This window comes from Verrucosispora sp. TAA-831, from assembly GCF_050780145.1.
Classification (GTDB): domain Bacteria; phylum Actinomycetota; class Actinomycetes; order Mycobacteriales; family Micromonosporaceae; genus Micromonospora.
Genome location: NZ_CP192240.1, coordinates 6927716 through 6983867, shown reverse-complemented (window position 1 = coordinate 6983867; position 56152 = coordinate 6927716). Strand labels below are relative to the sequence as shown.

Below are 56152 nucleotides of genomic sequence, written 5' to 3'. Positions count from 1 at the left end.
CCGTCGATCGCGGACGACGCGATGTCACCACGGTGGTGCGACCCGGCCAACGTGATGCCGCGTACCAGTTCGTAGGCGGCCTCGCGCGCGGCGGCCAGGTCGGGGCCGGTGGCCGTACCGCAGAGGACCCGGCCGCCCGCAGAGAGCAGGGCACCGTCGGCGGCCCGGCGGGTGGTGCCGGCGTGGATGACGCCCGGACGGTCCGCGCCGGTGATCACGTCACCGGTACGCGGCGGGGCCGGGTAGCCCTCGGCGGCCACCACCACGGTGACCGCCGCGCCGTCGTGCCAGCGCAGCGGCGGGTGCTCGGCCAGCGTGCCGGTGGCGGCTGCGTGCAGCAGACCGGCCAGTGGCGTCTCCAGCAGGGCGAGCACCACCTGGGTCTCCGGGTCACCGAAGCGGGCGTTGAACTCGATCACCCGGGGTCCGTCGGCGGTGATCGCCAGCCCGACGTAGAGCAGGCCGCCGAACGGCTTGCCCCGACGCCGCATCTCGGCCAGCGTGGGGTGGACGACATCCCGCATCACGTCGTCGACCAGGTCGGACGGCGCCCAGGGCAGCGGCGCGTACGCACCCATGCCGCCGGTGTTCGGGCCGGTGTCGCCGTCACCGACCCGCTTGAAGTCCTGCGCCGGCAGCAGCGGTACGGCGGCCTCGCCGTCGGTCACCACGAACAGCGAGACCTCCGGCCCGGCCAGGTACTCCTCGACGACCACCCGACCGCACTCGGCGGCATGCCGCAGCGCGGCGTCGCGGTCCTCGGTCACCACCACGCCCTTGCCGGCGGCGAGCCCGTCGTTCTTCACCACGTACGGCGGCCCGAACTCGTCCAGCGCGGCGGCCGTACCCGCCTCGTCGGTGCAGGTGTGGGCGCGGGCGGTGGGCACCCCGGCGGCCGTCATCACGTCCTTGGCGAACGTCTTGGAGCCTTCGAGCTGCGCTGCCTCGGCCGACGGGCCGAAAACCGCGATGCCCTTGGCCCGCAGCGCGTCGGCGACTCCGGCGACCAGCGGCGCCTCCGGCCCGATCACGACCAGGTCGGCGGCCACCTCGACCGCCAGCCCCGCCACGGATTCGGGATCCGTCGCCACGACCTCCCGCAGCTCGGCCACGTCGGCGATCCCGGGATTCCCGGGTGCCGCGATCACCTGCTCGACGGTCGGATCCTCGGCGAGCCGCAGCGCAAGCGCGTGCTCCCGTCCACCACTACCCAGCAACAGAACACGCACGCCCGGCATCCTACCCACCACCCCCGCCGCCCCAGTTGATCAAGAAGTTTGCGTCTCAATTTCGGCGTGTCGACGCTCAAACTTCTTGATCAACAGGGGGAGGGTGGGGTGGGAGTCAGGGGGTGCGGAGGGCTTGTTTGACGGTTTGCGGGATGTAGTCGGGGTGGAGGGTGTCGGACCAGGTGAAGCGGAGGATGCGCCAGCCGGCGTTGACGAGGCGGTTCTGTCGCATCCGGTCCGCATAGATCGCCTGCGGTCCGTCGTGTGGGCCCCGGCCGTCCGCCTCGGCGATCAGGCGGGCCCGACGCCAGCCCAGGTCACCGACCCCCAGCAGCCAGCCGTCCTCGTCGCGAACCTCGATCTGGAGCACGTCCGGCGGGACACCTCCGTCGACGCACCGCAGCCGGGAACGTGTCTCCAGCGGCGACTGGGCCCGACCATCAGCCTCGGCGAGCCGACGCCGGGCGGCGACCGCACCACGCCGTCCGGCGATCAGAGCCGGGATCGACGCCAGGTCCGCCTCGGTGAGCAGCCGCCGGTTGAGCGCCGAGTCCAGGACGCAGACGGCGGGGTACCGGTCCGCGCGCAGGATGACGTCGGCGACCGTACGCACCGCGGTGGTGACCCGGACGCCGGCCAGCACCTCGACATCCTTCGAGCCCAGGGTCAACTGGTGTACGACGAGTTCCGGATCGGTACGCCGCTGCGGGCGCGGGCACTGCACCGGCACCGAGACGTGGATCTCGGACGTGGCACGCAACCCGGCGATCCCGTGCACTTCGGCGGCGGTCCCCAGTACGGCCACCGCCCCCGGCCCCAGACTGTCGACCGCCGCCCGGATCCGGGCCCGTCGTAACGCCAGCGGGTCGGATTCGGGGGACGGCGCGAAGCGCCCTCGGGCCAGCCTGACCCAACGCCCCGACCGGACCAGATGGCGGATCCGCCCCCGAGTGAACCCCGCCGACAGCGCCTGATCCACCGTCACCACACCGCTGCGCGCCCCGAATCCCGTCTCCCCCATCCCTCCACCCCACCGCTCCCACCCCCCACTCCTCCACCCCTGTGGATAACCCGCCGCCCCCTGTGGACAACCTCCGCCGCCAGCGGGGTTGATCAAGGGATTTGGGCCATCTGGGCCCCTTTCCGCGACCAAAACTTCTTGATCAACGCGGAGGGGGTGGGGGGTGGGGGGTGGGGTGGTTAGGGGAGTAGGGGGTGGCGGGTTACGTTTTCCTCGCGGCCGGGGCCTACGCCTACGACGCTGACGCGGGTGTTGCAGAGCTGCTCGATGCGGGCGATGTAACGCCGGGCGTTCTCGGGGAGGTCGTCCTCGGTCCGCGCCTTGGTGATGTCCTCCCACCAGCCGTCGTGCTCTTCGTAGATCGGCGTGGCGTGGTGGAAGTCGGTCTGGGTCATCGGCATGTCGTCGACGCGCTTGCCGTTGATCTCGTAGCCGACGCAGATCGGCACGGTGGCCAGGCCGGTGAGCACGTCGAGCTTCGTGACGACCAGGTCGGTGACGCCGTTGAGGCGGCAGGCGTACCGGGCCACCACCGCGTCGAACCAGCCGCAACGACGCTCCCGGCCGGTGGTGGTGCCGTACTCGTGGCCGACCTTGCGCAGGTGCGCGCCGTTCTCGTCGAACAGCTCGGTCGGGAACGGACCCGAACCGACCCGGGTGGTGTACGCCTTGCTCACCGCGATCACCTTCGTGATCGCGGTCGGCGGGATGCCCGCCCCCACGCACGCGCCGCCGGCCGTCGGGTTCGACGAGGTGACGAAGGGGTAGGTGCCGTGGTCCATGTCGAGCATGGTGGCCTGGGCACCTTCGAGGAGTACGGTGTCGCCCCGGTCCAGCGCGTCCCAGAGCATCGCGCGGGTCTCCGCGATGTACGGGCGCAGCCGCTCCGCGTACTCCAGGTACTCCTCGATGGTGGCGTCGACGTCCATCGCCTTGCGGTTGTAGACCTTGAACAGCACCTGGTTCTTCTCGCGCAGCGCGAGTTCCAGCTTCTTGCGGAAGATGCCCGGGTCAAGCAGGTCCTGCACCCGGATGCCCATCCGGGCGACCTTGTCGCCGTACGCGGGGCCGATGCCCCGGCCGGTGGTGCCGATGCGGGAACTGCCCAGGTAGCGCTCGACCACCCGGTCCAGCGCCCGGTGGTGCGGCATGATCAGGTGCGCGTCGCCGGAGATGCGCAGCCGGGAGACGTCCACGCCGCGCTCGGCGAGTCCGTCGATCTCGGTCAGCAGCACCTTCGGGTCGACCACCACGCCGTTGCCGATGACGATCACGGCGTTCGGGGAGAGTGCGCCCGAGGGCATGAGGTGCAGCGCGTACTTCTGGCCGTCAGGGGTGATCACGGTGTGCCCGGCGTTGTTGCCGCCGGAGTAGCGCACGACGTAGTCGACCCGCTCACCCAGTTGGTCGGTAACCTTGCCCTTGCCCTCGTCACCCCACTGAGCGCCGATGAGCACGATCGCTGGCATCTCTTCGCCTCCAGAAGGCTCGGGTGCCAGATGGCGACCGGTCAGCGAGCCCGGGGTGTCAGGTTAACAAGTAGTGACGGCACGACCGGCAGGGGTCGCGCCGAGAGGCAGGAGGGGCCTACCCGTGTACGACGTGGTGCTGCTCACCCTCGGCTCGGAGCGGGACGCTCCCGGAGCCGGGTGCGGCAGTGGCGGAGCCTGTTGCGGCGGAGCGTCCGAGGCAGCCCCGGACCTCCCGGAACGCTGCGAGACTCCGCGCGTACCGGTGCTGGCCTGCGCGGACGCGCTGACCGCCCGAGGCGCGCGGGTCGAGACGGTGACCGCCCGGTCGGACGCGGAGATCGACGAGGTGCTGGCCCGACTGGACGCGCCGCCTCGTCCGGACGGGCTCACCTGGCCCGACCCGGACTCCAAGGTGCGTCTCGTGGTGGCAGTCGCCGGTGACGCACAGTTGCGGGCCGTGATCCGCCGGTTGGTCCGGCGGTACGCCCCGCCGCCGAGTCGTCGTCCGGCCGACCTGGCCGACGGCCGGACCGTGCCGGACCTGCCGCCGGTCGGCGTACTCCCGCTGGACCCGGCCCGCAGCACGACGCACCGGGACCTCGCCGCGCAGCTCGGCCTGCCGCGTGATCCGGCGGCGGTGGCCGCCGCGGTGCTCGACGGCACGCCTCGCCGACTGGATCTGCTGCGCAACGACGGCGGTTCGGTCACCCTGGACGGCGCGCTGCTCGGGGCCGCCGCCGAGGACGGACGCCCGTTGCACTGGCGTGGTCGGGTGGAGGTGGACGACGCGGTGCTCTCGCACGGCGACGACCCGCTGCTGGCCTGCGCGATCGGCAACGCCGCCGGGTACGCCCGGCTCGACGACGTCGACCTGCTCGCCGCTCCCGACCCGACGGACGGGCTGGTCGAGGTGGCGGTGGCGGTCCCGGTGGTGACCCGGTCGCGGCTGGGCCGCCGACGGGTACGCCTGGAGGTGCGCCGGGCCCGCGGCCGGGCGGTCTCCGTGCTGCCCCGGGACGAGGGCGCGCTGCCGTATCTGGACGACGGCGTGGAGGGGCAGTTGACCCGTAAGCGGTCCTGGTGGACCGAGTCGGGCGCCTGGGCGGTCTGGACGGCCTGACCCCGCCCCGCGTGAACGGCCGGGTTCGGCCGGTGGGCCTATCCTCGGCAGAGGGAATGGGGGAGGAACCGTGGTGGACGAGAACGCCGACCGGGCGCACGTGCCCGGCCAGCAAGGGGCGCCGGAACGGGACATCGAACCACTCTGGCCGCCGGACCAGGTCGAGGGCTTCGGCACGCCCGCATGGGCGACCCCGCCGACGCCGCCCGCCGCGCCACCCGCGTCGCCCCCGGACAGGCCGGGCTACCCGGTGCCGCCGACCGCCGGTCAGCCGGGTCACCTACCGCCCACCGGCCAACCGGCCGGGCCGCCCTCGCCCGCCGACTACCCGTCGCTGACCGCCGGTGTCGGCGGCGAGGTGGGGACGACGCCGGGTCCCGGATGGGCGCCCACGTCGCCGCCCGTCGGCGGACAGCCGAGTGCGCCGCCGCCCGTGGCCAGCGGGCAGGCGAGTGTGCCACCACCGGTGGTCGGCGGACGGGCGAGTGTGCCGCCGCCCACCGGCTGGGCACCCGCGCCGACGCCGCCCGAACACGGCCGGGTCGACCTGGATCTACCGTTCACTCTCGACCGGCCGACCGCGATCGCGCCTCCGCACGACGACCGGCCCGGCAACACCGGTGCGACGGCCGTCCCCGGCCCGCGTCCCGCCACCGTCTCCGACCCGGCCGTCGGCTCCGACCCGGCCGCCGACGCGGGTCGGCCGGACCTGGACGGCGAGCCCGAGACGGCACCGGCGGAGACCTCCGCCGGCGGTGGCGACCACCCCGACGGCGACGGCCCGACGATGGTCCGGCCGCCGACGGAGTCGCCCTGGGCGCAACCGCCGCAGCGTCCGACCGCCGCAGCGTCGGAGAGCAGCGACCCGTCCGGGACCGAGCGCGCAACCCGTCCCGGTTGGGCCACCGGCGCGCAGCCTTTCCCACCGGTGGCGTCGGCAGCCGGAACCGGTCGGCCGGTGCCGCCGCAGGCCGGGACGTATCCCGTACCCGCACCGCAGCACGGCACCCCGGTGCCGCCGCCGCATCGCGACGCGTTCCCGCCGCCGCACGTGGGTCCGCTTCCCGAGCACCAGGGCACGGTCGTGCCACAGCACGGCGTGCCGATGCCGCCGCCCCAGCCCAGCCCGTTCCCACCCCAGCCCGGCGCGGTGCCACCCCAGCCCGGCCCGTTCCCGCCGCAACCCGGAGCGGTGCCGCCGCAGCCGGGAGCGGTGCCACCGGAGGGCTCGGCGTACCCGCCTGCGCACCAGGCGGACTCGCCGCCCGGGCCGTTCCCGCCGCAGCCGGCCTGGAACCCGGCATCCTGGCCGCAGAGTGCACCACCGCCGGTGGCACCCCCGGCACCGCAACTGCCCTACCCGGCCGCGAACCCGACGCCCGCCGGCTACCCCGAACCGGCCTGGAACCCGGCCGAGCCGGGCGTCCCGCCCACCGCCGAGGACTTCGCCCGGCGGCGGCACGTCCGCCCGGCCGATCCGGTCGCCACCATGGGCGTACGGGCGGTGGTCAACCGGACCGGTCTGGTGAAGCTGCCGCCGGGCCGGCAGGAACTGGAACTCAAGCGGGACATCGAGACGGTCCGCCGCAACTTCGGCGGGCTCCGGCAGGTGACCGTGGTCAACCCGAAGGGCGGCGCGGGCAAGACCGTCGCCATCCTGCTGCTCGCCATGACGTTCGGTCAGAAGCGCGGCGGGTACGTGCTGGCCTGGGACAACAACGAGACCCAGGGCACCCTCGGCATGCGCGCCCAGCAGGACTTCCACTCGCGTACGGTGCGGGATCTGCTGCGGGACCTGGGGCAGTTCCACGGTGCCCACGGTCGGGTCGGTGACCTGTCGCAGTACGTCCGCTCACAGGGTGAGGGGATGTTCGACGTCCTCGCCTCCGACGAGTCGGCCACCGGCGGCGAGATGCTCACCGCCTCGGCCTTCGGCGAGATCCGTGAGGTGGTCAGCCGGTTCTACAAGCTGATCTTCGTGGACACCGGCAACAACGTGCGGGCGCAGAACTGGCAGGCCGCGATGGACGCGACCGATCAACTGGTGGTCACCATGTCGGCCCGTAACGACTCGGCCGAGACCGCCGCCCGGATGCTCGACCACCTGGAGCAGAGCGGCCGGCAACGGCTGGTCCGGCAGGCGGTCACGGTGGTCTCCATGCCGCCGTCCCGCAAGGAGATCGACCTGCCAGCGATCCAGGAGCACTTCGCCGCGCGTACCCGGGGGGTGCTGCTGGCGCCGTACGAGCGGCTCATCGACACCGGCGAGCCGATCCGGTACGCCCAGCTCTCGTCGGCGACCCGGGACGCCTGGCTCAAGATCGCCGCCTCGGTCGCCGAGGGACTCTAGGCCCCGACCGCGCGGTCTCGGCAGTGCGCGCCACGTCGAACCGCCGGCCTCCGGAGCACCTGCTCCGAGCCGGCGGCTCGGCGGACGGTCGGTTGCTGGCCAGCGCGTCGGCGGACGGTCAGTTGCTGGCCAGCGCGTCGGCGGCGGCCGGGTCGCAGTCGCGGAGGAACTGGGCACAGCGGGCGGCCTCGTCCGCCTCACCGATCGCGTCGGCGGCGCGGGAGAGCACGTAGAGGCAGCGCAGGAAGCCCCGGTTCGGCTCGTGCGACCACGGCACCGGCCCGTGACCCTTCCAGCCGCTGCGGCGCAACTGGTCCAGCCCCCGGTGGTAGCCGGTGCGGGCGTAGGCGTACGCGGCGACGACCTGCCCCTCGGCGAAGGCCCGGGCGGCCAACGCGGCCCAGGCGGCGCTGTGCGTCGGGAACCGGGCGGCCACCGTGGCCAACGCCTCGTCGCCGCCGTCCTGCGCGGCCGTGGCCAGCGTGGCGTCGGCCTCGTCGTGTGCGGGCAGGAGCGTGGCCGGGGGCTCCGGCAAGAGGTTCTGCATCGTCCCATTCAACCCGCTTCCGGCCAGTGCCCGCGAGGGGGTCCGGCGAGCCGGCTGACTGAACGGCCGAGAGGTCCGTCACGCCTGCGGCCCATGCCGCCGACCGGTCCCTTCCACTACAACTAAAAGACCGGAGCCTCCCCAGGAACCGGAGTTGCGGGAGCTCGGCCAGGCCGCCGGGCTCCCGCCCCCCACTCCCCCGGGCCGGGGGCAGCTCGGGCACGGTTGCGGCAACCGGGCAGGATGGCCGGGTGCCGACCCCACCCCCTGCGGACGTCATCGAGCCGCACACCTGGTTGAACGAGATCCAGACCCGGGCCGAACTCGACCGGCGGCTCGCCGACGGGACGCTGGTCGGGCTGACGGTCCAGGGGCTCCGGCTGGACCTGGAACCGATACCCGACCTCAGCGGCACCGAGGTCGCCGGAACCCTCTTCGTCGGCTGCCGCTTCGCCTCCCGGCAGGTCGGCGCCGACCTGGTCCGGCGGGGCGCGAACGTGGTGCCGCCCTTCTCCGGCCTGCCCTACCCGACCCAGCCACCGCACCTCTACACCCCCGAGGAACTGGCCGCCGGCTTCGCCGAGGGCGGCTTCGAGGCGATGTACGACAGCCGCGTGTACGCGCACTTCCGCGACCACGGCGGGGCACAGCCCGACGTACGCGAGGCGCTCGGTCAGCGACTGCACGACCACGGTGTGGACAACGCGCTGGCCGACGCCACCCGGGCCTGGTTGACCACGCACGGACCGCAGTCGGTCGTCGGCGTGATGGGCGGGCACGCGGTACGCCGGGGCAGCGCGCCGTACCGGACGGCCGCGGTGCTGGGCTGGGAGTTGGCGCGGGCTCACCGCCTGGTGGTGACCGGTGGCGGCCCGGGTGTGATGGAGGCCGCCAACCTGGGCGCGTACCTGTCGACCCGACCGGCCGAGGACCTGACCGCCGCCATCGACCTGCTCGCCACCGCACCCGACTTCACCGACCACGACCGTTACACGGCGGCGGCGCTGCGGGTCCGGGAACTGTACGGCCGCTCGGTCACGCCACCGGAGAACGACGCCGAGCCGGCCGTCGCGTACCGGGCCGACTCGGCCGCGCTGACCACCGGCGACCTGGACTGGGCCAACTGCGGCGGGCTCGCCGTGCCGACCTGGCTCTACGGTCACGAACCGGCGAACCTGTTCGCCGGCCGGATCGCCAAGTACTTCTCCAACGCCATCCGGGAGGACACCATCCTGCGGCTGGCCCGGGGCGGGATCGTCTTCGCGCCCGGCCGTGCGGGCACCGTGCAGGAGGTGTTCCAGGCGGCCACGAAGACCTACTACGGCACGGACGGGGCCAGCGGGGCGTACGTGTTCCTGGACCGCGCCTACTGGACCACGGAACTGCCGGTGGAGTCGCTGCTCAAGCCGTTGCTGGCGACCTCGCCCTTCGGTGACCTGTCCGGCACCGTGCACCTCACCGACGACGTGCACGAGGCGGTACGTCTGCTCCTGCGGTCGTCGTCGTAGGGGTTTTTTGAAGGAGGGGACCCCTACTATGCACGAGGCGTTAGTAAGGTGCCCTTCCTTACAACAGCGACGGCGGCCGGCTCCGGGGAGGAACCGGCCGCCGTCGGCGGCGACGTCAGGACGTCACTTGGTCATCGTGGTGCCGGTCGAGCGCAGGTGCTCGCAGGCCTCCGCGACCCGGGCGGCCATGCCGGCCTCGGCGGCCTTGCCCCACACCCGGGGGTCGTACAGCTTCTTGTTGCCGACCTCACCGTCGACCTTGAGCACGCCGTCGTAGTTGCGGAACATGTGGTCCGCCACCGGACGGGAGAAGGTGTACTGGGTGTCGGTGTCGATGTTCATCTTCACCACGCCGTAGTCCAGCGCCTCGCGGATCTCGGACAGCAGCGAGCCGGAACCGCCGTGGAAGACCAGGCTGAGCGGCTTGTCCTTGCCGTACTTGGCGCCGACTGCGTCCTGGATCTGCTTGAGCACCTCGGGCCGCAGCTTGACGTTGCCCGGCTTGTAGACGCCGTGCACGTTGCCGAAGGTCAGGGCGGCCATGTAGCGGCCTTTCTCCCCCAGGCCGAGCGCCTCGACCATGGCGAGACCGTCCTCGACGGTGGTGTAGAGCTTGTCGTTGATGGCGTTCTCGACGCCGTCCTCTTCACCGCCGACGACGCCGACCTCGATCTCCAGGACGATCTTGCCCTTGGCGGCCTCGGCGAGAAGCTGCTCGGCGATCTCCAGGTTCTCCGCGACCGGCACGGCCGAGCCGTCCCACATGTGCGACTGGAACAGCGGCTCCTGGCCGTTCTTGACCCGCTCCTGCGAGATGGCCATGAGCGGCCGGACGAACTTGTCCAGTTTGTCCTTCGGGCAGTGGTCGGTGTGCAGCGCGATGTTGACCGGGTACTTCTTGGCCACCTCGTGCGCGTACGCGGCGAACGCCACCGCGCCGGTGACCATGTCCTTCACGGACGGGCCGGAGAGGTACTCGGCGCCACCGGTGGAGACCTGGATGATGCCGTCGCTCTCCGCGTCGGCGAAGCCCTTGAGCGCCGCGTTGAGCGTCTGCGACGACGTCACGTTGATCGCCGGGTACGCGTACCGGCCGGCCTTGGCGCGGTCCAGCATCTCGGCGTAAGCCTCGGGGGAAGCGATGGGCATGTCGAACGCTCCTTACTTGCCGCTGACGGCCGTGCGGCCGCCGCTCTTCTTGCGCCGGCCGATCGGCCGCCTGTCGACGGTCGGCCGGGCAGCCGCGCGAAACTCCGTTGGCGGTCGGCCGGATGGCCGCCTGATCTCCATTGGTGCGCCGGACCGCGCTGTCCTACGCGGGAAGTATCCCGTAGCTGGACCGGCCCGGCACAACCGGCCCGGCGCCGGGCGGCTCACCGCCGGTCCGCGCGGTCCGGCACCACGACACTGATCAGCCAGGTGACCACCGCCATCACGATGGCTCCCCAGAAGGCGGGCCAGAAGCCGTCCACGTGGAACGGGAGGCGGAGGCTGCCGGCGATCCAGTCGGTCAGCAGGAACAACAGCGCGTTGACCACCAACGCGAACAGGCCCAGGGTCAACAGGTAGAAGACGCAGCCCACCACCTTGATCAACGGCTTGAGCACCGCGTTGACCACGCCGAAGATCAACGCCACGATCAGCAGGGTGAACACGGTGTCGTAGCCGGTCCGCCCGGTCACCTCGACCCCGGGCACGATCAACGTGGTGATCCACAGTGCGACGGCGGTCGTCACCAGCCGGATGAGGAAGCCCACGGGACCATCCTGGCATCGGGGCGACCCGCCGGTGGGGCGATTCGCCCGACTGGGCGGTACCTCCCGACGTACCCTTCGCCCCGCCGGACGGCGCGCGGGTTCCCAGCGCGACACCGGCCCAGCCCGTACCGTGGAGCGGGTACCGTCCACCGACATCCCGGAGGCACCGAATGGGCCAGCCCGGCGAGGACTTCGCCCCCGGCGACCACCTCAGCGCTGACGAACGCGACCTGGAGGCCGAGCCGGCCGACGCGGTCGAGCAGGCCACGGTGGTCGACCCTGCGGAGGTGGAGGACGAACCGCACCGGGGCCTGGAGGTCGACGACTGGGACGCCATGGAGCAGGCCCGGGTAGTAGCCCCCGACGAAGACGACTACCGCTGACCCCGCCCGTCGCCGCCGGTGGTCGGCTGCTCGGCCCGCCTTGGTCGACGGTGCTCCGCTGGGGCGTCGGCACGAGTTGGTCTTCGCGATCCTGGCGTGTGAATCCGAGCCGGTGGACCCCCGCCTCTGACGCCGCGAGGGTCTCCGTCGCGCCCCGGTAGCCTGGTCGGCCGTGGCGGGCGCCACTCGGGCGACCCGGGCGAGCGAGGCGGGAGACGGATTCTTAATGGCATTGGGCGAACGGGTAGGCCATGTCCTGCGCGGTGGGGCCATCGGCGTGGCGGAGGCCGTGCCGGGGGTCAGCGGTGGCACCATCGCGCTGGTCACCGGGGTGTACGAACGGCTGATCGTGTCCGCCGGCCACGTGGTGAACGCCGTCCGGTACGCGGCGTCGGACGTACCTCGGGGGCGTGGCTGGACGCGGGCGGGACACCAGATGCGGCAGGCCCACTGGGACGTGGTGATCCCGTTGATGATCGGGATGGTGCCCGGCCTGCTGCTCGCCGCGAAGCTGCTGGAGCCGTTACTGACCGGCTACCCCGAACACACCCGTGGCCTCTTCCTCGGCCTGGTGCTCGCCTCGGTGCTGGTGCCGGTCTCGATGGTCGGCAAGCCGTGGCGGCGGCGCGAGGTGGTCGGCCTGGTGATCGCCGCGGCGGTCGCATTCGCGCTCACCGGCCTGCCACAGGCCACCCTCGAACCACGCCCGATGATCCTGCTGGTCGCGGCGGCGGTGGCGGTCTGCGCGCTGGTGATGCCCGGCGTCTCCGGATCGTTCCTGCTGCTGACCGTCGGTCTCTATGAACCGACCATCGCCGCCCTCAACGACCGGGACTGGGGCTACCTGGCGATCTTCGCCACCGGCATGGTCATCGGCCTGTCGCTCTTCGTCAAGCTGCTCCAGTGGCTGCTGGACAAGCATCGCCGGATGACTCTGGCGGTGATGTCCGGCGCGCTGATCGGCAGCCTCCGCTCGCTGTGGCCATGGCAGTCCGAGGACCGGACCCTGCAGGCGCCCGGTGACGGCATCCTGGCCATCACCGCGCTGTTCCTGCTGGGCTTCGCCGTGGTCCTGGCCATGGTGATCGCCGAGCGGCGCCGGGTGAACCGGGCCGCCCAGGCGCTCACCGAGGCGTACGAGCCGACGCAGGTGCGCTGACGTCCACCGCTTGGTGGCTGCCCGGCTGGGCGGCCACCAAGCGGTTTCGGTTCAGCGAGCCTTCTTGGTGGCCCGCTTCCGCGGCGGAGTCAGCAGGTCGGCGATCGTCGCGATCGCGCTCGGGACCAGCCGGTAGTAGGCCCACACACCGCGCTTCTCCCGCTCCAGCAAGCCGGCCTCGGTGAGGATACGCAGGTGGTGGCTGACGGTCGGCTGGGAGAGTCCGAGCGGTGCGGTCAAGTCGCACACGCACGCCTCACCCTCGGGCGCCGACTGGATCAGGCTGAGCAGCCGCAGCCGGGCGGGGTCGGCAAGGGCCTTGAGGACCCCTGCCAGCCGCTCGGCGTCGGCGCGTTCGATCGGCTCGCCGGCAAGCGGCGAGATCTGAGGCATAGTCATTTCGGCCAACGCAGTTCCCACGTATTCCATCCTTCCACCAGCAGCATCGATCCGGCTGCATATCAGCAGATCCGAATCGGCAGACTTTTACGCCACAAGGCCGAGGTCAGCCAACGTATAGGCCGCCCGATAGGGCAATCCGGCGGCTCGCACCGCGTCGCCGGCACCACGATCAACGATAACCGCCACCCCCACCACGTCGGCCCCGGCCTCGCGAAGGGCCTCGACGGCGGTCATCACACTTCCGCCGGTGGTGGAGGTGTCCTCCACCGCCAGCACCCGACGTCCGGTCACGTCGGGGCCTTCGATTCGGCGTTGCAACCCGTGCGCCTTGCCCGCTTTCCGCACCACGAACGCGTCCAACGGACGGCCGGTCGCGTGCAGCATCGACATGGCGATCGGGTCGGCGCCCAATGTCAGGCCACCGACCGCGTCGTACGACCAGTCGGCGGTCAACTCCCGCATCACCCGACCGACCAAGGGGGCCGCCCGGTTATGGAGCGTGATGCGACGCAGATCGACGTACCAGTCAGCCTCCTGCCCGGAGGAGAGCACTACCCGGCCGTGGACCACAGCCAGGTCGGAGATGAATTTACGCAGGTCGTCGTGGTCCCCCATGGCGATAGAGGGTACTGCGCAAGTCTGTGTGCCGGGTGGACGGGCCACCCCGGGCAACCCTTCCGGGGGACAGATGAGTGGCGATGTCCGACTACGCTACGTCGATCGACGGTTCGGATCGAGTGATCTCGCGCTCGCCGCCGCCGCACCGGACGACGACGTGTCGCCGTCAACCGCGATCGCGGCCGATGCGCCCACGGGTGTCCCGGGCCACCCGGTCGAGCAATCCGCGTGGGGCGTGCCGCAGACCGGCGACGGCCAGTTTGTATTTCCACGATGGAACGCTGACCAACTTGCCTTTTCGCAGGTCACGTAAGGCTTCCGCGACCACGTCGGGCGCGGCGAGCCACAACCACTCGGGAGTTTTCGACATGTCGATGCCGGCTCGCTGGTGGAATTCGGTCCGGGTGTAGCCGGGACAGAGCGCCATCACGCGTACGCCGAAGGGGCGGGCGGACTGGCCGACGGACTCGCTGAAGTTCGTGACCCACGCCTTGCTGGCGGAGTACGTCGATCCCGGCATGATCGCACCGAAACCAGCGACGGAAGAGACATTTATCACTGCCCCATCTCGCCGTTCAGTCATCGTGCGCAGCGCAGCGAGTGTCAATCGCATCACCGCGTGCACGTTGAGCCGGAGCAGTCGGGTCTCGTCCTCAAGGCTCGACCTGAGGAACGGCTTGTTCAGACTGATCCCCGCGTTGTTGACCAGAAGCCCCACCGGCGGGGCGACGGCGAGCCGTCGCTCCACCTCGGCACAGCCGTCGTCGGTGGACAGGTCGGCCGGCACCGTCTCGGTCTCGACGCCGTACCGGCCGGTCAGCTCAGCGGCCTGCGCGGCGAGTCGCTCAGCGTCCCGGGCGACCAGCACCAGGTGCCATCCGTCGGAGGCGAGCCGATCGGCGAAGGCCGCTCCGATCCCCGCCGTCGCCCCGGTGATCAACGCCCATCGCGCGCTACTCGGCTGGTCGGGCGTCACTGGTCTGCTCACCTCGGCGGATACGGGGACGACGGCGGCGCCCCGGGCGGCGGATAGGTCTGGTGCGGCGCGACCGGCGGCGGATACGCGGACGGCTGGTGGTGCACGGGTGGGTACGACGGTGGCTGGGGGTGGTGCGGGGGCACCGGGCGGCGGCGGAACCAGGCGTTGGCGGACGGCATCGCCAGCAGTACGGCTACCACAAGGTAACCGAGCACCTGCGCGACCGAAAGAGTCGTGGTGATCGGAATCCACCACGACGGGTAGGCGTCCGCCACCAGGGCGACGAGTTCGGCGGCGGCCTGGTCGTCGCCGAAGTCCAAGGGGGTGGCGCGTTGGACCAGGAGGGTTCCGATGCCGCAGCAACCGAGGAGCATCCCGAGCCCGGCGACCACCCAGGTCGTCACCCGGGCGGCGGGCCGCCCGCCAGCCAGGGCCAGCGCGAGACCGGCGAGGAACAGGGCCGCGAACACGCTCAGCACGGCCGCTGCCACCACCGCGCTCCGCAGCAGGGTCACCATCGCGTCGACCTGGGTGGCGTCGGCCGACGTACCCACGGCCGCCGCGCGGAACCGGGACACCGTGCCGCCGACGATGCTCAGGCCGGCCACCGCGTACCCGAACGCACCCACCGCCATCACCGCCAGCACCACCACGGCCGTCACGACCACGGCCGGCCGGCGCGGCGGCGCCTGTTCGGGGTACGACACGACGAGTCCCTCCGGTAGGTGTTCGGGTTGCAACCTACTCGGAGGGACTGTCGCAGTCGCGCCTAACTCACCGGCGGTCAGTTCGGCCGGTCGGTGGGAGGCTGGGTACCAGGGTTGTCACCCGACCCACCGGCGGGCGGCTGACCGGGAGCGGGCGGGTAACCCGGCTCGGCCGACTGCGGCGGGGCACCCGGGTAACCCGGGTCGGCCGACTGCGGCGGGGTGCCCGGGTAGCCCGGTGCCTGCGGGTAGCCGGGCTGGCTCGGGTAGTTCCCGCCGGGCATCGGCGGCTCCCACTGCTGGGTCGGCTTGCGGAAGAACTCGTTCGCCTTCGGCAGCGCCAGCAGGATCAGCGCGGCCAGTAGCGCGAGCAGGCTGATCACACCGAGCAGGAGGCTGATCGGGGTGACCCAGCCGGGCAGTGCCTCCTCCAGCCGGCGCTGCACCTCGTCGGCGCTCGGCATGTCGCCGCTGGTCTCGCCGCCGGGCATGCTCATGCCGCCGGCCAGCCCGCTGAGCAGGCTGAACCCGGTGCAGCAGAACATGATGCCGCCGACGACCCAGGTGGCGATCCGGGCACCGTTCTTTCCGCGCAGGTTCAGCAGGCCCAGGCCGACCAGCGCAAGCGCCACGACGAGCAGGAAGATGGCGGTGGCGACGCCGAAGACGACGGCGACGTCGGCGAGGTTCTCCGCTCCTTCGACGCTCGTGCCGCGGTATGCCTCGTCCATCACGTCGCGGACCGTGCCGATCGTGGCCACCGTGACGATCACGCTGATCAGTTGGCAGATCGCGAAGAGCAACAGCAAGTAGGTGGATATCGTCACCACACCCGGCCGCTGCCGGACCGGGGTGTTCTGCGGGTCGACCATCTTTCTCCCTCCGTGGAACGCGACTCACCGTATCGGCAACAGGCCAACCCGGCACGACACGACGCCGTCTGGACGGCGCGTCCCCCTCCTCAGCGCCGGATCGGCGCTGAGCAGGTGATCGAGCGCACCACCCGACCGGCTCGGAAGCGGTGTACCCAGATCCGCTCTCGGTGATGTCGTCCCGCGCCACTGTCGAGCTGAACCGGATGTGCTCTCACGATCCGCGCCCCTGCGGGTACACCGTGACGTCGCCCGGATCCAGTCGGCGGCCGAGAGCGATCTCCCAGCCCGCCTCGCCGTACGCCTCGAAGGTGAGCCGCGCGCCGCCCGCCGCCCGGTAGTCGTGGTAGCGCATCGTCCCGCTCGGGTCGAGCCCGGTCAGCCCGGTCGCGGTGTAGCGGGCCTGGCCGGACTCGTGCCAGTCGTACCGTCGTCCGGCGGCGTCGACGGCCGGGGCACCGACGGTCCGCACCCGCCCCGGCTGGGGCTCCCAGAGCACCATCTCGAACTCCGGGTTCTCGGCCACCGACAGCCGGCACCGACCGCTGTCGTCGTCGAACAGGTGCTCGGCCCAGCGCCAGTCCCCTTCGACCAGCCGGATCGACCCGCGTACCCGGTAGGACAGGTCACCGACCTCGACGATGTCGCCGACCTGGATGCGACGCGGGTCGGTCGGCGGCCCGTCGGCGGCGCGGGGCGCGGCCGACGGCCGACGCCGGGCCCGCCGCCCCGCCACGACCACGACGACGGCGACCGCCACCAGCAGGCACCCGAGCGCGATCACCAGGTACGCCGACACGTCATCCACCCGTCACCTCCCCAGGTACGTCGTGAAGACGGTAACCGTGACCGGGCCGGTCGGAGTCACGGGCGGTCGCTTATCGCCCGTTCCCGCCCGGATCCGGAGCCGATCGACCGTCCCGGTCGGCGTCATCCGGGTCAGCGGCCGACGAGGCAGGCGATTCGTCCGACAGCGCGGACAGCTCCCCGGTGGGTGCGGACTGCTCAGCCTGCGGCCCGGACTGCTCGGCCTGCGGTGCGGCGGGCTGGCCGGGTACCGGCTGAACGGGGTGACCGAACGGCGGCGGGTGACCCGGCGGCACGAAGGCACCGGGTGGCATCGGGTAGCCGGGCGGGACCGGATAGCCAGTGGGTACGGGATAGCCGGTAGGCAGCGGGTAGCCGGGCGGGACGGGGTAGCCAGTGGGTACGGGATAGCCGGTAGGCAGCGGGTAGCCGGGCGGGACGGGGTAGCCCGGCGGAACCGGATAACCGGGGACGGGGTAGTAGGGCGACGTCGGGAGGGGGTAGCCGGCGAGGTAGGCGTTCGGGATGTCGCCTCCGCCGGTCAGTGGCACGGCCGGCTCGGCCTTCGGCACGAACCAGCGGTTGGCCGGCGGAATCGCCAACAGCAGCACGACCACCACGGTGAGGGCCAGCACCGTCAGCACACCGAGACCGGCCAGCGGGAAGAACACCATCTCGAAGGTGCGCGGCTCGCCGTACAGCACCTCGAAGAACTCCGACTCCTGCCAGAACTGGTCGTCCGGCGGCGGAGTGTCCCCGACGTAGGGCTCGTCGATGGCCGCGAACGCGATGAACGGGACGAAGAAGACGCCGGCGCACGCCTGGAAGAAGCAGAGCAGCAACTCGGCACCGCCAGCCGCGAAGACCATCACCCGGGCGACGTTGCTGCCCCGGCGTACGCCGACGGCGGTCAGCGCCATCCAGAGCCCCACGGCCAGCGCGGGGAGGCCGAGGACCAGCGACATGCTGACGTTGCTGATCCGCTCGGCGCGTACCTCGACGGGGTCGGCATCGGGCACCTGGCGTGCCGCCCGGTCGATCGCGGCATCCCACTGGAACGCCTCGACGACCACCAGCGCCACGAGTCCGAACAGGATCAGCGCGATGGTGAGCTGCAACCAGAATGCGGCGGTGACGGTGCCGGGGCGGGGTGGGCGAGGCGGAGGTACGGCGGCCGAATCCTCGGCGGTCGCGGTCATGGCACGGAGCGTAGGAGGACCGGACAAGGTCCGGCAGCACCGATCGGACGGACCCGACCGGCCGTCGGATCAGTGATCGTCGAGTCGTCGGGCGGCGTACTCGGCCACCGTGGTGCGGTCCAGCACGCAACCGACGGCGGTGTCCACCTCCGCCGGATCGGAGCGCAGCCCGGTCCAGGCCGCCCGTCCGGCCACCGGGTCGAGCTGTTCGAGCAGCGTGGCGGCGTACACCCGGGCCGCCGGGGAGCCGGTGGTGAGCAGGCGGTCGAGCTGCTCGCGTACTTCGTCGGGGTGCTCAGCCGCGACTGCTGCGACGCGCTGGTATGCCTCGGTCTCCGGCAGCGTCGCGCCTGCGATCCCGACCCCGCCGAACGCGACGCGGCCGGCGTCGGCGAGTGCCGTGACGGCAGCAGTCAGCTCCGGGTCCTTCTTACGCCCGATCCCGAACATGTCTCCATCCTCACCCGACCGGCCCGCCGCCGCCCGCCGAGGCGGGGCGGCGGCGGAGGTCCGACGTCGTGGGTACGGTCAGGCGGCGCTCACCGACAGGCCGTCCTTGGTGTCGGCGAGTTCCACCCGCACCGTGTCGCCGTCCCGGATCTGGCCGGCGAGCAGCGCCTTCGCGAGTTGGTCGCCGATCGCCGACTGGACCAGTCGACGCAGCGGCCGGGCGCCGTAGATCGGGTCGTACCCGTGCTCGGCGAGCCAGCCCCGCGCGGCGTCGGTGACGTCCAGCGACAGTCGGCGGTCGACCAGCCGCTTGCGCAGCCGGGCCAACTGGATGTCCACGATGGAGCGCAGGTCGTCGCCCTGGAGTGCGGCGAAGACCACGATGTCGTCGAGCCGGTTGAGGAACTCCGGCTTGAAGTGCGATCGGACCACCGCGAGGACGCCCTCCCGGCGCTGCTCCTCGGCGAGCGTCAGGTCGCTGATCACCGCCGACCCGAGGTTCGAGGTGAGGATCAGGATCGCGTTGCGGAAGTCGACGGTACGACCCTGACCGTCGGTGAGCCGACCGTCGTCGAGCACCTGGAGCAGGATGTCGAAGACGTCCGGGTGGGCCTTCTCCACCTCGTCGAGCAGGATCACCGAGTACGGCCGACGACGCACCGCCTCGGTGAGCTGGCCGCCCTCCTCGTAGCCGACGTAGCCGGGCGGAGCGCCGACCAGACGGGCCACCGAGTGCTTCTCGCCGTACTCGCTCATGTCGATGCGGACCATCGCCCGCTCGTCGTCGAAGAGGAACTCGGCGAGCGCCTTGGCCAGCTCGGTCTTGCCCACACCTGTGGGGCCGAGGAAGAGGAAGCTGCCGGTCGGGCGGTCCGGGTCGGCGACACCGGCACGGGCCCGGCGTACCGCGTCGGAGACCGCGCCGACCGCCTCGGCCTGGCCGACGACGCGCTCGCGCAGCGACTCCTCCATCCGGAGCAGCTTGGCGGTCTCGCCTTCCAGCAGCCGACCGGCGGGGATGCCGGTCCAGGAGGCGACGACCGCGGCGATGTCGTCCGCGCTCACCTCCTCCTTGAGCATCGCGCCCGCGGACTGCAACCGGGCCAGTTCCTCCTCGGCCTTGGTCAGCTCGGCCTGGAGTGCAGGGATGCGCCCGTAACGCAGCTCGGCGGCGCGTTCCAGCTCGCCGTCGCGCTCGGCCCGCTCGGCCTCGCCACCCAGCCGCTCCAACTCCTCCTTGGCGGTGGAGAGCTTGGTGATGTGGCTCTTCTCCAGGTGCCAGCGCTCGGAGAGCGCGGTGAGCTGCTCCCGCTTGTCGGCCAGCTCCTTGCGCAACCGCTCCAGGCGTTCGGCGGAGGCGGCGTCCGGCTCCTTGGCCAGCGCCATCTCCTCGATCTCCAGTCGGCGGACCGCCCGCTCGATCTCGTCCACCTCGACCGGCCGGGAGTCGATCTCCATCCGGAGCCGGGACGCGGACTCGTCGACCAGGTCGATCGCCTTGTCCGGCAGGAACCGGTCGGTGATGTAGCGGTCGGAGAGCGCGGCGGCGGCGACCAGGGCGGCGTCGGTGATGCGTACGCCGTGGTGGACCTCGTAGCGTTCCTTCAGCCCGCGCAGGATGCCGATGGTGTCCTCGACGGTGGGCTCGCCGACCAGCACCGGCTGGAAGCGCCGTTCCAGGGCCGGGTCCTTCTCGATGTGCTCGCGGTACTCGTCCAGCGTGGTCGCGCCGACCATCCGCAGCTCGCCCCGGGCCAGCATCGGCTTGAGCATGTTGCCGGCGTCCATCGAGCCCTCGCCCTTGCCCGCGCCGACCACCGTGTGCAGCTCGTCGAGGAACGTGATGACCTGCCCGTCGGAGTTCTTGATCTCCTCCAGGACGGACTTGAGCCGCTCCTCGAACTGACCCCGGTACTGCGCACCGGCGACCATCGCGCCGAGGTCGAGCGAGACGAGCTTCTTGTCCCGCAGCGACTCGGGTACGTCACCGGCGACGATCCGCTGGGCCAGGCCCTCGACGATCGCGGTCTTGCCGACACCGGGCTCGCCGATCAGCACCGGGTTGTTCTTGGTACGCCGGGACAGCACCTGGATCACCCGGCGGATCTCGGAGTCCCGCCCGATCACCGGGTCGATCTTGCCGTCCCGCGCGCTGGCGGTCAGGTCGACGCCGTACTTGGCCAGCGCCTGGTAGGTCTGCTCCGGGTCGGCGGTGGTCACCCGGCGGTCCCCGCCACGCACCGTGGGGAACGCGGCGACCAGGGTCTCCTCGGTGGCACCGGCGGACTTGAGCGCACCGGAGACGGCACCGCCGACCCGGGCCAGCCCGGCCAGCAGGTGTTCGGTGGAGGTGTACTCGTCGCCGAGCGGCCGGGCGATCTGCTCGGCGGCCCCGATGGCGTTGACGAACTCGCGGGCCAGGGTGGGCTCCGCGATGCTGGAGCCGCGCGCGGCGGGCAGCGCGTCGAGGGCCCGCTGTGCGGCCCGGCGCAGCTCGGCGGGGTCGGCCCCGACGGCGCGCAGCAGGCCCGCAGCGGTCGAACCCTCGGTGTCCAGCAGCGACAGCAGCAGGTGCCACGGCTCCACGGTGGCGTGCCCGCGCTGGTTGGCCAGGGCGACGGCACCGGTGATGGTCTCGCGGCTCTTGGTGGTGAGGCGTTCGGTGTTCATGGGCTCCCCTGGATCGGTGTGTCCACTGGTACCGACAGAACCAGAGTTGAGCCTATTCCGCTCAACCCTAGGGGTGTGACATACGCCACTCCTCAGCCCGGTGGGCGCCGGGCGCTGCTCACGTCCTGAACCGCCGCCGCTGGGCAACGTGTGCCGGGAGCACTGTCGAGCTGAACCGTCTGTGCCGTCAACGCGGCGTCTTCGTGACCGACAAAACAGTAGGTCCTGGGACGGGATGCCCTTGGAGGGATCGGCGCCTACCAGGAGTTGCTGCCATGCCCCGAGTTTCCGACCGCCAGCGCATCGCACAGGACATCCGAGACAAGATCCGCTCTGGGGACTACTCGCCCGGAGCCAAGTTGCCGTCCCTGCGTGAGATGACCGCGCACTACGGCGTCTCGGCAGAACCCGTACGGTCCGCCCTCCTGATTCTGCAGGCCGAGGGCCTGATCGAAGGCCACCAGGGCAAGGGCACGTACGTCCGCAAGCCATCCGAGCAGGACCCGAGCGTTTCCTGACGCCGGTCACTCCGTCTCGATGGTCACCGCAGTCCAGACGTGGTCGCCGATGAAGCCCGTGCCGAGCAGGACGCCCTCCGGCCCTGTGGCGAAGGCCGTGCCGTCGGGCAGCATCCGCAGGTGATGTTCGTCGGTCAGCGGCCAGGGCAGATCGACGTACTGGCCGCCGACCAGCGCGCCCGCACCTCGCGGGCTGAGCACCGCCACCACTCCGTCACTCAGCGGGACGGCCTGTCCCGTCTCCGGGCACCCCTCGGCAGACACCTTCTCCCAGGCGGGACCATGCCGCCACAATGCCGGAAACCCGATGCGATCGGGCCGCTCGCCGACCAGCCACAGAGCACTCTGTACGCGCACCACCCGGAGCACACCCACTGCACCGTCGGACTCCACCGAGGTCGGCCGCCAACTCCGTCCCTCGTCGATGGAGATCGCCGCGTACGGTCGGCCGTCATCGTCGGCTCCGGCGGCCACCAACGGCCCTGAGTTTTCCTTACTGTTGAACTGCCAGTCAGTCTCCACCACCGATTGCACCACTGGCAGCTTCGGCTGGACAGGCAGCGGGCGGAGTGTGCGTCCCGTCCAGCGGCCGACCTTTCCCGAGCTCTCGATGAGCTGGAAGCGACCCTGGGCCGCCTGCCACTCCCGGGGCGGGGCCTCACCGGGGGTGTGCCGGAAGGTGTCTCCGCGATCGGTGGACGTCCACCACCCGACCTTCGGGGCGTACAGGGCCAGGATGCCTTCGGCGGTGTAGAGCTGCCGGACGTCGCCGTCCCGCTGCTGGGTGGTGTCCGGCTGCGGGTGGCGCAGTTGCTGCCAGGACCGGCCGCCGTCGCGGGTCGACCAGAGCAGGGCCGGGCAGTCCCGACCGGGCGTCTGGTCGTCGCAGGAGGCGAAGAGGGCGTATCCGTTCTCGGCGTCGACGAACTCGATGACCGGCTGGGCGTACCGCTGCGGGACGGCCAGACGGGTGGTGCGAGTCTCCGCGACCCGCGCCGGAGCGGGGGTGACCTGCGAGGGTTCGGGGGCTGGGGCGCTGCGCCGGATGTCCCCGATCGAGCATCCCGCCAGCAGCGTGAACACCGGGAGAACGGCCAGGCAACGAGTTCGTCGGGCGGTCATGCGGCCTCCGTCGCGAGAGTAGCCTGAGCCCGTGCGAGCACGCGTCGAACAGACCGCTCAACCGAGCACCGGCGTACGCCACGACATGATGACGGAATTCGGCCGCCCGTTGGGGGCACCCTCCCGCCGCAGGGACGTCCTCGGCGCGTCCCGGTCGCCCGCCGTACGCGCACCGGCCGCCTGAGCCTCGGATGCACGACTTCACCAACCTGCTGATCCAGGTCGGCGCGCTGCTGTTCCTGCTCGGGCTGCTCGGTCGGCTCGGCCGGCGGATCGGGCTGTCGCCGATTCCGCTCTACCTGCTGGCCGGTCTGGTCCTCGGCCACGGCGGCGTGCTGGAGTTGCACGCCAGCGAGGAGTTCTTCGCGATCGGCGCGGAGATCGGCGTGATCCTGCTACTGCTGATGCTCGGCCTGGAGTACTCGGCCGACGAACTGGTCGGCAACCTGCGGTCGGCCGCACCGGCCGGGGCGCTCGACGCGGTGCTCAACGCGCTGCCGGGTGCGGCGTTCGCGCTGCTGCTCGGCTGGGGCTGGGTGGCGGCGGTGGTGCTCGGCGGGATCACCTGGATCTCGTCCTCCGGCGTGATCGCCAAGATCCTGTCCGACCTGGGCCGCCTCGGCAACCGGGAGACGCCGGTGGTCCTGTCGGTGCTGGTGGTCGAGGATCTCGCGATGGCGTTCTATCTGCCACTGGTGACCGCGTTGCTGGCCGGGGTCGGGCTGGTCAAGGGTGGGGTCGCGCTCGGCGTCGCCGTCCTGACGGTGGTCGTCGTGCTGGTGGTGGCGCTCCGATACGGGGATCTCGTCTCCCGGGCCATGTCCGTCGACCACCCCGAGTCGCTGCTGCTGGGCGTGCTCGGCCTGACCCTGCTGGTCGCCGGGGTCGCCGCGAAACTCCAGGTGTCGGCGGCGGTCGGTGCCTTCCTGGTCGGCATCGCGCTCTCCGGGCCGGTGGCCCACCACGCCACCGAACTGCTGACGCCCCTGCGGGACCTCTTCGCCGCCGTCTTCTTCGTCTTCTTCGGGCTCGCCACCGACCCTCGGCACATCCCGCCGGTGCTGCTGCCCGCGGTACTGCTCGCGCTGGTCACCATCGCCACCAAGACGTCGACCGGCTACCTGGCCGCGAGGCGGGTCGGCATCACCGAACCGGGACGGTGGCGGGCCGGGTTGACCCTGGTGCCGCGAGGGGAGTTCTCCATCGTCATCGCCGGCCTCGCGGTGAGCGCCGGCAGCGTTTCGCCGAAACTGGCCGCTTTGGCCGCCACGTACGTATTGATCACGGTGGTGACCGGGCCCATGCTGGCCCGACTGCCCGACGCCGTCTGGTTCAAGCGCTGGTCGCGGCGACGGGCGGCAGCGCAGGCAGCCGGGGCGGGAACCCCGGATAGACCATGACCGGTGACCATGACCTGACTGAAAGTGATCGTCGGCCGTCCGGGCCACCCCGGCCAGGCAACCGATGCCGAATTGCTTTCCGTAGGGGCTACCCGTACTCACGGGTACCGCGTTACCGTTTCGCCCCAGCAGCCGGGGTTCGCGGGGGGCGGACGCCTCGGCGCCGACGCGAGTAGAAGGTTGGCCGGTGAGCGTGCAGGAATCAACGTTCCACGGCTTCGCCAACCCCGTCGACCCGAGTCCGGCGGAGTTGCGATCGTGGGCGTACCAGCCCGACTCGGTGCCGTTGACGTCCATGCCACCCGACTGGGACCTGCTCGTCTCCGGCGACCGCCTGATCATGACGTTGTTCGACCTGGCGATGGACGCGCACTGCCCGGCCCGCAGGTTCGCGCTGCACTGCCTCTACATCTACGCCGCCGACGGGATCCGGACGAACTTCCGGGCCCACCCGAAGCGACGCTTCCGCAAACTGGTCGACCAGGCCGAGCGCAACGGCGACGAGATGATGCGCACCTGGGCGCACAACAGCCGGGTGCTGCTGTCCCGGCCGGAGCTGTTCGTGTATCGCGAGTGGTGCGAGGGTGGGTTGGTGCGCGAGGGGCGGCGGCTTTAGCGCTTGCTGTGGGGGGTGTGGCCCTACCGTGCCCGGCTCCGGGCGGTCAGGCTTGATCCCTGCGCCGGGCACGGTAGGGCCACACCTGACTGGCGGACGTGTCGTCGCCTGCCGGCCTCGGGAGGGTTGACGTCTGTCGGGGGGCCGGGCGGGGGTGCCGCTTGCGGTAGGCGAAGTGCCGTTACGTGCGGTGGGACGGGGACGGGCCGGGAACCCCCGTGACTCCCGGCCCGTACGTCTTGTTGATCCTCAGCGGGGTTGGCCGCCGTGTTCCCGGCGGTGCTGGTCGGTCCGTACCCGGCCGGCGCCGTGACCGGCTCGTCCCTGACCCGGGCCGGCGGACCGGCCGTCCGACGGGGCCGGGCCGGAGGATCGGGCCCCCTGGCCACTGAACCGGCCGCTGCGGATCTGGTCGGCGAAGCGCCCCTTGGTGATCCGGTCGAACCTCCGTTGGACGTTCTCGGACAACCGGTCGAGCCGACGTTCCGCCTGTTCGGCCACCTTCTTCGCCGCGTCCGTCATGGCTCCCCCCGCCAGCGTAGAAGTCCGAATTGAGTTGTTTGAACCTGATTTTCAGGGTAGCGGAGACGGGCGCGGGACGGGGTGGATTCGGCGGGTCCGGCCTGCGGACACGAGACGGCCCCGGCGCGGTCTTCACCGCACCGGGGCCGGATCGATCGTCAGCGGCCGGGGCTGCGTCGGGGACGCCAGACCACCAGCGCCGTCGAGGTCTGGTTGGTCGGCACCAGGTCACGCCCGGGGAAGCGGGCCAGCGACTCCAGCTCGGCGATCCGGCGGTACGCGGCCTCCAGCTCGGCCTCCAACTGGGCGACCCGCTGCTGTGCCTGCTCGAACAGCCGCTCCAAGCCGATGATCCGCTTGATCCCGGCCAGGTTCACGCCGTCGTCCTGGCTGAGCCGCTGCACCTCGCGCAGCAGGACCACGTCCCGCACGCTGTAGCGGCGACCGCCCCCGGCCGCCCGGCCGGCCTGCACCAGGCCCAGCCGGTCGTACTGCCGCAACGTCTGCGGGTGCATCCCCGCCATCCGCGCCGCGACCGAGATCATCAGCACCTTGGCCTCGTAGGTGGGGTCATCCGAACCGACGAATCCGTCCATCCCGTTCACCTCCGCACCGGTTCACCGATCATCCGCTCCGACGCACCCGCGCGTCGAGATGTTCCCGCGCCGCCGGCGAGGTCTGCGCGGCGAACGTCTCCAGGGCCGCGCGCGCCTCGTCGGAGACCCGGGCCGGCACCACCACGTCGAGCGTGACGAGCAGGTCCCCGGTCTGGCCGTCCCGACGGCTCACACCCTTGCCCCGGGCCCGCAGGATCCGCCCGCTCGGCGTACCCGCCGGCACCCGCAGGGTCACCGCGCCGTCGAGCGTCGGCACCCGCAGATCGGTGCCGAGCACCGCCTCGGCGAAGGTGATCGGCACGGTCAGCGTGAGGTCGTCGCCGGAGCGCCCGAACAGGTCGTCCGGCCGCACCTTGACGTGCACGAACAGGTCACCCGCCGGGCCGCCACGCTCGCCCGGCTCGCCCCGGCCCGCCAGTCGGATCCGCTGCCCGTCGGCCACCCCGGCCGGGAAACGGACGTTGAGCGTACGGGCCTTGGTCACCCCGCCCGTGCCCTGGCACTCGGGGCACTTCTCGTCGACCACGGTCCCGGCGCTCTGGCAGTTGCGGCAGGGCTCGGCGAGGCTGAACGAACCCTGGTTCCGGTGGGTCACCCCGGCACCGTGGCAGACCGGGCAGGTCCTCGGCACCGTGCCCGGCTTCGCACCGTTGCCGTGGCAGGTGTCGCAAACCCCGGGTGCCCGCAGCGTCAGCGGCAGGGTCACCCCGCGTACGGCGTCGTCGAAGTCGAGCGCCACCTCGGTCTCGATGTCGCGACCCCGGGCCGGACCGGTGGCACCTCCACCACCCGCGCCGCCCGAAAAGATCGAGCTGAACAGGTCCGAGATGCCGCCCCCGGCGAACCGGCCACCACCGGCCGACTGCGCGCTGCCGAACAGGTCGGAGACGTCGAACGGCATGCCACCGGGTTGGCCACCCGGGCGGGCGCCGCGCCGGAACGCGCCCGAGCCGAACAGCGAGCGCATCTCGTCGTACTCGCGGCGCTTGGCGTCGTCACCGAGCACCGCGTACGCCTCGGAGACCGACTTGAAGCGCTCCTCGGCCTTGGGGTCGCCCGGGTTGTGGTCCGGGTGCGACTCCCGGGCGAGTTTCCGGTACACCTTCTTGATCTCGTCAGCGGAGGCGGTCTTCGCCACGCCCAGGACCGCGTAGTAGTCCTTCTCGATCCAGTCCTTGGAACTCAACCGTCCACCTCCTCCCCACCTCCGGCTCCGGGCCGTCCCGCCCGCCGGAGTTCGGCGGGTGGAACGGCCCGGTCACCGTCGTGCACTATTCCGGGTCGGCGACCGCGACCATCGCGGGCCGCAACAGCCGCTCACCGATCTGGTAGCCCCGACGCATCACCTGCACGCAGGTGGGCTCGGTGACGTCGGCCGAGGTCTGGTGCGCCACGGCCTCGTGCAGCGTCGGGTCGAACGGGTCGCCCTGCTCGCCGAACGGGGTCAGCCCGAACTTGCCCAGCGCGGTGGTGAGTTGCTCGGCCACCGAACCGAACGGACCGACCAGGTCACCGTGTTCCCGGGCCCGGTCCAGGTCGTCCAGGATCGGCAGCAGCGCGGCCAGCACCGAGCCGGTCGCCTGCTCGGTGACCAGACCGCGGTCCCGCTCGACCCGCTTGCGGTAGTTGGCGTACTCGGCGGTGACCCGTTGCAGGTCCCGAGTGCGCTCCTCCAGGTCGGCGCGGAGCGCCTCCACCTCCGCACCGAGCCCGCGACCGGCCGTCTCGGACGGCTCCCCGACCGGCTTGGCCGGGGAGTCCACCACGGGCGGGCCCTCGGTGGTCGGTTCGCTCAGCGCCTCGGCCTCGACCTCGATCGCGTCGACCACGACCTCGGCGTCCTCGACCAGCCCCTCGGCCGACACGTCGGAGCCGGCGTCAGCCGCCGCCCCCTCCGGCTCGCGGGTCTGGTTGATCTTGCGGTTGTTGCGGATGACGACGCGCGGCGTCTCGCCGGCGGTCGGCTCGGACGCCGAGCCACCCGGCGCCGACCCGGTGTCGCCCGGGTCAGCGGCTCGTGGCTTCTCCGTCATACGACTACCTCATCCCTCTGCCCGTGCAGATCGCCTCGACCAGGACCGTCACTTCTTGTCCTCGTCCACGATCTCCGCGTCGACCACATCGTCCTGGCCGGGCCGCGCACCGCCGGCCGGACCGCCGGTGGCACCGGCCGCACCGGCACCGGCAGCTCCCGCACCGGCAGCACCGGCCGCGCCGCCCGGCTCGCCACCCGGGGCCTGCTCGGCCTGCTGCGCGTAGAGCAGCGAGCCCGCCTCCTGCGAGACCTGCGCCAGCCGCTCGTGCGCCGACTTGATCTTATCGATGTCGCTGCCGCCGAGCGCGCCGCGCAGCTCACCGAGGGCCTCGTTCAGCTTGTCGCGGTTCTCGGCGGGCAGCTTGTCGCCGTTCTCGGCGAGGAACTTCTCGGTCTGCCACTGGAGGGCCTCGGCGACGTTGCGGCTCTCGGCCTCGTCGCGCCGACGCTTGTCCTCCTCGGCGTGCTCCTCGGCGTCCCGGCGCATCCGCTCGATGTCATCCTTCGGCAGCGAGGAGCCGCCGGTGATGGTCATCTTCTGCTCCTTGCCGGTGCCCAGGTCCTTGGCGTGCACGTTGACGATGCCGTTGGCGTCGATGTCGAAGGTGACCTCGATCTGCGGCACGCCACGCGGGGCCGGCGGGAGACCGGTCAGCTCGAAGGTGCCGAGCTTCTTGTTGTACGCGGCGATCTCGCGCTCACCCTGGAAGACCTGGATGAGCACCGACGGCTGGTTGTCGTCGGCGGTGGTGAACACCTCGGACCGCTTGGTCGGGATGGTGGTGTTGCGCTCGATCAGCTTGGTGAAGATGCCGCCCTTGGTCTCGATGCCCAGGCTCAGCGGGGTCACGTCGAGCAGCAGGACGTCCTTGACCTCGCCCTTGAGCACACCGGCCTGGAGAGCGGCGCCGACGGCGACGACCTCGTCCGGGTTGACGCCCTTGTTGGGGTCGCGGCCGGTGAGCTGCTTGACCAGCTCGGTCACGGCCGGCATCCGGGTCGAGCCACCGACCAGGATCACGTGCTCGACGTCCGAGACCTTGATCCCGGCGTCCTTGACGGCCTGCTCGAACGGGCCCTTGCAGCGGTCCAGCAGGTCCTGCGTCATCCGCTGGAACTCGGCGCGGCTGAGCGTCACGTCCAGGTGCAGCGGGCCGGCGGAACCGGCGGTGATGTACGGCAGGTTGATGTTGCTGGTGGTGGCGGCGGACAGCTCGATCTTGGCCTTCTCCGCGGCCTCCTTGAGCCGCTGCATCGCCATCTTGTCCTGCGACAGGTCGATGCCGTGCTCGCCCCGGAAGGTCTTCACCAGGTGGTCGATGATGCGCTGGTCCCAGTCGTCACCGCCGAGCAGGTTGTCACCGCTGGTCGACTTGACCTCGATGACGCCCTCGGCCAGTTCCAGCAGCGACACGTCGAAGGTGCCGCCACCGAGGTCGAAGACCAGGACGGTCTGCTCCTTGGAGCCCTTGTCCAGGCCGTACGCCAGGGCGGCCGCGGTCGGCTCGTTCACGATCCGCAGCACGTTGAAGCCGGCGATCTCACCGGCCTCCTTGGTGGCCTGACGCTGGCCGTCGTTGAAGTACGCCGGGACGGTGATCACCGCGTCGGTGATCTGCTCGCCCAGGTACGCCTCGGCGTCCCGCTTGAGCTTCATCAGCGTCCGGGCCGAGATCTCCTGCGGGGTGTACTTCTTGCCGTCGATGTCGACGGACCAGTTGGTGCCGATCTCCCGCTTGACCGAGCGGATCGTCCGGTCCGGGTTCGTCACCGCCTGGCGCTTGGCCACCTCGCCGACGAGCACCTCGCCGTTGCGGGCGAACGCGACGATCGACGGGGTCGTCCGCGAGCCCTCGGCATTGGCGATGACGGTGGGCTCACCGCCCTCCAGGACGCTGACGCAGGAGTTCGTCGTGCCGAGGTCGATACCGACCGCACGTGCCATCTTCGCTTCCTCGCTTCGTAACGTTGAGCAGGTGACGGTCCCCCCGTCGCCCTGACCGGCGGTGTCGCCCACAGCGACCCCACCTCAAGTTGAGTGAACTTGACTCAATAGTGCCACGCTCCCCGGAATCGTCAAGTCAGGGTTGAGTCGGGTTGGCGCAAGTCACCGTTCGGTACCGACTGGTTGTCTTACCTTGTGTCGGTCGGGCACGCTTTAGCGGTGACGACGAACGGCGATCCCGCCTCACCTTTCGGCACGCCCGCCGTCGCAGCCCGCACCGGCTCCACCGGCGGGGAGGACCGGCCCGCGGCATTCGGGGACGACGCCCTGCCCGCCGCGCTGACCAGCCTGCGGGCCGCGATCGGAGCGGCGCGTTTCCCGCTGGTCCTGCCCTCGGCGGAGCCCGCCGGCCGGACCGCCACCGCTCTCGCCGACCAACTCGACGACTACCTGCTGCCCCGGCTCTCCCGCCTCGACGCGCCGCTGCTCGTGGTGGTCGGCGGGTCCACCGGTGCCGGCAAGTCGACCCTGGTGAACAGCCTGGTCCAGGCGCGGGTCAGCGCCGCCGGGGTGCTGCGCCCGACCACCCGCTCCCCGGTCCTGGTCTGTAATCCGGCCGACTCGCCCTGGTTTCGTCGTGGGGAACTGCTGCCCGGGCTGACCCGCACCAACCAGCCCAGCGACGACCCGCGCTCGCTGCACCTGGTCACCGCGCCGGCCCTGGCCCCCGGGCTCGCGTTCCTGGACGCTCCCGACATCGACTCGGTGGTCGACGCCAACCGCGCGCTGGCCAACCAACTGCTCGCCGCCGCCGACCTCTGGCTCTTCGTCACCACCGCCGCCCGGTACGCCGACGCGGTGCCCTGGGAACTGCTGCACGGCGCCCGGGCCCGCGGCGCGGTCATCGCGCTGGTGCTCGACCGGGTGCCCGCCGAGGCCACCGACGAGGTCGCCGCACACCTCGCCGAGATGCTGGCCGAGCAGGATCTCGGCGCGGCGCCGCTGTTCGTCCTGCCGGAGACCTGGGTCGACGGCCAGGGGCTGCTGCCGGACCGGGTCACCGCGCCACTGGCGGACTGGTTCGCCCGGCTGGCCGCCGACGCCGACGCCCGCGCGGCGGTGGTCCGGCAGACCCTCGGTGGCGCACTGGCCGCGCTGGCGCCGTCGGTCGAGAGTCTGGCCGTCGCCGCCGACGAGCAGGTGACCGCCGCCGACGCCCTGGACGAACGGGTACTGGCCGCCTATCGGGCCGCGAACCGGATGGTCGAGCAGGGCCTGCGCGACGGTCGGCTGCTCCGGGGCGAGGTGCTGGCCCGGTGGCAGGAGTTCATCGGCACCAGCGACCTCTTCCGCAGCCTGGAGGCGCGGATCGGGCGGCTGCGCGACCGCCTGACGGCGGCGTTCAGTCGACGCCCGGCCCCCGCCGTGGAACTGCGCGACGCCATCGAGTCCCAGTTGACGACGCTGCTGCGGGGCGTGGCCGCCGAGGCGGCCGAGCACGCGTACACCGGGTGGAAGGCGCATCCGGCGGGTGCCGCACTGCTCACCCCGGATCTGGCGCACCATTCGGCCGATCTGCCCGAGCGGGCCGAGCGGCTGGTCCGGGACTGGCAACGCGGGGTGTTGGAGCTGGTCCGGGCCGAGGGCGGTGACCGGCGCTTCGTGGCCCGTACGGCGGCGTACGCGGTCAACGCCACCGGATTGGCCGTCATGATCGCGGTGTTCGCCTCGACGGCGTTCATCCCGACCGGCCTGGAGGTCGCCACCGGAGCCGGCACCACCGTCGCCGGTCAGGCCGTACTCCAGGCGATCTTCGGTGACCAGGCCGTCCGGACGCTGGCCGCGAAGTCCCGGGAGGATCTGCTGGACCGGGTACGCGCGCTGCTCGACGAGGAGGCCGCCCGGTATCTGGACCGGACCGACCAGGCCCGCCCGGCGGCCCGGCACGCGGCGGCGCTGCGTGAGGCGACCGCCCAGGTGGAGGCGGCCCGGTCGCGCAGCGGCTTCGCCACGGACGATCGCAGTGGGGCGGCAGCGTGATGGGCATGGGGGGACGTCTCCGCGAGGCGTTGCGGATCAGCGACGGACGGGTGGACGCGGACCAGTTGGCCGCCCGGTTGGAGGCGGTGCACCGCTTCCTCGGGCTCGTCGACGGATACCTGCCGGACACCCCGCTGAGCCCGGCGCGCACCCTGGTGGAACGCGCCGGCACCCGGTTGTCGCTCTCCCGTGACCACACCGTCGTCGCGCTGGCCGGTGCCACCGGCAGCGGCAAGTCGAGCCTGTTCAACGCGATGGCCGGCAGGAACCTGTCGCCGGTCGGCGTCCGCCGCCCCACCACCGGCGTGACCCACGCCTGCGTGTGGGGTCCGCTCGACGGCGGTACCCGGTTGCTCGACTGGCTCGGCGTACTGCCCAAGCACCGGTTCGTCCGGGAGAGCCTGCTCGACGGCGACGACGAGTCCGCCCTGCACGGGCTGATCCTGCTCGACCTGCCGGACTTCGACTCGGTGCAGCACACGCACCGCCTGGAGGTGGACCGGCTGCTCGGCCTGGTCGACCTGGTGATCTGGGTGGTCGACCCGGAGAAGTACGCCGACCGGGTGGTGCACGCCGCCTACCTGCGGGAGTTCCAGCGGCACCGGGACGTGACCCTGGTCGTGCTCAACCAGGCCGACCGGTTGCCCCCGGCCGAGGTGCCCCGGGTGCTGGCCGACCTGCGCCGACTGCTCGACGCGGACGGGCTGGACGGCGTGCCGCTGTTGGCCACCACGATCGTCGACCCGAGCGGCCACGAGGTGCTGCGGACGGAACTGGAACGCACGGTCGCCGAGCGGCAGGCGGCACTGCGCCGCCTCACCGGCGACCTGGACGCGGTCGTGGACACGTTGGACGACATGGTCGGGGCACCCCGGTCGGCCCTCGCCGCCGACGACCCGGCGGTGGCCAAGCTGGACCGGGCGTTGAGCGCGGTGGCCGGGGTGCCGACCGTGCTCGACGCGGTCGAGCAGGCGTACCGGCACCGGGCCGCGTCGAGCACCGGCTGGCCGCTGGTGCGGTTCTGGCGGCGGCTGCGACCCGATCCGCTGCGCCGACTGCACCTGGCCGGTGCGCAGCCCGCCGGGGACGACCCGGAGCAGGCTCTGGCCGCCGCGACCTCCGTGCCCGAGCCTGGCGCCGCCGACAAGTCGGCGTTGGCGCTTGCCCTGCGTACGGTGGCCGAGCGGGCCGGTGAGGGTTTGCCGAGCGCCTGGCCGGCGGCGGTGAGCGCGGCGGCCCGCTCGCGCCTCGCCGACCTGCCGGACGCGCTGGACCGCGCACTCGCCGGCACCGACCTGGGCCTGAGCCACCCCCGCACCTGGTGGCGTCTGGTCGGCGGGTTGCAGTGGGTGGTGACCGTCGCGGCGGTGGCCGGGTTGGCCTGGCTGTTCCTCGGCTACGCGCTGCGGATCCTGGGGCTGCCCGAGTTGGAGCATCCGATGGTCGGCGAGGTGCCGACGCCGACGCTGCTGCTGCTCGGCGGGTTGCTGGCCGGACTGCTGCTGGCCGCCCTGACCCGGCCGATCAGCCGGTGGGCGGCCGGTCGGGCACGCCGTCGGGCCGAGACCCGGCTGACCAGGGCGATGGGCCAGGTCGGCGAGGAGTACGTGCTGTCACCGGTGCGGGCCGTGATCGCCGCGCACGCCGACGCGCGGACCGTGCTGGAGGTCGCCCGGCACCGTTGAGCCCCGGTCGGGGCCACGCCCGTCGGTTCGCTCGGCACGTGACTGCGCGGCAGGCGGCGTAGTGTCGGGTCATGGCCACGCCACAAACCCCTTACGACGCGGTGCTGCACGCCGCGCGCGACGTGACCAAGCTCGATACCGCGCTGGACGCGGAGATGCTCGGCGCGGCACTGCTGGGCAGTGTCTACGAGGTGGCGGAGACCGACCGGGAGACGGCGATCCGCGAGTTCGTGGGCGGGTTCCTCGCCGCCACCTCGCGACGGCGGACCGCCGCGGCGACCACCGTCCGCGCGGTCTTCGCCGCCCTGGTCCCGGACGCCACCGGCGCCGACCGGGTACGCCCCGGCGCCACCGCACCGACCTGGTCCGGGCAACTCGGCAAGGTGCACCTCACCGGCGCGTGGGCGTACGGCGACGTGTACGGCGACCAGACCTCCTATCTGGCCACCTTCGCCTACGACGACGCCACCGGCGGTCCGGAGCACGCACTGGTGGCCCTGGTCGACCACAACATCGGCATCACCAAGGACGTCTTCGTCGGCGGGCCGGCGGCACGGATCCTCGACCAGGTCCGGCAGCTCTGCGCCGACGACGAGCTGACCTGGTTCCGGGAGGAGGACCCGACCCGGATGCGCGACGAGGTGGGCCGGCACCTGGCGGTGACCGACCGCCTGGGGCAGTTGCCGGGCGCGGGCTCGCTGGCCACCGACCGGGCCCTGGTCGGGGCCAGGCTGGCGGTGCTACCGGCCACACCGTCGGCATCGGATCGGCCGGACGACGAACCGCTCACGGAGACCGAGCGGTCGGACCTGATCCGGCGTTTCCTGGCCTCGCCGGAGGCGGCACGGGCCGGGCTGGACGCCATCGACGGCGGGGATCTCGCCTCCCTGCACTTCTGCCTGGGCCTGCTGCTGGACCACGCGGCCACCTTCCCGGACACCGACCCGCTGCGCTGGAGCCCCACCGTGGCCGGGCTGTTCCTGCTCGACTGGGTGCACCGGCGGGCCGTACTCGACATGGACGACGCGGCGATGCTGCCGCGGGTGTTGCGTGCCTTCACCGCGTACGCGGCCCGCAAGCGGGGGCTCCCGGCGTCGGCGGTGACCGCGACGGACGACGCGATCGAGGAGATGGTGCCGGAGTTCGTCCGGCTCTACGCCACCGGTGAGCGGCGCAGCCCGGCGACCGCCGCCGTCGCCCAGTTGATGGCCGACGGCGTCGACCCGGACGACCCGGCCGCCCTGGACGCCTGGATCGAGGCCAACCGGCACCGCCTCGCCGACGACGGCTGACCGCGTCACGGCTCGACCAGGGTGAGTCGGCGGGGTGCGACGTCGACGGTGAGGCGCTGCCCCCAGTCGAGCGTGAGCCGGTCGGCCTCCAGCCCGTCGGCGAAGACCACCAGGCCGTCGGACTCGGCGGTCAACTCCAGCCGCTCGCCGTCGTCGAGGCGGCCGGCGGTGAGGCTCACCCCGGTCACCGGGGACGGCCACGCCTCCCGGACGAACCAGCACAGGGCCGCCTCCTCCGGGGCGGGCGGGCGTGGCGCCCCCGGACGTTCCCGCGCGATGGACGCACACCAGCCGGTCGCGCCCGTACCGCTGCCCACCACCACGCCGGAGGATGAGTGCCGTTCCCGGCGTTCCCGGCCGTCCACCGGCACCGAGAGCAGGTAACGGGCGGACTGGTGGGAGGCGTGGCCGACGTACACCTCGTTGAGGCCGAGGAGTTCCTGCCCGTCGTCGAGGGCGGCGCGGACCATCGCCCGGGAGCGGGTCGTCGCGCGCTGTGCCGCCACCGCCGGTAGCAGCGCGGCCAGTCCGTCGGCCCGGTGCCGGACCAGCACCCCGGCGTTGCGGCCCGGTTCCGGGTCGACGCCGATCACCGGCTGCCCGGTCAGGTACTTCGCCACGTTCGCGACCAGGCCGTCCGGCCCGACGGCGACCACGACGTCCTCCGGCGCGAACAGGAAGCGCGGCAGGTCGTCGCGGTCCACCGCACCGCGTCGCCAGTCCGCCGGCACGGCGGCGCCGACGGTGGTCAGCGCCGCCGCCAACGCCTCGTGCCGGTGGATCACCTCGGTCAGCGACCGTCCCCGGGCGGCCAGATACCACTCGGCGGCGGCCCGGGTGCCGTGCCGGGCCAGCAGTTCGTCCAGCTCGCTGCGCCGGCTGACCACCACCACCCGGGGCGCCAGGCCCGGTCCGGCCCACCCGTCGGGGCGGCTCATCGGCCCGGGGCCAGCCGACCGAGCAGGTCGGTCAGCATGTCCGGAGTGACGGTGAGCTGGCCGATCTGCGGCAACTGACCGGCGAGTTCCCGGACGGTCAGGGCCCGCAGCACGTCCGGCGGCAGCTCCGCGTACGCGGCCAGTCGGGCCGCCTCCGCCTCTGCCTCGGCGTGCCCGACGGCGCGTACGCCCTCGGCCTTGGCGGCGGCCAGCATCCGATCCTTCTCGGCCTCGGCGGCGGCGAGCACCCGGGCCCGGTCGGCGGCAGCGGCGTCGGCCACCTTGTCCCGGTCGGCCCGTCCCTGGGCGGCGGCCAGCTCGGCGGCGGCCTCCAGCTCGGCCCGGCGGTGGGTGTTCGCGCCGTGCTGCTCGACGAGCTGTTGCTCGCGCCGGGCCAGTTCGATCTTGTTCTGGAGTTCGTTCTCGGCGATCGCGCGTTCCTGCTCGACGGCCTGCGCCCGGCGGGCGTAGGTGGCCCGGTCGGCCTGGACCTGCACCGCCTCCCGGGTGGGGGTCTGCAGGGCGCGTTCCAGCTCCGGCTCGGGCCGGATCGCCACCACCCGGGCGCTGACCACGGCCACCCCGATGTCGGCCAGCCGTGCTTCGGTGGCCAGCGCGTCGGAGACCGCCTCGCGGACCGGTGCGACGGTGGTCAGCGCCTCGGCCAGCGGCACCCGGGCGAGCAGGTCGAGGGCGGGTTGCTGGGCCAGCTCGGCGAGCAGGGTGGCCACCTGGTCCAGCGGGCGGGCCCGCGCCCTGCCGGTGCGCGGGTCGACCGAGAAGTCGAGCCGACCGGCGGCCAGCGCCGGGTCGGCGACGCGGTAGGTGACGGTGGCCTGCACGGTGATGTCGGCGAAGTCGCCGGTGCGGGCGTGGAAGAGCAGCGGCAGCTCGCGGTCGTCCACCGGCACCTCGCTGAGCACTGCGCCCAGTGGGCGGTACCAGAACGATTGGCCCACTCCCTCGCGCCGGATCCGCCCGCCCACGTGCAGGCGCACCCAACTGGTCGGGGTGCCGCGCAGGTGGCGCAGGAACAGTCGCCTCGTCACGTCGGCCATGACTCTCGCCTCCCTTTGTCGTCTACACGACGATAAAGGGTCTGCTACTTTGTCGTCAAGGTGGTGATAAAGAGATGGCCGAGTACCCGCCCTTCGCGGTGACCGTCGATCTGGTCGTGCTGACCGTGCGCGCGGAGCAGCTCTGCGTCCTGCTGGTCCGGCGCGGCATCGAGCCGTACCTGGACAGGTGGGCGCTGCCCGGCGGGTTCGTCGGGATCGACGAGGACCTGGCCGCCGCCGCCACGCGGGAACTGGCCGAGGAGACCGGCCTGGCCGAGCCGGCCGGACACCTGGAGCAACTCGGCACGTACGGCCGCCCCGGCCGGGACCCGCGCGGCCGGGTGGTCACCGTGGCCTGGCTGGCGCTCCTGCCCGACCAGGCCAACCCGGTGGCCGGTACGGACGCCGCCTCGGCCGACTGGCTCCCGCTGGCGCGACTGTCCCCCGGTCAGCTCGCCTTCGACCACGAACGGATCCTGGCCGACGGCCTGGAACGGGCCCGGGCCAAGCTGGAGTACACCCCGCTGGCCGCCGCGTTCTGCCCGCCCGAGTTCACCGTGGCCCAACTCCGGGCGGTCTACGAGACGGTCTGGGGGACCTCCCTCGACCCGCGCAACTTCCATCGCAAGGTGACCGGCACACCGGGCTTCCTGGACCCGGTCGGCCGCGCCACCGAGGGCGAACGGGGTCGACCGGCACAACTGTTCCGACGCGGCCCGGCCGCGCTGCTGCACCCACCGATGCTGCGACCCGAACCGGCGCGCCCGAGCGAGGGCTGAAGCCCCGGACCCGCAGCGCTCCGCCGGCTCGTGCGCGCGTGGCTCGGCCGGCCGCTCAGACGGCCCTCAGCGCTCGGACGCGGACCCGGTGGACTCCGGCGCACACCCCCGCGTCCGCAGCCGGAACCGGGCGCGCGACCGGGCGCTGCCGTTGCCGTCGGACGGCGGCGGCACCGGCCCGGGCAGGAGGCTGGACGGCGGGTCGGTCGGATCGGCCGGGTCACCCGAGGTGGTCGGGCCGCCCGACGGCGGGTCACCCGTCCCCGTCGGCCCGTCCGAGACGGTCGGATCGGTCGAGGCGGTCGGGCCGGTGGACTCCGACGGGTCCAGCGTGGCGCCCGGGTCGGTGGAGATGCTCGGGTCGACCGACGTGGTCGGGGAGGCGGGCGGGTCGGTCGGTGACGGCGAGGGCGAGGGCGAGGCGGTGGGCGGCGGCGGGCTCGGCGAAGGGGTGGGCCTCGGCGTACGGCTCGGTGCCGGAATGGGGGCCGGCGTGGTTGCGGGCGGTCGGGGCGCCGGAAGCGGGGCCGGTGGTTCCGGGCGGTGGTCCGGTGACGGCGCGAACGGCCACGCGGCCGGCATCGGACGCCGCTCCGACCCGGGATCGGTGGGCGGGGTGGCCGGACCGACCGACGGCAGCGCGGGTGCCACGGTGGCCGGGGTACCGCCGGGCGGCGGTGGCGGGATCACCACCGGGCCGACCGAGGGCGTCGGGATGAACGGCGGCGTGCTGCTGCCCGGGAGGGCGCTGCTGCCGACCGTCGCCGACCCGGTGCTGATCGCGGCCAGCACCGGCATCGAGGCCGTACCGGCGAGCAGCGCCACGGTCAGCAGATAGCCCCGGGAGGGCGCGGTGGTGCGTGCGGCACGGTGGGCCCCCACCACCCGGCGGTAGCCGCCGGGCACCCGGTGCCGGCCGAGGATCGGCCCCCCGGGACCCTCACCTGGTTCGGACACCACACACTCCTCGTCGTCGACCCTGACCGGAGCCGCCGACGCGGTCCCGACGGGACCGTCTGAGCTGGTTCGGGGCCCGCGCGATCAGCGTGGTTCAGTGACTCTGCGTCGGCCAACCCCACACCGCGTGTCGACACGCTTATCTGGCCGAATGGTGGCAAACCATCACCGGATCGGTCGCGCGTCGTTCGACCCGGCACTCCGGTATTTCAGGTAACGAAGTGGGCCCGTCCTGGGACGCGGGGCAGGTGGAGTGTGGGACGGCTCACCTCTGATGCGAATATGGAGCCACGACGGCAGCGCAGCCGCGACCTCCGCGCACCCACGCGGCAGGCGCGACTGGGCACCGGCGCTCCCGAACCGGGTTCAGCCAAGAATCCGGCTCTGGCCACGCGGCAACCCCCACCGGGGCTATGCGTGGCCGCCAGGAACCGATCCCGGCACCAGCCGGGGCGGGCGCACGAGTCGCGCGGCCGGGTGACCCCCCGGTGCCGACGCAGACACGACAGGGAGAGACGGATGGCAAAGGGCGACCCCGGGGCCGGCCCCCGCGGCCGGCGAGCCGCACCCCGATCCAGGAAAGCCGCGACCGGCGACCCGGAACTCGTACAACTGCTCACCCCCGAGGGTGCGCGCGTCGACAGCGTGACCGGCCCGGACGGCGTCGAGTACCGCGTCGACTTCACCGACGAGGAGTACCGCGGCCTCTATCGCGACCTCGTGCTGGTGCGGAAGCTGGACGCCGAGGCGACGGCCCTGCAACGGCAGGGCGAGCTGGGCATCTGGGCGAGCCTGCTCGGCCAGGAGGCGGCCCAGGTCGGTTCCGGCCGGGCACTGCGGACCCAGGACATGGCGTTCCCCACCTACCGCGAACACGGCGTGCTCTACTGCCGGGGCATCGACCCGATCATGCCGCTGAGCCTGTTCCGCGGGGTCGACCAGGGCGGTTGGGATCCGAACGAGTTCAAGTTCAACATGTACACGATCGTCATCGGGGCACAGACCCTGCACGCGACCGGGTACGCCATGGGCGTCGCGATGGACGGCAAGACCGGCACCGACGACGGCGAGGCCGTCATCGCGTACTTCGGTGACGGTGCCACCAGCCAGGGCGACGTCAACGAGTCGTTCGTCTGGGCCGGCGTGTTCAACGCCCCGCTGGTGTTCTTCTGCCAGAACAACCAGTACGCCATCTCCGAGCCGCTGGAGCGGCAGACCCGCATCCCCCTGTACCGACGCGCCGCCGGTTTCGGCTTCCCCGGCATCCGGGTCGACGGCAACGACGTGCTGGCCACCTACGCGGTGACCCGGCACGCGCTGGACAACGCCCGGCACGGGCAGGGCCCGAGCCTGATCGAGGCGTACACGTACCGGATGGGGGCGCACACCACCTCCGACGACCCGACCCGCTACCGGATCGCCAGCGAGGTCGAGGCCTGGCAGGCCAAGGACCCGATCGCCCGGGTGAAGGCGTTCCTGGAGCGCGAGAAGATCGCCGACGACGGCTTCTTCACCGAGGTCGACGAGCAGGCCCGGCGCGAGGCCGTGGACCTGCGGGAGCGGGTGCTGGCCATGCCGGACCCGGAGCCCACCACGCTCTTCGACCACGTCTACCCCAACGGGTCGCCGCTGCTGGACGCGCAGCGTACGGAGTTCAGCCGGTACCTGGAGTCGTTCGAGGGGAGCGCGCACTGATGGCCACGGAGACGCTCACCCTCGGCAAGGCTCTCAACACCGGTCTGCGCCGCGCCCTGGAGAACGATCCGAAGGTCGTCATCATGGGCGAGGACGTCGGCAAGCTCGGCGGTGTCTTCCGGATCACCGACGGGTTGCAGAAGGACTTCGGTGACCAGCGGGTCATCGACACCCCGCTCGCCGAGTCGGGCATCATCGGCACCGCCGTCGGGCTGGCCATCCGCGGCTACCGCCCGGTCTGCGAGATCCAGTTCGACGGCTTCGTCTACCCGGCGTACGACCAGATCGTGTCGCAGGTGGCGAAGATGCACTACCGCTCGCGCGGCAAGCTGAACATCCCGATGGTGATCCGGATCCCGTTCGGCGGCGGCATCGGCGCGGTGGAGCACCACTCGGAGTCCCCCGAGGCGTACTTCGCGCACACCGCCGGGCTCAAGGTCGTCTCCTGCGCCAGCCCGCAGGACGCGTACGTGATGATCCAGCAGGCGATCGCCTCGGACGATCCGATCGTGTTCCTGGAGCCGAAGCGGCGCTACTGGGAGAAGGGCCAGGTCGACCTGGACGCCCCGCTCTCCGAGGCGTACCCGCTGCACTCGGCTCGGGTGGTGCGGGGCGGCAGCGACGTCACCCTGCTCGCGTACGGCCCGATGGTGCGGACCTGCCTGGACGCGGCGACCGCCGCCGCCGAGGACGGCCGCGAGCTGGAGGTCATCGACCTGCGCACACTCTCCCCGCTGGACCTCGGCGTGGTCTACGAGTCGGTGCGGCGCACCGGTCGCGCGGTGGTGGTGCACGAGGCACCGTCCAACGTGGGCCTCGGCGCGGAGATCGCGGCCCGGATCACCGAGGAGTGCTTCTACTCACTGGAGTCCCCGGTGCTGCGGGTGACCGGCTTCGACACCCCCTACCCGGCAGCCCGGGTGGAGGAGGAGTACCTGCCCGACCTCGACCGGGTGCTCGACGCCGTCGACCGCTCCTTCGGCTGGTGAGCGGCATGTCCCGGATCAAGGAGTTCAACCTGCCCGACCTGGGCGAGGGCCTGACCGAGGGCGAGATCCTCGGCTGGCTGGTCAAGGTGGGCGACACCATCGAGCTGAACCAGCCGATCGTCGAGGTGGAGACCGCCAAGGCGGCGGTGGAGATCCCGGCGAAGTGGGCCGGTCAGGTACACGCGATCTTCCACCCGGAGGGCACCACGGTCGAGGTCGGTACGCCGATCATCGCGATCGACACCGACCCGGGCGCCGGACCGGTCGAGTCCTCGACGACCGGTGCGCCCGCCGGTGACCTGCCCACCCCCTCGGCGGCCTCGCTGGCCGCCGTCGAGGTGGCACCGGCCGAGGGCGCGGTGGAGCCGGGTCTGATCGGCGGCCCGGCACCGGGTGGCCGCACCGCCGTCCTGGTCGGATACGGCCCACGGACCACCACGGCCAAGCGCCGTCCCCGCAAGGGCGGCGTCCCGGCGCAGGCCACCGCCGCACCGGTCACACCTGTGCCTGCGCCGGTGACGCCCGTGGCGGCTCCGGTCGCGCCTGCGGTGAACGGCAACGGTCGGGCGCTGGCGGGCGCGGTGTTGGCCAAGCCGCCGGTGCGCAAGCTCGCCAAGGACCTCGGTGTCGACCTGGGCACGCTGACCGGGTCCGGGCCGTCGGGCTCGATCACCCGGGAGGACGTGCAGCGGGCCGCCGCACCGGCCGCCGCCGAGCCGCTCACGGTCACCGCCTCGCAGACGGCGGCAGCCAGCTTCGGCGCCGACCGCGAGCAGCGCATCCCGGTCAAGGGGGTACGCAAGCTCACCGCCGAGAACATGTCCCGCTCCGCCTTCACCGCCCCGCACGTCACGGAGTTCCTGACCGTGGACGTGACCCGGACGATGAAGGCGCTGGACCGGCTGCGCGGACGGCGGGAGTGGCGGGACGTACGCGTCTCGCCGTTGCTGCTGGTCGCCAAGGCGGTGCTGCTGGCGGTCCAGCGTCACCCGATGGTCAACTCGACGTGGGCCGGTGACGAGATCGTCGTCAAGGAGTACGTCAACCTCGGTATCGCGGCGGCCACCGAGCGGGGCCTGATCGTGCCGAACGTCAAGGACGCCGGTCGACTCACGCTGCGCGAGTTGGCCGACGCGTTGACCGACCTGGTGCAGACCGCCAAGGCCGGGAAGACCTCGCCGGCCGACATGTCCGGTGGCACCCTGACCATCACCAACGTCGGAGTGTTCGGGGTGGACACCGGTACGCCGATCCTGCCGCCGGGCGAGTCGGCGATCCTGGCCTTCGGCGCGGTCCGGCAGATGCCCTGGGTGCACAAGGGCAAGGTGAAGCCGCGCATGGTCACCACGCTCGGCCTCTCCTTCGATCACCGCATCATCGACGGTGAGCTGGGCTCGAAGTTCCTGCGCGACATCGGCGACTTCCTCGCCGATCCGGAGGCGGCGCTGCTCGCCTGGACCTGACGGTCCCACGACGGTCGGTGTGCACGGGTGGACGCCCGACACACCGGCCGTTGCCGTTGGATGACGAAACCTTCTTCACCGATGGCAGTAGACCTAAGATTCGTAGGCTGGTGGCTCAGCTCACCTAATAATCGCTGGATGTTCCGCCCTGCTTGCGGTTCAATAGAGACATCGAGGGGCCGACAACCGAATAGCAGGAGGAGAACCCCCATGAGCATGATCGAGCGAATCCGCAGCCGCCGCGACGCCAGCCGCCGCGCCCGCGCCATCGAACGGGCCCTGCGCTCCGCGAACTCGCCGGCGGTCCGTGACGAGATCCTCGTCATCGCCCAGCGTCACATGCACTGACGCAACACGACGTTAATCACCTCCTCCAGATCGACGACCCGCCCGGGTGCCCCGGGCGGGTCGTCGGCGTTCGACCGGCCATTGACACCGGGATACCGCCCCGCCGCACCGCCCGGTACGGTGGGGCACGGTCGTCGTCCACGGCCGAGAGAGGTCGAGGCGATAGAAGCACCTCGACACCGATCGACGACGGACGGTGACGACGAACGCTCCCCGCGAGCCCATCGGCGGCCACCGGGATACGGTGCGGGGAGCCGGCACGGCCGGTACGCCGGCACCGCCGGCTGCCCTGCCGAGACCATCGGCGACGGCGGCCGACATGTGATGGAGGAGGCGCACACATGACGTCCGAGGGCCCGCACCGCCCCGGCCAGGAGCCGGACGAGGTGCCGCCGGGCGGCGGACCGGTGCCATACGGCGACCGATCGGCTCAGCCGGACGGCGGGTACGGCGCAAGCGCCCCCGACCTCGGCTGGGCTCCCCCGCCGCCCGCGCGACCCGACGCACCCGCACCCTCCTGGGCGAACCAGCAGGGTGCCCAGTGGGGCAGCGCGCAGGCGACGCGACAGGCGGACGCCCCGCCCCCCGGCAACTGGGACCAGGCTCAGCAGCAGTGGCCGGGCCAGGCCGACCAGGCCCCACCGGCCTGGGCGACGCCACCGGCGCAGTCCACTCCGGAGCAGCCCGCCTGGGCCACCGGCGGCCAGCAGAACCCGGCGTGGGGTGCCCCCACATCGGACGCCCCGCAGCAGCCGGAGTGGACGCCGCACCAGCCCACGTCCGGCCAGCCCGACTGGGCCACCGCGCAACCGACCTCCGGCCAGCCGACCTCCGGCCCGGCCAACGGTTGGGGTGCCGGCCAGCAGCCGGAGTGGGCCACCGCGCCGCGAGGCGACGATCACACCCCCGGTTGGGCCGCCACGGCGTCCCCGCCCGAGCCGGCCCAGCCCGAGTGGGCCCCGACCGAGTCGCCGGCACGGGCCACCGCGCAGGTGCCGCCGCCCAACCCGGCACCGCACCAGCCCGGCACCGACGAGCCGGGCCGACCCGGCGCATGGCAGCCCGAGCAGCAGGAGCAGCCCGCCTGGGCCACCGGCCAGCAGCGCGAGCCCACCCCCGGCTGGCCCGGCGACCAGCAGCCCGAGAGCTGGCAGCAGAGCGGTGACCGCCCGCCGCAGCCCGACTGGGCCACCCCGCAGCCGGACCCGCCGGCCGACTGGGCGAACGCCCGTGCGGCAGCCGAGGAGCGGCCGCAGTGGGCGACGCCGCCCCAGGATCAGTCCGCCCCGGCGTGGGCCCCGTCCGAGCCCGCCACCGGGGCGGCCCGGCCCACCGACACCGCTCCGCCCCCGACCTGGGCACCCGGCGGAGAGCCGCTGCCCTCGCGTACCGCCGCCGACCGGCCCGGACTGACCAACGTGGAGCCGTGGGCGCCCGGCGAGGCGTGGGGCAACAGCGGCGCGGCGGAGACCGGCTCCGGCCAGGCCGACGTCGACCCCTCGGCGGGTCGGGCCGGAGACGCCCCGATCTACCAGCCCGCGCCCGCCCCCGGCATCCTGCCGAGCAACAAGGTGCCGTTGCCGCCACAGGAGCAGCGGGTACCCGGGGCCAGCCTGGCCTCCGCACCGCCTGCCGACTACGGCCAGCCGGCGGCGTACGGCTCCGACCAGGCCGGGCCCGGCGACCAGCCGGGCGGCGGCGTCGCCTGGGGCCAGCCCGAGCAACGGCACGACGACCCGCAGGCGTCGGCCCCGGTCATCCCCGCGCCACGCACCAGCCCCGAGGCCGGTCGGGCCGTCCCGCCGACGGCCGCCGCCGGTGGGGTCTCCGCGAGCGCGTCGGTGCCACTGGCCAGCCGGGTGACGCCGCCCGCCGACCACCCGGCACACCCCGCCGGGCCGCCCGCCGCGCAGTCGCGGGTGTACGGTCGCCCCACCCGCTCGGAGTCCGGAGAATCCGGCCCGGAGCGGGACGAGCCGCCGGTACCCCGATTCGACCAGAGCCCGGAACCGCACTTCACCGACCGCGAGCCGCCGCACGGTGGGCCGGGCACCTACTCCGGGTCGGCTGCTCCCGGCTCCCCGGTGGCGGCTCCGGCCTTCCCGGCCGGGATGCCCTCCTTCGCCGACTCGCCGCCGACCAACCGCCCGGTCAACGGCACCAAGCCGCACCCGGAGCCGGAGCGCCCCGCCGACCCGTTCGGCGGCCAGCCCGGCGGCGACCGATTCGGCGCTCCGCCCGGCGGCGACCCGTTCGGCGCTCCGGGCACCGCCCCGTCCTTCGGCGGCACACCCGGTGACCGCTTCGGCGGTGCGGGCAACGACCCCTTCGGCGGGCCGCCCGGCGGCGACCGCTTCGGGGCTCCGGGCGGTGAGCCGTTCGGTGGTTCGTCCGGCGGCGACCGCTTCGGCGCTGCGGGTGGTGAGCCGTTCGGTGGTCCGTCCGAACGTCCGGGCGGCACCTACGGTGCCAAGCGTCCCGAGCCGGGCGCCGACCACACCGCCGCGTTCCCGCCGCCGGGGCAGTCGCCGCCGCCGTGGGGCGCGAACGCGGGCGCCGGTTCCGGGCCGTCCGACCCGGAACAGGGTCGCTTCGACTCCTTCAAGCCGGTCGCCGAACCGGCTCCGGAGGCCCCGGCGCCGAAGGTCCGCAACGGTCGGGTCCTCGCCGCAGTGCTGGTCGCCGCAGTGCTCATCCTGGCCATCCCGCTCGGCCTGCTGCTGCTTCTCGGCAAGATCGGCGGATCGAACGAGGCAGGCACCTTCGACCCGGCGGTCGGGTCCTGCGTCAAGCGGTCCGGCAACAGCGCGGTGTCCGCCAACTGTGACGAGACCGACGCCTTCACCGTGGTGTCCAAGGTCGAGACCCGGGATAGCTGCCCCGACCCGGCGATGCCGCTGGTGGAGCTCCGGGGCGTCTCGTCGAACCCGTTCCTCTGCCTGAAGCCGGCGACCGAGAGCTGACGCGTCACATCGGGGGCGGGGCACGGTGACCGTGCCCCGCCCCCGATGTTCGTGCACGCAGGCGCGGACACCGAGGTCCGGCCGGTCCGTGCCCGCCGGTAGGGCACGATGGGACGCATGAGTGCACGCGTACGGGCACCCGAGCTCCGGGGCCGGGCCTGGTTGAACACCGGCGGCAAGGACCTGCGTTTAACGGATCTGCGGGGTCGCGTAGCGGTCCTGGACTTCTGGACCTTCTGCTGCATCAACTGCCTGCACGTACTCGACGAACTGCGCCCGCTCGAAGAGAAGTACGCCGACGTCCTCGTCGTGATCGGTGTGCACTCACCCAAGTTCGAGCACGAGAAGGACCCGGACGCCCTGGCCGCCGCCGTCGAGCGGTACGGCGTGCACCACCCGGTGCTCGACGACCCCGAGCTGGACATGTGGCAGCAGTACGCGGCCCGTGCCTGGCCGACCCTCGCCGTGGTCGACCCGGAGGGGTACGTGGTGGCCACGATGGCCGGTGAGGGTCACGCCGAGGGGCTGGCCCGGCTGATCGACGAGTTGGTCGCCACCCACGAGGCGAAGGGCACCCTGCGGCGGGGCGACGGCCCGTACGTGCCACCGGCCGAGCCACGGACGACGCTGCGCTTCCCCGGCAAGGCGGTGGCCCTGCCCGGCGGCGGCTTGCTGGTGTCGGACTCGGCCCGGCACCGGGTGGTCGAGCTGGCCGACGACGGCGAGACCGTGGTCCGCACCGTCGGCACCGGCAGCCGGGGTCGGGCCGACGGACCGGCCGAGGCCGCCACCTTCTCCGAGCCGCAGGGCCTGTGCCTGCTGCCCGAGCACGTCGCCGAGGTCGCCGGTTACGACCTGGTGGTCGCCGACACCGTCAACCACCTGCTCCGCGGCGTACGACTGGCCACCGGCGAGGTGGTCACCGTGGCCGGCACCGGCCGTCAGTGGCGCTCCACGGTCGACGGCCACGCGCACGACGCGCTCTCGATCGACCTCTCCTCGCCCTGGGACCTCGCCTGGTACGACGACCGGATCGTCATCGCCATGGCCGGCATCCACCAGCTCTGGTGGTTCGACCCGATCAAGCGCACCGCCGGGATGTACGCCGGCACCACCGTGGAGGCGCTGCGGGACGGGCCGTTGGCCGAGGCGTGGCTGGCCCAGCCGTCCGGGCTCTCGGTCTCCGCCGACGGCACCCGCCTCTGGGTGGCCGACAGCGAGACCAGCGCCGTCCGGTACGTCGAGAACGGCGTCCTGGGCACCGCCGTGGGTCAGGGGTTGTTCGACTTCGGCCACGTGGACGGGCCGGCGGCGCAGGCGCTGCTCCAGCACCCGCTCGGCGTCTGCGCGCTGCCCGACGGGTCGGTGCTGGTCGCCGACACCTACAACGGCGCGGTGCGCCGCTACGACCCGGCGACCGACCGGGTCTCCACGGTGGCCGCCGACCTCGGCGAGCCGAGCGACCTGGTGCTCATGCCCGACGGGGCGGTGCTGGTGGTGGAGTCGTCCGCGCACCGGATCACCCGGTTGGCCCCGGGTGCGCTCTCGGCGGCCGGGGCGGACACCGTCGACGGCCCCCGGCACCGCACCGAGCGCAAGCCGACCGGCCTGGCCGCCGGGGAGGTGGTGCTGGACGTCGTCTTCACTCCGGCGCCGGGGCAGAAGTTGGACGAGACGTACGGCCCGTCGACCCGGCTGGTGGTCTCCGCCTCGCCGCCGGAGCTGCTGCTGGAGGGGGCGGGTACCGGCACCGACCTGTCCCGCCGCCTGGTGCTCGACGGTGCGGTGGCCAACGGCGTGCTCCAGGTGACCGCGCAGGCGGCGACCTGCGACGCGGACGTGGAGCACGCGGCCTGCCACCTGACCCGGCAGGACTGGGGCGTGCCGGTACGCGTGGTCCCCGATGGTGGGAGCCGTCTCCCGCTGGTACTGCGCGGCATGGACGCCGGCTGACCGTTGAGGTGAAAGGAAGGGTTCCCTGCTAACGCCTGCGGTATAGCAGGGGACCCCTCCTCACCTCGGTCAGCACCGCTCGGCACCGCTCAGCCGAACGCCGTCGGCGTCACCCCGGCGTCGATCAGGGCGGCGCGGACGAGTTCTGCGGCGGCCACCGCGCCCGGGCTGTCACCGTGCAGGCAGATCGACTCGACGACGCACGGGATCGCGCTCCCGTCCACGGCCGTCACCGCCCGCTCGGTGGCCATCCGCACCGCCCGGTTCGCCACCTCCTGCGGGTCGGTGACCAGCGCGTCCGGCGACGTACGCGGCACCAGCCGACCGTTGGGCAGGTAGTTACGGTCGGCGAACCCCTCGGCCACCACCCGCATCCCGGCACCTTGGGCGAGCTGGGCCAGCACCGAGCCGGGCGGGCAGAGCAGCGGCAGGTCCCGGTCGAAGTCGTCGACCGCCGCGACGATCGCCGCCGCCGGCATCTCCTCGCACGCCGCCGCGTGGTACAGCGCCCCGTGCGGCTTGAGGTAACGGACCCGGGTGCGGTACGCCCGGCAGAACGCGTTGAGCGCCCCGAGCTGATAGAGCACCTCGTCGCGCAGCTCGGCGAACTCGTACGCGATGGCCCGCCGTCCGAAACCGGCCAGGTCCCGGTAGCCGACCTGCGCACCGATCGCCACGCCGCGCTGCGCCGCCGTGGCGCAGACCCGGCGCATCGTGGGCGCGTCCCCGGCGTGGAAGCCGCAGGCGACGTTGGCGGAGGTGATCAAACCAAGCAGGGCCTCGTCGTCGCCGAGCGGCCAGATACCGAATCCCTCACCGAGGTCAGCGTTCAGGTCCATGAAATCTGACCGTAGTGCCTGGACGGGCCTGCGCGAGCGGGGTCACGTCGTCCACCACCGCGATGACCGGATAGCCGCCGGTAGTGGGATGGTCGGCGAGGAAGACCAGCGGTTGGCCGTCCGCCGGCACCTGCACCGCACCGAGGACGATGCCCTCGCTGGGCAGCTCACCGGCCACCGCGCGGGGCAGCGGCGCGCCGGACAGTCGCGCGCCGACCCGGTTGCTCAACGGACTCACCTGGTACGCCGTACCGAGCAGCCGGTCCAGCGCGACCGGGGTGAACCAGTCCTGCCGAGGGCCGAGTCGTACCGTCAGGTGCAGTTCCGCCGGGAACGGCGGCGGCACGGTGAGGTCGACCGGCGCGGGCGGACCCGGCTGGACGCCGAGCGGCAGCAGGTCGCCGTCGCGCAGTGGTGCCGGTCCGAGCCCGGCGAGCGTGTCCGTGGACCGGCTACCCAGCACCGGGTCGACCGCGACACCACCGGCCAGCGCCAACCAGCAGCGCAGGCCCCGTCGGGCGGGACCGATCCGGAGCACCGTCCCGCCTGGTACGGCCAGCGGGCGACCGGTGTCGCCGGGCCGCGTACCGACCCACACATCGGCCTCGGCACCCACCACCGCGACCGTGGTGGCCCGATTCACCCGCAGGTCGCAGCCGGTCAGCGTGATCTCCAGTCCGGCCGCCGACTCCGGATTGCCGACCAGGCGGTTGGCCAGCCGCAACGCCGCCGGGTCGAGCGCACCGGCACGCGGCACCCCGAGATGGGCCCAGCCGACGCGGCCCTGGTCCTGCACCGTGGTCAACGCCCCAGCCCGCACCATCTCGACGATCGCCGCCTCGACCGTTGCTGCCTCGACGGTTGCTGCCTGGGTGCGCTGCGGGTCATGGGCCGCTGCGCCGGTCACGCCGACACCAGCCGGACGCGGGTACCGGGCGTGAGCAGCGCGGGGGGATCGGCCGTCACGTCGAACAGGGTCAGCCCGGTCCGTCCGACCAGCAGCCAGCCGCCGGGCGAGGCGGTCGGATAGATCCCGGCGTACGGCCCGGCCAGCCCGACCGCACCGGCCGGCACCCGGGGACGGGGGGTGGCCAGCCGGGGCACCGCCAGTTCGGCGGGCAACCCGGTGAGGTACCCGAAGCCGGGCGCGAAGCCGCAGAACGCCACCCGGAACTCGGTCTCCCGCAGCCGACGCACCACCGCCGACACATCCACCCGCCACAGCTCGGCGACCCGGGGCAGATCCTCCCCGTCAAAGCTCACCGGCACCTCGACCAGCCCACCGACACCGCCCCACCCCGCCCTTCCCCCCGTCCCGGCCCCCGCCGACTCCCCCGACGCCGCAACGTCCACCGCAGCCTCGTGCTCCACCGCAGGCTCATCACGTCGATCATGGAGTTGTGGTTGAGAATTTGTCCCGTTGTATGACTCTTTGTCGTAGCCACAACTCCATGATCGACGGAGTGAGGTGGGGCGGTCCGCGCCGAGGTCGGGCGCGGGGGTGGGGGTGGGGGTGGGGGTGGGGGTGGGGGTGGGGGTCCAGTCGGCTATGCGGGTGGCGGTTGCCTCCAGGTCCGGCACGCCGTCGACCAGGATGGTCGTGGCGGCCGGGACGATCTCGTCGGCGACCAGGGCACCCTCTTCGCGGCGACGCCACAGCTCGGCCCGCCACGCCTCGACCAGCCCGGCGACCGTCCCACCGCCGGCCGGGGCACCGTTGCCGGGGTCGCTGGTCGAGGTCTGGTCGACGTCAGGTCGGGGGGTCGGCGGTGGGGTGAGGTCGAGCAGGAGGGCGTGTGCGCCGACCGGTCTGATCCGCATGCCGCCATCCTGGCCGACGGTCGCCCACCAGCGTGTCGACTGCTGGTCGGACGGCGTGACGCGTTGCACTACCCGAAGGTAACCTACGGTGTCGTAACCTGATTCCGTGACCACCTCAGCACGCCCCCGGCTCAAGCCGGTCGACATCGGGAAACCCCGGATGCGCGGCTGGCTGCACACGTACGCGTTCTTCGTCGCACTGGTCTGCGGCATCGTGCTCTGCTCGATCGCCGCGGCCCGCCCCGGCTGGACACCCCTGATCAGTACCGCCGTCTACAGCCTCACCGTCTGCGGCCTCTTCGGCACCAGCGCGCTCTATCACCGTCGAGTGTGGTCGACACGCGGGTACCAGGTGATGCGCCGGATGGACCACTCGATGATCTTTTTGTTCATCGCCGGTACGTACACACCGTTCTGCGTTCTGCTGCTGGAGACACGCGCCGCCGTGATCATGCTCTCGGTGGTCTGGGGTGGGGCCCTGGGTGGGGTGGCGCTGAAGCTGATCTGGCCGCACGCGTCGCGATGGCTCTCCGCTCCGCTCTACCTGGCGCTCGGTTGGGTGTCCGTGGGAATGCTGCCGGACATCCTGCGCTACGGCGGGGTCACCGCCCTGGTGCTGCTCGCCGTCGGCGGTGGCATCTACACCGTGGGGGCGGTCTTCTACGCGCTGCGTCGGCCGAACCCGTGGCCCACGGTCTTCGGTCATCACGAGTTCTTCCACGCCTGCACGCTGGTCGCCGCGATCTGTCACCACATCGCGATCTACTTCGCACTGTTCGCCTGAGCGAAACACGGACGGCAGGACGACCGGCAGACGGTACGACGAGCACGACAACGGGGTGGCGGATCGTTCCGCCACCCCGTTGTCTCTCGGACGGTCAGACCATCGGGTCGGGTCGGCGCACCTCGCGGTACTCCTGCACCACCCGGTTGTCCTGCACCGGTACGGCGCGCTCGGCGACCACGCGCTCCTCACGCACCGGAGCGACGACCGGACGACGCCGCGAGTTCCAGAAGTAGAGGGTGACCAGCAGCCCGGCCACACCGGCGAGCATCAGCACCCAGCCGACGACGCTCAGGTTGAGCCAGCCGAGGTCCGCCTCCACGGCGAACGCGAAGATCGCGCCCAGCGCGATCAGGAAGATACTGCCACCGATGCCCATGTCGTCGTCTCCTCGGCTCGAAGCTGCATTCCACTTCGCCGCGGCCATGGATGAGGTTGCGGCATCGAGGGACATACCCCGGCACGGAGATCGCCAATCGGGCAAGCTGGTGGCATGACGGACGCCTCGGGACAGCAACGCACGCTCGTGCTGCTACGGCACGCCAAGGCCGAACAACCCACGGCGGACGGTCCGGACGTCGAGCGGCCGTTGAGCGCGCGGGGACGGGCCGACGCGGCGGCGGCCGGTGCCTGGCTCGCCCGGCACGGACTCCTGCCGGAACTGGTGATCTGCTCCGCCGCGCTGCGGACCCGGCAGACCTGGCACCACGTCGAGATGGGCATGACCGGTACGCCGCCGGAGGGCGGACCCGCCGGTCCGTTCCCGGTCGTCCGCTACGAACCGGATGCGTACGAGGCACACCCGGAGGACCTCCTGACACTGCTGCGCCGGGTCGAGCCGACCATCGGCACCGTCCTGCTGATCGCCCACAACCCCGGTATCTCGCTGCTGTCCGAGTCGCTCGATCCGCAGGGCGCCGACCCGGACGGGCTGCGTACCAGCGACCTGGTGCGGCATCGGCCCACGGTGTCCTGGGCGGAGCTGGAGCGCGGTACGGCCCCGATCGACGTCCGGCACACCGCACGCGGCTAGGCCCCGCGTCGAAGTCCTCGGTCGAGCCCAGGCGGAAGTCCAGGCGGCGGCTCGGCAAGGCGGGAATCGGCCCGGTTATGACAGCGGCACCCGGGCTGATCCCCAACGCGGCCGGTCGGTCCCCTGGGTCCCCGCGAGCCGAACAGGGGCTTTGACCCGGGCCTGAGCCGACGCCACCCATCGGGGTGACGCCGGCTCGACTCGGCGGACGGATCAGCTCGGCGGCGCGGTCGGCGGCGGCGGATCGGGAGGCGGCGGCATCATCGCGGTCGGATGGGAGAGCCGGTTCTCCTCCACGATCAGGGTCCGGGCCCGCTTGCGGCGGTCCTGCCAGAACCAGAGCGTAGTGAGCAGCACGGTCAGCCCGGCCAGGATGAAGACCCAGCCGACCGCCCGCAGGTCGATCCACCAGACGTTGGCCCGGATGGCGAACGTCAGGATCGCACCGATCGCGATCAGGAAAATTCCACTACCAATGCCCATGTGCGCGGCACTCCCCCGTGCGGTTGCTCTGGGCGTACTCGGACTGGTCAGCGACGGTTACCCGTCCGCCGCAGGGTTACCCGCGCCGCCGACCGGCGAACACGACCCGGCACACGGCGCGGTGCTCCGTGATGCCGGACGCGAGGCGCGTCCGGAGGCATCCGTCGAGCGAGGTGGGTGGAGTTGTTGTCGCCAGAGCGACAACAACTCCACCCACCTCCCCGGCAAGCTCACCGAAACCCATGCCATCGATCGAACACATGGGGCTTTTGTCGGCTATGACCAAGGCATCGGCTCGGGACACCTGAACCTGACACCGTGAAGGTCTCGGCCCCGCGACGCACCGCAGAAAGGGCGCGCGCCACGGGAAGGGCGCGCGCCACGGGAAGGGCGCGCGCCACGGGAAGGGCGCGCGCCACGGGAAGGGCGCGCGCCACGGGAAGGGCGCGCGCCACGGGAAGGGCGCGCGCCACGAACGGGGACAGCCGGTGGGCATGCGCCCCACCGGCTGTCCCGTTGCTGCGGCTTCGCGTCACCGCACGATGTCGACCCGGATCAGAACGCCTCCTCCGGGATGTCCATGATGTCCAGGTCGGTGCCCTCGACGATGCGCCGGTCGGCGCCGACGCGGGGCAGCACCTCACGGGCGAAGAACCGGGCGGCGGCCACCTTGCCGGTGTAGAACGCCTTGTCGGTCGCGGAGACCTCGCCGGCCAGCGCCTTCAGCGCCACGTCCGCCTGCTTCTGCAGCAGCCAGCCGACCACCACGTCGCCGAGCGCCAGCAGGAACCGGCGGCTGCTCAGCCCCACCTTGTAGAGGGACCGGGTGTCGCCGCCCTGCACCTCGCCCAGCCAGCCGGTCATCACGCCGAGCATGTTCTGGATCTCGGCGAGGGCCTTACCGAGCGCCTGCCGCTCGTCCTTGAGCTGACCGTTGCCGGCCTCGGTGGTGATGAACTCCTGGATCTCCCCGGCGACCGCCATCAGCGCCTTGCCGTTGTCCCGGACGATCTTCCGGAAGATCAGGTCGAGGCTCTGGATGGCGGTGGTGCCCTCGTACAACGTGTCGATCTTGGCGTCCCGGACGTACTGCTCCAGGGGGTAGTCCTGGAGGAAGCCGGAACCCCCGAAGGTCTGCAACGACTCGTGCCCAAGCATCTCGTACGCCCGCTCCGAGCCGACGCCCTTGACCAACGGCAGCAGCAGATCGTTGACCCGCTTCGCCAACTTGGTGGCCTTCTCGTCACCGGCCGCCTCGGCGAGGGCGATCTTGTCCTGCCAGGACGCGGTGTAGAGCACCAGGGCGCGCAGACCCTCGGCGTACGACTTCTGCAGCAGCAGCGACCGGCGGACGTCCGGGTGGTGGGTGATGGTGACGCGGGGAGCGCTCTTGTCGGTCTGCTGGACCAGGTCGGCGCCCTGCACCCGGTTCTTGGCGTACTCCAGGGCGTTCAGGTAGCCGGTGGAGAGGGTGGCGATCGCCTTGGTGCCGACCAGCATCCGGGCGTACTCGATGATCATGAACATCTGCCGGATGCCGTCGTGCTTCTCGCCCAGCAGCCAGCCCTTGGCCGGTACGCCGTGCTCGCCGAAGGTCAGCTCGCAGGTGTTGGAGACCTTCAGGCCCATCTTGTGCTCGACGTTCGTGGCGAAGACGCCGTTGCGCTCACCCAGCTCGCCGCTGTCCTCGTCGAAGAAGTAGTTCGGCACCACGAACAGCGACAGGCCCTTGGTGCCGGGGCCACCGACGCCCTCCACGCCGACCGGACGGGCCAGCACGTAGTGGACGATGTTGTCGCTCAGGTCGTGCTCGCCGGAGGTGATGAAGCGCTTGACGCCCTCGATGTGCCACGAACCGTCCGGCTGGGGGATGGCCCGCGCGCGACCGGCGCCCACGTCCGAACCGGCGTCCGGCTCGGTGAGCACCATGGTGGAGCCCCACTGCCGGTCGATGAAGAGCTTCGCCCACTTCTTCTGCTGCTCGGTGCCCTCGACGTGCAGCACATGCGCGAAGGACGGGCCGGAGGCGTACATCCAGACCGGGGCGTTCGAGCCGAGCACCAGCTCGGCGAGCGCCCACCACAGCGCCCGGGGGGCGTTGGTGCCGCCCAACTCCGGGGGGAGGTCCAGCCGCCAGAACTCGGAGTCCATGAACGCCTGGTACGACTTCTTGAACGACTCCGGCAGCGGCGCGGTGTGGCTGGCCGGGTCGAAGACCGGCGGGTTGCGGTCACCGTCGGTGTAGCTGGCGGCGAGGTCTTCGCGGGCCAGGCGGTCCATCTCGGCGAGGAAGCTCCGCGCCGTGTCGACGTCGAGCTCGGAGTACGGCTCCTGGCCGAACGACCGGTCCGCCCCGAACACCTCGAACAGGTTGAACTCGAGGTCCCGAAGGTTGCTCTTGTAGTGGGTCATGTCGCTGGCCCCGCTTCCGGACAGGTGTTACCGATCAGTAACCCCAGACTCTATTACTCACGGGTAGGCAGCGACAAGCCACCCACCGAAGTGACAGGGATTACACACTTGCCGTTCAGGTACCGGCCAGCCGCCGACCGGGGTCGGTCCCGACCACGCCGACCGTCCCGGGGTCAGCTCTCGGCCGCCCCGACCTCCCAGCTCGGCACCGCCGCAGTCGCCCCGCCGGGCGAGCCGGTGTACTCCATCAGGACCAGGGCGATGTCGTCGTCCAGCCGGCCGTGCACCCACTCCACCAGGGCGGTCTCCAGCGAGGCCAGACCGTCGCCCACCGTGCCGTGCCCGAGCAGCCGCCAGGCCCGGTCGGCGGTGGGGAAGAACTCGCCGTCCCGACGGGCCTCGCCGAGCCCGTCGGTGAACAGCAGCAGGCGGTCACCCGGCTCCAGCCGCTCCACGCGGGGCCGGACCACCGGCATGAAACCCAGCGGCGGAGCCGGTGCGGGCGGTTCGAGCGGGATCACCGCGCCCCGACGCAGCAGCAGCGGCGCCGGATGTCCGCAGTTGACGATGGTGAGGGTGCCGCCCCGCTCCTCCA

The 56152-nt window shown here is 72.3% G+C and carries 52 protein-coding genes (2 of these 52 cut by a window edge); 22 read left to right on the top strand and 30 right to left on the bottom strand.

The features are described from left to right. The 3 genes from purD to ACQVFL_RS31080 form a co-directional block, all read right to left on the bottom strand. Positions 1-1229 carry the 5' portion of a phosphoribosylamine--glycine ligase gene (purD, locus tag ACQVFL_RS31090; RefSeq protein WP_396696606.1) on the bottom strand. 22 nt of this gene lie to the left of the window's left edge, so the window shows 1229 of its 1251 coding nt (coding positions 1-1229); the start codon lies at positions 1227-1229; the stop codon falls past the left edge of the window. Between the two features lie 115 nt (positions 1230-1344). Next, the gene (locus ACQVFL_RS31085) at positions 1345-2250 is read right to left on the bottom strand and encodes a type IV toxin-antitoxin system AbiEi family antitoxin domain-containing protein (RefSeq protein WP_431728211.1); all 906 of its coding nucleotides are present in this window, start codon (positions 2248-2250) and stop codon (positions 1345-1347) included. A 179-nt stretch (positions 2251-2429) separates the two neighbouring features. After that, complete coding sequence (locus ACQVFL_RS31080; RefSeq protein ID WP_396696602.1) at positions 2430-3719, bottom strand: adenylosuccinate synthase; 1290 nt, start codon at positions 3717-3719, stop codon at positions 2430-2432. 124 nt (positions 3720-3843) lie between these two features. Here ACQVFL_RS31080 and ACQVFL_RS31075 point away from each other — a divergent pair, with 124 nt between their 5' ends. Both ACQVFL_RS31075 and ACQVFL_RS31070 read left to right on the top strand, forming a co-directional pair. After that, positions 3844-4842: a hypothetical protein gene (locus ACQVFL_RS31075; RefSeq protein ID WP_431728210.1), complete on the top strand. Its 999-nt coding sequence runs from the start codon at positions 3844-3846 to the stop codon at positions 4840-4842. 70 nt (positions 4843-4912) lie between these two features. Beyond that, positions 4913-7192: a chromosome partitioning protein gene (locus ACQVFL_RS31070; RefSeq protein WP_431728209.1), complete on the top strand. Its 2280-nt coding sequence runs from the start codon at positions 4913-4915 to the stop codon at positions 7190-7192. Between the two features lie 118 nt (positions 7193-7310). Here ACQVFL_RS31070 and ACQVFL_RS31065 read toward each other — a convergent pair whose 3' ends face one another. Beyond that, positions 7311-7739, bottom strand: a complete 429-nt coding sequence (locus ACQVFL_RS31065) for a DUF3151 domain-containing protein (RefSeq protein ID WP_396696596.1) — start codon at positions 7737-7739, stop codon at positions 7311-7313. Between the two features lie 251 nt (positions 7740-7990). Between ACQVFL_RS31065 and ACQVFL_RS31060 the strand changes: the two genes are divergently transcribed. After that, the gene (locus ACQVFL_RS31060; RefSeq protein WP_431728208.1) at positions 7991-9247 is read left to right on the top strand and encodes an LOG family protein; all 1257 of its coding nucleotides are present in this window, start codon (positions 7991-7993) and stop codon (positions 9245-9247) included. A 123-nt stretch (positions 9248-9370) separates the two neighbouring features. Here ACQVFL_RS31060 and fbaA read toward each other — a convergent pair whose 3' ends face one another. Together fbaA and ACQVFL_RS31050 are read right to left on the bottom strand one after the other, a co-directional pair. After that, a complete protein-coding gene (gene fbaA / locus ACQVFL_RS31055) occupies positions 9371-10396 on the bottom strand; it encodes a class II fructose-bisphosphate aldolase (protein WP_396696592.1) in 1026 nt (341 codons plus the stop codon). A 224-nt stretch (positions 10397-10620) separates the two neighbouring features. After that, a complete protein-coding gene (locus ACQVFL_RS31050) occupies positions 10621-11004 on the bottom strand; it encodes a phage holin family protein (protein WP_396696590.1) in 384 nt (127 codons plus the stop codon). A 170-nt stretch (positions 11005-11174) separates the two neighbouring features. On the opposite strand from ACQVFL_RS31050, the gene ACQVFL_RS31045 reads away from it, so the two are divergent. Together ACQVFL_RS31045 and ACQVFL_RS31040 are read left to right on the top strand one after the other, a co-directional pair. Continuing rightward, positions 11175-11387, top strand: a complete 213-nt coding sequence (locus tag ACQVFL_RS31045; protein ID WP_396696588.1) for a hypothetical protein — start codon at positions 11175-11177, stop codon at positions 11385-11387. A gap of 226 nt (positions 11388-11613) precedes the next feature. After that, positions 11614-12546, top strand: a complete 933-nt coding sequence (locus ACQVFL_RS31040) for a DUF368 domain-containing protein (protein ID WP_431728207.1) — start codon at positions 11614-11616, stop codon at positions 12544-12546. A gap of 51 nt (positions 12547-12597) precedes the next feature. Here ACQVFL_RS31040 and ACQVFL_RS31035 read toward each other — a convergent pair whose 3' ends face one another. The 9 genes from ACQVFL_RS31035 to clpB all read right to left on the bottom strand — a co-directional run bounded on the left by ACQVFL_RS31035 (position 12598) and on the right by clpB (position 21250). Further along, positions 12598-12975: an ArsR/SmtB family transcription factor gene (locus ACQVFL_RS31035; protein WP_007454255.1), complete on the bottom strand. Its 378-nt coding sequence runs from the start codon at positions 12973-12975 to the stop codon at positions 12598-12600. Positions 12976-13032: 57 nt separating this feature from the next. After that, positions 13033-13563, bottom strand: a complete 531-nt coding sequence (locus ACQVFL_RS31030; RefSeq protein WP_131055681.1) for an orotate phosphoribosyltransferase — start codon at positions 13561-13563, stop codon at positions 13033-13035. A 169-nt stretch (positions 13564-13732) separates the two neighbouring features. After that, positions 13733-14542, bottom strand: coding sequence for an SDR family NAD(P)-dependent oxidoreductase (locus tag ACQVFL_RS31025; protein WP_431729919.1), 810 nt, complete (start codon positions 14540-14542; stop codon positions 13733-13735). 8 nt (positions 14543-14550) lie between these two features. After that, positions 14551-15252 carry a hypothetical protein gene (locus ACQVFL_RS31020; RefSeq protein ID WP_431728206.1) on the bottom strand — a complete coding sequence of 234 codons (702 nt, stop codon included), beginning with the start codon at positions 15250-15252 and terminating at the stop codon, positions 14551-14553. A gap of 77 nt (positions 15253-15329) precedes the next feature. After that, on the bottom strand, positions 15330-16124 hold the full coding sequence (locus ACQVFL_RS31015; protein ID WP_431728205.1) for a hypothetical protein: 795 nt from the start codon (positions 16122-16124) through the stop codon (positions 15330-15332). Positions 16125-16338: 214 nt separating this feature from the next. Next, positions 16339-16932, bottom strand: a complete 594-nt coding sequence (locus ACQVFL_RS31010) for a DUF4178 domain-containing protein (protein WP_431728204.1) — start codon at positions 16930-16932, stop codon at positions 16339-16341. Positions 16933-17002: 70 nt separating this feature from the next. Beyond that, a complete protein-coding gene (locus ACQVFL_RS31005; RefSeq protein ID WP_431728203.1) occupies positions 17003-18130 on the bottom strand; it encodes a hypothetical protein in 1128 nt (375 codons plus the stop codon). Between the two features lie 69 nt (positions 18131-18199). After that, positions 18200-18580 (bottom strand): hypothetical protein, encoded by a 381-nt coding sequence (locus ACQVFL_RS31000; protein WP_396696574.1) that lies wholly within the window; start codon positions 18578-18580, stop codon positions 18200-18202. Between the two features lie 78 nt (positions 18581-18658). Further along, entirely contained in the window at positions 18659-21250 is a 2592-nt protein-coding gene (gene clpB / locus ACQVFL_RS30995) for an ATP-dependent chaperone ClpB (protein WP_431728202.1), read from the bottom strand. Positions 21251-21525: 275 nt separating this feature from the next. Here clpB and ACQVFL_RS30990 point away from each other — a divergent pair, with 275 nt between their 5' ends. Continuing rightward, the gene (locus tag ACQVFL_RS30990) at positions 21526-21768 is read left to right on the top strand and encodes a winged helix-turn-helix domain-containing protein (RefSeq protein WP_396696570.1); all 243 of its coding nucleotides are present in this window, start codon (positions 21526-21528) and stop codon (positions 21766-21768) included. Between the two features lie 6 nt (positions 21769-21774). On the opposite strand, the gene ACQVFL_RS30985 is transcribed toward ACQVFL_RS30990, so the two are convergent. Next, positions 21775-22890 carry a hypothetical protein gene (locus tag ACQVFL_RS30985; protein WP_431728201.1) on the bottom strand — a complete coding sequence of 372 codons (1116 nt, stop codon included), beginning with the start codon at positions 22888-22890 and terminating at the stop codon, positions 21775-21777. 31 nt (positions 22891-22921) lie between these two features. Here ACQVFL_RS30985 and ACQVFL_RS30980 point away from each other — a divergent pair, with 31 nt between their 5' ends. From ACQVFL_RS30980 to ACQVFL_RS30970, 3 genes are all read left to right on the top strand, one after another. Continuing rightward, complete coding sequence (locus ACQVFL_RS30980) at positions 22922-23074, top strand: hypothetical protein (RefSeq protein WP_396696566.1); 153 nt, start codon at positions 22922-22924, stop codon at positions 23072-23074. A 7-nt stretch (positions 23075-23081) separates the two neighbouring features. Continuing rightward, positions 23082-24290 carry a cation:proton antiporter gene (locus ACQVFL_RS30975; RefSeq protein ID WP_431728200.1) on the top strand — a complete coding sequence of 403 codons (1209 nt, stop codon included), beginning with the start codon at positions 23082-23084 and terminating at the stop codon, positions 24288-24290. A 187-nt stretch (positions 24291-24477) separates the two neighbouring features. Continuing rightward, positions 24478-24906 carry a hypothetical protein gene (locus ACQVFL_RS30970; protein WP_396696562.1) on the top strand — a complete coding sequence of 143 codons (429 nt, stop codon included), beginning with the start codon at positions 24478-24480 and terminating at the stop codon, positions 24904-24906. A gap of 249 nt (positions 24907-25155) precedes the next feature. On the opposite strand, the gene ACQVFL_RS30965 is transcribed toward ACQVFL_RS30970, so the two are convergent. From ACQVFL_RS30965 to dnaK, 5 genes are all read right to left on the bottom strand, one after another. Then, entirely contained in the window at positions 25156-25428 is a 273-nt protein-coding gene (locus tag ACQVFL_RS30965; protein ID WP_396696560.1) for a hypothetical protein, read from the bottom strand. A gap of 158 nt (positions 25429-25586) precedes the next feature. After that, the gene (locus ACQVFL_RS30960) at positions 25587-26024 is read right to left on the bottom strand and encodes a heat shock protein transcriptional repressor HspR (protein WP_117228004.1); all 438 of its coding nucleotides are present in this window, start codon (positions 26022-26024) and stop codon (positions 25587-25589) included. Between the two features lie 28 nt (positions 26025-26052). Beyond that, positions 26053-27231, bottom strand: coding sequence for a molecular chaperone DnaJ (gene dnaJ, locus ACQVFL_RS30955; RefSeq protein WP_396696557.1), 1179 nt, complete (start codon positions 27229-27231; stop codon positions 26053-26055). An 85-nt stretch (positions 27232-27316) separates the two neighbouring features. Continuing rightward, positions 27317-28078, bottom strand: coding sequence for a nucleotide exchange factor GrpE (gene grpE / locus ACQVFL_RS30950; RefSeq protein ID WP_396696555.1), 762 nt, complete (start codon positions 28076-28078; stop codon positions 27317-27319). Positions 28079-28126: 48 nt separating this feature from the next. Further along, the gene (gene dnaK, locus ACQVFL_RS30945) at positions 28127-30025 is read right to left on the bottom strand and encodes a molecular chaperone DnaK (RefSeq protein WP_431728199.1); all 1899 of its coding nucleotides are present in this window, start codon (positions 30023-30025) and stop codon (positions 28127-28129) included. Between the two features lie 219 nt (positions 30026-30244). Here dnaK and ACQVFL_RS30940 point away from each other — a divergent pair, with 219 nt between their 5' ends. The 3 genes from ACQVFL_RS30940 to ACQVFL_RS30930 all read left to right on the top strand — a co-directional run bounded on the left by ACQVFL_RS30940 (position 30245) and on the right by ACQVFL_RS30930 (position 35042). Further along, positions 30245-32065, top strand: a complete 1821-nt coding sequence (locus ACQVFL_RS30940) for an ABC transporter (protein WP_431728198.1) — start codon at positions 30245-30247, stop codon at positions 32063-32065. 5 nt (positions 32066-32070) lie between these two features. Then, a complete protein-coding gene (locus ACQVFL_RS30935; protein ID WP_431728197.1) occupies positions 32071-33750 on the top strand; it encodes a GTPase family protein in 1680 nt (559 codons plus the stop codon). 71 nt (positions 33751-33821) lie between these two features. Beyond that, positions 33822-35042 (top strand): hypothetical protein, encoded by a 1221-nt coding sequence (locus tag ACQVFL_RS30930; protein ID WP_431728196.1) that lies wholly within the window; start codon positions 33822-33824, stop codon positions 35040-35042. Positions 35043-35047: 5 nt separating this feature from the next. Here the strand turns inward: ACQVFL_RS30930 and ACQVFL_RS30925 are convergent, their stop codons facing one another. After that, the gene (locus tag ACQVFL_RS30925; RefSeq protein WP_431728195.1) at positions 35048-35980 is read right to left on the bottom strand and encodes a hypothetical protein; all 933 of its coding nucleotides are present in this window, start codon (positions 35978-35980) and stop codon (positions 35048-35050) included. Continuing rightward, a complete protein-coding gene (locus ACQVFL_RS30920; RefSeq protein WP_431728194.1) occupies positions 35977-37038 on the bottom strand; it encodes an SPFH domain-containing protein in 1062 nt (353 codons plus the stop codon). Before ACQVFL_RS30920 ends, ACQVFL_RS30925 begins: the two co-directional genes overlap by 4 nt. A 74-nt stretch (positions 37039-37112) precedes the next feature. Here ACQVFL_RS30920 and ACQVFL_RS30915 point away from each other — a divergent pair, with 74 nt between their 5' ends. The 8 genes from ACQVFL_RS30915 (at position 37113) to ACQVFL_RS30880 (ending at position 48185) form a co-directional block, all read left to right on the top strand. Continuing rightward, a complete protein-coding gene (locus ACQVFL_RS30915) occupies positions 37113-37817 on the top strand; it encodes an NUDIX hydrolase (RefSeq protein ID WP_396696541.1) in 705 nt (234 codons plus the stop codon). An 88-nt stretch (positions 37818-37905) separates the two neighbouring features. Next, positions 37906-38655: a hypothetical protein gene (locus tag ACQVFL_RS30910; protein WP_431728193.1), complete on the top strand. Its 750-nt coding sequence runs from the start codon at positions 37906-37908 to the stop codon at positions 38653-38655. Between the two features lie 638 nt (positions 38656-39293). Beyond that, complete coding sequence (gene pdhA, locus ACQVFL_RS30905) at positions 39294-40469, top strand: pyruvate dehydrogenase (acetyl-transferring) E1 component subunit alpha (RefSeq protein ID WP_396696537.1); 1176 nt, start codon at positions 39294-39296, stop codon at positions 40467-40469. Next, positions 40469-41458 carry an alpha-ketoacid dehydrogenase subunit beta gene (locus ACQVFL_RS30900; protein ID WP_396696535.1) on the top strand — a complete coding sequence of 330 codons (990 nt, stop codon included), beginning with the start codon at positions 40469-40471 and terminating at the stop codon, positions 41456-41458. The genes pdhA and ACQVFL_RS30900 overlap by 1 nt, the downstream gene beginning before the upstream one ends. A 5-nt stretch (positions 41459-41463) precedes the next feature. Next, a complete protein-coding gene (locus ACQVFL_RS30895) occupies positions 41464-42921 on the top strand; it encodes a dihydrolipoamide acetyltransferase family protein (RefSeq protein WP_431729918.1) in 1458 nt (485 codons plus the stop codon). A 210-nt stretch (positions 42922-43131) separates the two neighbouring features. Further along, on the top strand, positions 43132-43269 hold the full coding sequence (locus ACQVFL_RS30890) for a hypothetical protein (protein ID WP_162854370.1): 138 nt from the start codon (positions 43132-43134) through the stop codon (positions 43267-43269). Between the two features lie 341 nt (positions 43270-43610). Continuing rightward, a complete protein-coding gene (locus ACQVFL_RS30885; RefSeq protein WP_431728192.1) occupies positions 43611-46232 on the top strand; it encodes an LppU/SCO3897 family protein in 2622 nt (873 codons plus the stop codon). 117 nt (positions 46233-46349) lie between these two features. Beyond that, a complete protein-coding gene (locus ACQVFL_RS30880) occupies positions 46350-48185 on the top strand; it encodes an NHL domain-containing thioredoxin family protein (RefSeq protein WP_431728191.1) in 1836 nt (611 codons plus the stop codon). 89 nt (positions 48186-48274) lie between these two features. Here the strand turns inward: ACQVFL_RS30880 and ACQVFL_RS30875 are convergent, their stop codons facing one another. From ACQVFL_RS30875 to ACQVFL_RS30865, 3 genes are all read right to left on the bottom strand, one after another. Then, on the bottom strand, positions 48275-49024 hold the full coding sequence (locus ACQVFL_RS30875; protein WP_396696529.1) for a LamB/YcsF family protein: 750 nt from the start codon (positions 49022-49024) through the stop codon (positions 48275-48277). After that, complete coding sequence (locus tag ACQVFL_RS30870) at positions 49008-49847, bottom strand: biotin-dependent carboxyltransferase family protein (RefSeq protein ID WP_431729917.1); 840 nt, start codon at positions 49845-49847, stop codon at positions 49008-49010. Before ACQVFL_RS30870 ends, ACQVFL_RS30875 begins: the two co-directional genes overlap by 17 nt. Positions 49848-49927: 80 nt before the next feature. Further along, on the bottom strand, positions 49928-50707 hold the full coding sequence (locus tag ACQVFL_RS30865) for a 5-oxoprolinase subunit B family protein (protein WP_431729916.1): 780 nt from the start codon (positions 50705-50707) through the stop codon (positions 49928-49930). Between the two features lie 244 nt (positions 50708-50951). Between ACQVFL_RS30865 and trhA the strand changes: the two genes are divergently transcribed. Then, complete coding sequence (gene trhA / locus ACQVFL_RS30860) at positions 50952-51629, top strand: PAQR family membrane homeostasis protein TrhA (RefSeq protein ID WP_396696525.1); 678 nt, start codon at positions 50952-50954, stop codon at positions 51627-51629. 94 nt (positions 51630-51723) lie between these two features. Here the strand turns inward: trhA and ACQVFL_RS30855 are convergent, their stop codons facing one another. Further along, positions 51724-52008 carry a DUF6458 family protein gene (locus ACQVFL_RS30855; protein ID WP_131051719.1) on the bottom strand — a complete coding sequence of 95 codons (285 nt, stop codon included), beginning with the start codon at positions 52006-52008 and terminating at the stop codon, positions 51724-51726. Positions 52009-52122: 114 nt separating this feature from the next. Here ACQVFL_RS30855 and ACQVFL_RS30850 point away from each other — a divergent pair, with 114 nt between their 5' ends. Continuing rightward, the gene (locus ACQVFL_RS30850) at positions 52123-52662 is read left to right on the top strand and encodes a SixA phosphatase family protein (RefSeq protein ID WP_431728190.1); all 540 of its coding nucleotides are present in this window, start codon (positions 52123-52125) and stop codon (positions 52660-52662) included. A gap of 213 nt (positions 52663-52875) precedes the next feature. Here the strand turns inward: ACQVFL_RS30850 and ACQVFL_RS30845 are convergent, their stop codons facing one another. The 3 genes from ACQVFL_RS30845 to ACQVFL_RS30835 form a co-directional block, all read right to left on the bottom strand. Continuing rightward, entirely contained in the window at positions 52876-53145 is a 270-nt protein-coding gene (locus ACQVFL_RS30845; protein ID WP_131051717.1) for a DUF6458 family protein, read from the bottom strand. A gap of 555 nt (positions 53146-53700) precedes the next feature. Further along, positions 53701-55557, bottom strand: coding sequence for an acyl-CoA dehydrogenase (locus tag ACQVFL_RS30840; RefSeq protein WP_396696521.1), 1857 nt, complete (start codon positions 55555-55557; stop codon positions 53701-53703). A gap of 173 nt (positions 55558-55730) precedes the next feature. Beyond that, positions 55731-56152, bottom strand: the end of a protein-coding gene (locus tag ACQVFL_RS30835; protein ID WP_396696520.1) for a PP2C family protein-serine/threonine phosphatase. The gene runs 706 nt beyond the window's last position; 422 of the gene's 1128 nt are visible here — the last part of the coding sequence; its start codon lies beyond the right edge, outside the window; its stop codon occupies positions 55731-55733.

Excerpts from the sequence above, each read along its gene's own strand:
- ACQVFL_RS31085 (WP_431728211.1), bottom strand. The coding sequence starts at position 2,250 with ATGGGGGAGACGGGATTCGGGGCGCGCAGCGGTGTGGTGACGGTGGAT.
- ACQVFL_RS31080 (WP_396696602.1), bottom strand. The coding sequence starts at position 3,719 with ATGCCAGCGATCGTGCTCATCGGCGCTCAGTGGGGTGACGAGGGCAAG.
- ACQVFL_RS31065 (WP_396696596.1), bottom strand. The coding sequence starts at position 7,739 with ATGCAGAACCTCTTGCCGGAGCCCCCGGCCACGCTCCTGCCCGCACAC.
- fbaA (WP_396696592.1), bottom strand. The coding sequence starts at position 10,396 with ATGCCCATCGCTTCCCCCGAGGCTTACGCCGAGATGCTGGACCGCGCC.
- ACQVFL_RS31045 (WP_396696588.1), top strand. The coding sequence starts at position 11,175 with ATGGGCCAGCCCGGCGAGGACTTCGCCCCCGGCGACCACCTCAGCGCT.
- ACQVFL_RS31040 (WP_431728207.1), top strand. The coding sequence starts at position 11,614 with ATGGCATTGGGCGAACGGGTAGGCCATGTCCTGCGCGGTGGGGCCATC.
- ACQVFL_RS31035 (WP_007454255.1), bottom strand. The coding sequence starts at position 12,975 with ATGGAATACGTGGGAACTGCGTTGGCCGAAATGACTATGCCTCAGATC.
- ACQVFL_RS31030 (WP_131055681.1), bottom strand. The coding sequence starts at position 13,563 with ATGGGGGACCACGACGACCTGCGTAAATTCATCTCCGACCTGGCTGTG.
- ACQVFL_RS31015 (WP_431728205.1), bottom strand. The coding sequence starts at position 16,124 with ATGGTCGACCCGCAGAACACCCCGGTCCGGCAGCGGCCGGGTGTGGTG.
- ACQVFL_RS31005 (WP_431728203.1), bottom strand. The coding sequence starts at position 18,130 with ATGACCGCGACCGCCGAGGATTCGGCCGCCGTACCTCCGCCTCGCCCA.
- ACQVFL_RS31000 (WP_396696574.1), bottom strand. The coding sequence starts at position 18,580 with ATGTTCGGGATCGGGCGTAAGAAGGACCCGGAGCTGACTGCTGCCGTC.
- clpB (WP_431728202.1), bottom strand. The coding sequence starts at position 21,250 with ATGAACACCGAACGCCTCACCACCAAGAGCCGCGAGACCATCACCGGT.
- ACQVFL_RS30990 (WP_396696570.1), top strand. The coding sequence starts at position 21,526 with ATGCCCCGAGTTTCCGACCGCCAGCGCATCGCACAGGACATCCGAGAC.
- ACQVFL_RS30985 (WP_431728201.1), bottom strand. The coding sequence starts at position 22,890 with ATGACCGCCCGACGAACTCGTTGCCTGGCCGTTCTCCCGGTGTTCACG.
- ACQVFL_RS30975 (WP_431728200.1), top strand. The coding sequence starts at position 23,082 with ATGCACGACTTCACCAACCTGCTGATCCAGGTCGGCGCGCTGCTGTTC.
- ACQVFL_RS30965 (WP_396696560.1), bottom strand. The coding sequence starts at position 25,428 with ATGACGGACGCGGCGAAGAAGGTGGCCGAACAGGCGGAACGTCGGCTC.
- ACQVFL_RS30960 (WP_117228004.1), bottom strand. The coding sequence starts at position 26,024 with ATGGACGGATTCGTCGGTTCGGATGACCCCACCTACGAGGCCAAGGTG.
- grpE (WP_396696555.1), bottom strand. The coding sequence starts at position 28,078 with ATGACGGAGAAGCCACGAGCCGCTGACCCGGGCGACACCGGGTCGGCG.
- dnaK (WP_431728199.1), bottom strand. The coding sequence starts at position 30,025 with ATGGCACGTGCGGTCGGTATCGACCTCGGCACGACGAACTCCTGCGTC.
- ACQVFL_RS30935 (WP_431728197.1), top strand. The coding sequence starts at position 32,071 with ATGGGGGGACGTCTCCGCGAGGCGTTGCGGATCAGCGACGGACGGGTG.
- ACQVFL_RS30930 (WP_431728196.1), top strand. The coding sequence starts at position 33,822 with ATGGCCACGCCACAAACCCCTTACGACGCGGTGCTGCACGCCGCGCGC.
- ACQVFL_RS30925 (WP_431728195.1), bottom strand. The coding sequence starts at position 35,980 with ATGAGCCGCCCCGACGGGTGGGCCGGACCGGGCCTGGCGCCCCGGGTG.
- ACQVFL_RS30920 (WP_431728194.1), bottom strand. The coding sequence starts at position 37,038 with ATGGCCGACGTGACGAGGCGACTGTTCCTGCGCCACCTGCGCGGCACC.
- ACQVFL_RS30915 (WP_396696541.1), top strand. The coding sequence starts at position 37,113 with ATGGCCGAGTACCCGCCCTTCGCGGTGACCGTCGATCTGGTCGTGCTG.
- pdhA (WP_396696537.1), top strand. The coding sequence starts at position 39,294 with ATGGCAAAGGGCGACCCCGGGGCCGGCCCCCGCGGCCGGCGAGCCGCA.
- ACQVFL_RS30900 (WP_396696535.1), top strand. The coding sequence starts at position 40,469 with ATGGCCACGGAGACGCTCACCCTCGGCAAGGCTCTCAACACCGGTCTG.
- ACQVFL_RS30895 (WP_431729918.1), top strand. The coding sequence starts at position 41,464 with ATGTCCCGGATCAAGGAGTTCAACCTGCCCGACCTGGGCGAGGGCCTG.
- ACQVFL_RS30890 (WP_162854370.1), top strand. The coding sequence starts at position 43,132 with ATGAGCATGATCGAGCGAATCCGCAGCCGCCGCGACGCCAGCCGCCGC.
- ACQVFL_RS30885 (WP_431728192.1), top strand. The coding sequence starts at position 43,611 with ATGACGTCCGAGGGCCCGCACCGCCCCGGCCAGGAGCCGGACGAGGTG.
- ACQVFL_RS30880 (WP_431728191.1), top strand. The coding sequence starts at position 46,350 with ATGAGTGCACGCGTACGGGCACCCGAGCTCCGGGGCCGGGCCTGGTTG.
- ACQVFL_RS30875 (WP_396696529.1), bottom strand. The coding sequence starts at position 49,024 with ATGGACCTGAACGCTGACCTCGGTGAGGGATTCGGTATCTGGCCGCTC.
- ACQVFL_RS30870 (WP_431729917.1), bottom strand. The coding sequence starts at position 49,847 with ATGGTGCGGGCTGGGGCGTTGACCACGGTGCAGGACCAGGGCCGCGTC.
- ACQVFL_RS30855 (WP_131051719.1), bottom strand. The coding sequence starts at position 52,008 with ATGGGCATCGGTGGCAGTATCTTCCTGATCGCGCTGGGCGCGATCTTC.
- ACQVFL_RS30850 (WP_431728190.1), top strand. The coding sequence starts at position 52,123 with ATGACGGACGCCTCGGGACAGCAACGCACGCTCGTGCTGCTACGGCAC.
- ACQVFL_RS30845 (WP_131051717.1), bottom strand. The coding sequence starts at position 53,145 with ATGGGCATTGGTAGTGGAATTTTCCTGATCGCGATCGGTGCGATCCTG.
- ACQVFL_RS30840 (WP_396696521.1), bottom strand. The coding sequence starts at position 55,557 with ATGACCCACTACAAGAGCAACCTTCGGGACCTCGAGTTCAACCTGTTC.